Genomic DNA, 47,883 nt, shown 5'->3' with positions numbered 1-47,883 from the left:
TTTTAACCCAATACTTGCGTGATGGCTTGTTTTACTACTTGGTAGCGGGCGGGTAGAGCGCTGTGGGGTGTTTGAACACTGTATAGGGGCTCGGTTACTTCATCTTTTGCTTTGTAGACAGTAAGTTTGTCGGCAAAAGACACAAAGTCTAGTGTGCTGGTGGGCAGCACAGTGTATCCTAACCCTTCGCTTACCGGCAGCAGAATTTGCGAAAGTTGGTTGATGTAGCCAGTATGAGGCAGCTTATTCGGATTAATGTTGGCTAACTCAGCTTCTCCGCAATCGTTAAAATAGCGCTGTAAGTAGTGCATGGCATCAGGGTGATTAATAAGCCCTAGATGCTTGATGACGGCTTCTATTATTCTACCATCATCAGTTTTACTCTTTGCTTTTCCAGATACGCTTGCTACTTTTGCTACCGAACCCGAACCCGAACCCGAACCCGAACCCGAACCCGAACCCGAAATAAAACCCTGTGCGTTTTCAGATAACTCAGGAATCTGCGCAGCAAGCGCGTCAGGTAGGCTACGCGGTAGAATAAGCCCCAATGCTTCTTCGCCTAAATACTCACTATGTATATCTTCGCTCTCTGGCTGGTTTGTCACAATGCCAAGCTCCAGCGTATTGTTCGCAATGCCTGACAAAATAGTACGACGAGGTGCGACTTCCACGTGAATATTAAGCGCGCTATGCTGTTTTTGCAGTGCCAGCAGAGCAGGATAAATACGCTGAGCAATCGCGCCTGAGCAGGCCACTACACACTTACCTTCAAAAGGGGCGTCAAACTTTAAGCTGGCAATAAAATCTTGCTCTTTTTCCTGCTGCTCCTTGGCATAGTGGTACACACGCTGGCCCTGTTCAGTTAGCTGAATCCCCTTGCCTAAACGGATGACTAGTTCACACTGACATGCCTCTTCCAGTTTCTTAAGGTGCTGACTTACGCCCGGCTGCGTCATAAACCGTTGCTCTGCGGTGCGCGTAAAGTTCCCCGTTTCTACTAACGTGATGAAGGTGTCTAGCCAAGTAGGATTTATCATTCGGGTATAATTTAAATTTATTAAATTTAGAAAATATCATAATTTCATGTTTCATCTTTGTCTAGCTACTATGTATGCACATTCACTTAAGCGGTGTTCGAGTTGGCCTTCTTGACGAGGCGGCCGCTTAAGCCATTTCGATAACTTGCACTACATAGGAGTAAGTGATGACTGAAGCAGTAAAAACACCGTATCCACGTACGTTTTCTCATATTGGAATTTCAGTACCTGACTTAGAAGCTGCCGTGAAATTTTATACCGAAGTACTTGGTTGGTACCTCATCATGAAGCCAACCGAGATTGTTGAAGATGACTCGGCGATTGGCGAAATGTGTACCGATGTATTTGGTCCAGGTTGGGGGAAATTTCGCATTGCGCACCTTTCAACAGGTGATCGTGTCGGCGTTGAAATTTTTGAGTTCAGCAACCAAGAGAACCCAGAAAACAACTTTGAATATTGGAAAACCGGTATCTTCCATTTCTGTGTTCAAGACCCAGATGTAGAAGGCTTGGCTGAGAAGATTGTCGCTGCTGGTGGTAAAAAGCGAATGAAGGCGCCGCGTTATTACTATCCGGGTGAAAAGCCTTACCGCATGATTTACATGGAAGACCCGTTTGGCAACATCCTTGAAATTTATAGCCACAGCTATGAGTTGCATTATGCAAGCGGCGCTTACGAATAAGCATTGTTTGTAAGGTCTGTTACTTATCGCTTCATGCTTGTATGTAGCGGGTGTTAATTAGCAGGAAGGCGAGGGCGTTAATAGCAATTAAACGTACCTCGCCTTTTTATTTTTAATTAGGCTAACCGAACCTGCCAGATACATAAGGGTTCGTAGCCTTTTCGGTTGCAACCGTAGTGGTTGGCCCATGACCCGGGTAAATCGTCATATTATCCGGCAGCACCATAATTTTCTGTTTAATCGAGTCGATTAATTGCTGATGATTACCTTGTGGGAAATCAGTTCTGCCAATAGAGCCTGCGAAAATTACATCACCCACAATAACGCGATTACTTGAGCGTTCTACCAGCACCACATGACCAGGTGTATGACCCGGGCAATGCAGCACTTCTAGCGTTAAATTGCCCACTGAAATGGTATCGTTGTCGTTTAACCACTCGTTGGGAGCAAAAGGCTGGGCGGGTGGAAAGCCAAACATCTGGCTTTGCTGCATAAGTGCATCTAGCCAGAATTTATCGCCAATATGCGGCCCAACAATAGGTACACCGTAATGTTCAGCAATGGCGACAGTGCCGCCCACATGATCTAAGTGCCCATGAGTGAGTATAATTTTCTCTATACTCACGCCTTTATTCGATGCAGCTTCAATCAACTTTTCAACGTCGCCGCCTGGGTCGACAAACGTGCCTTTGTTAGTGGATGAATCCCAAATTAATGAACAGTTTTGGGCAAAGGGCGTAACGGGTATAACTTGAATTTCCACGGTTTAACCTTTTGATTCTTTGTTGCTTGGAGCGAAATAAAAAAAGTAAAGCAGTGCGCCAACCACTAATTCACCCAGTAAAAATAGCCACGCGTTGGTTGACGACTGTGCAATAGACCATGCGCAAACCGCTAGTGCGACAAAGGGTATCAGACGTCGAAACAGGTTTACAGGGCTGGCAAATGCGCCTGCAGAGCCGTTAAAATAAGCGTCTTTCTTAGAAGTATCTTGCTGCATGCCGCTTTGTGAATAAGCGCTCTGCAAGGAAGTTTCCTGTAAAGGTGCCCTCTGCAATGAAGCCCGCTGTGCTTTCATCAACACCACTACACACACGGCGTAAACCACAAGCCGTGCAAGCACGCTTGAAATAGCTAACCACACAAAGCTGCCGCTCAGCGCCATAGTACCGGCAAATATTCCCAGTATTGATATGGAAACTGCTGGGGTAGCAAAGGATGTGTGAATCTCACCTAACTTCTGTCCCAGTTTACCTGGAATAAGTGACTGCTGCGCCATAGAGAACGTAAGTCGAGACGTAGATATCATATTCGCTAACAAGTTACCGGCAACAGACACTACGGCGGTTAGCGTCATAATAAGCGCCCCAGTTTCGCCAAATATCATATTGGCGAGTGCAATAAGTGGTGCGCTATCCGGCTTTGCAGGCCCTACAGTGTGCCAATAAAGCCACTGCACGCAAAAGTAAAATATGGCGATACCTGAAACTGTAAGCATTAAAGCCCGAGGTATGGTCTTTTTTGGTGAACTGGTCTCGCCGCTCGTGACCACTACCGTTTCAAAACCAATAAAGGCGTAAAGCGTAAGTAGGGCGCCGGCAGAAATGGTGTCAAACGCAGGTACAACGGATTCCGAAGAACGTGTTAGCGCAGTAGAAAAATCGAGCTGCCAGTAACCAACCGCAATAAGCGCCACGAAAGGCAGCAGTTTTAGCACCGAGATAGTATCAAGTGAACGCATGGCGGCCTTAAGGCCGACAATATTCACTACGATTAGTGCTGTGGTAAGCGCGATAATAGCGAATGATTTGCCTATTCCCGCATTTAGTTCGGGCCACACATAGCCGGCGTATAGCAATAACACGTGCATGTTGGCTGCAATCGCGGTTGCGCGAGCTAAATAGTAAATAAAGCCCGTTTGAAACGCCGCTGCGTCGCCGAAGCCTTTCTGGGCGTACACCACAGGTCCGCCGGTTTCTTGGTACAGCGCCGCTAGCTGCCCAAAACACCACACAATGGCCAGCATTAGCGCGCCAAAAATCAAAAAGATGTAAGGGCTGAAAGCGCCGAGCTCAGCGGCCATTTTAGCGGGCAGAGCAAAAATACCCGCTCCAATAAGGCCATTTAACACCAAAAGGGCAGCGCCAATGCCGCCAATCCCTTTGGTTAACAGGCTTTTGTTTTCGCTACTCATTTAGAAAAAACTTCTTCTCCCGCCACATAAGTTGCGTGTACTTCGGTTTTCCAAATGTCTTTGGCATCAATGGTAAAAATATCTTGGTCGACCAAGATAAAGTCTGCCCATTTTCCTGGCGTTAGTGTGCCTAAGGTATCTTCCATGTGCCCTGCGTAGGCTGCATCTAAAGTAAACCCTTTAAAGGCTTGTTCAATGGTTAACGCTTCGTGGGCATACCAACCTTTTACGGGTTGATTGTTTCTGTCTTGTCGCGTAACCGCAGCGTGAAGCCCGTAAAAGGGGTTAGCAAGCTCTACAGGGAAATCAGAGCCTAAGGGCAGTGCAATGCCCGAATCGAGTAGCGTTTTCCACGCGTAAGCGCCTTTCATACGATCTTTGCCAAGGCGATCTTCCGCCATGTTCTTATCGCTGGTGGCGTGAGTAGGCTGCATGGAAGGTAAGACCTTCAGCGAAGCAAAGCGGGCTAGGTCGTCAGGCGCAATCACTTGTGCATGCTCAATGCGGTTGCGCAGTTCGCTGCCGCCAATACTCTTAAACGTGGTTTCAAACTCGTTCAGTGCAACATGGTTAGCCTTATCACCAATGGCATGGTAGTTAAGCTGGAAGCCCGCACCAATTACCGTAGTAAACAGTTGGGTCATATCTTCTGGTTGAGTTAACAGCAATCCATGTTGATGCGGCGCATCTGAATAAGGTTCAAGCAATGCTGCGCCTCGGCTACCTAGTGCGCCATCGCCATAAGCTTTAACTGAACGAATATATAAAAAGTCGTCTTTATCGCGGATAGCGCCATTGCCTAACATGGTGCTGAGGTCAGGGTCTGTCGCACTCACCATGGCATAAATACGCACAGGCAAGTCACCTTCTACCGCTTCTTTTAAATAGAAATCGTAAACGTCTCTGTCTATGCCAGCATCGTGCATTGACGTAACACCATTTGCTAGTAAGTGCTCACCTGCTGCATGTAATTGCTGCTCGTAAATAGCGTTGCTTGCTTTAGGCAAGTGCGCTTCTATTAATTGCGATGCATTATCAATGAAAACACCGGTAGGATTACCGTCAGCGTCTTTAATGATTTCGCCACCTGCAGGCGATGGGGTGTCTTTAGTTATACCCGCAATTTCCATCGCTTTACTGTTCACCCAGGTAGCGTGGCTGTCTACGCGAGCTAGTGCAACAGGTCGGTCAGAAATGACTTTATCTAGATCAGCCGCTGTTGGAAACGCTCTGTCAGACCATAATTCCTGGTTCCAACCGCGCCCGGTAATCCAAGCTTGTTGTCCATTCGCAAATGCGTATTCGGCAACTGTCTTGGCCGCGTCTTGTGCACTGCTACTTTCTCGCAAATCGACTTCCAACAAGTTTGCGCCTAAGCCTAGTAAATGCCCGTGAGCGTCGATAAGCCCGGGTAGCATAACTTTGCCTTTGCCATCAATAGTGCTGTCGACAGGCGTGGTGCCTTTGTCGATATCTAATGCAACCACTTTGCCTTCATCAATGACAAGGTTTTTAAACGTAATGAGTTTGCCACTTTCATTTAACGTATAGCCTTTTACGTTCTCAACAAGCGTTGCAGCATCTACCGTAAGCGTGGTGGTTATAGCGCCTAACGTTGCCGCCGTTATAAAGGTTGCGGTTAGTAACTTTGAAAGCGAGTGCTTTTTAAATGTCAGGGCCGACAATGTAGAGTTCATAGTGAGTTTCTGCCTTTTTTATTTCTGTTTTATTCTTTGTTTTTATAGTTTTTATACCGAGCTGCTCGAGTTTCAATAGCTACGCACTAACGCAACGCTATGCCTCGACACGCTCGGTGTCTTCAAATTCGTCTTCGTCATCAAGGTCAAGAATGGGAGGCTGCAGCAAAAAATCTCTCTCCCAAATCTTAGCCATACTCGCCTGACTTATGTTGCCACCACTTAATATAACAAGAGCGGTTTGCCCAGGCGGGGTGTTGGCAGCCCAAGCCGCTACTGCAGCCATGGTCATCGCGCACGTGGGCTCAATATGAAGCTTTAGTAAATGATGTAGCCATTGGGTCCAATAAGCAATTTGCAGCTCGTCCACTTCATAGAAATCATCTATTTCTTGCAATATAGGGAACGTAACATCGCCAACAGAAGGCGTGGCAGCGCCGTCTGCTAAGGTATTTGGTGCATAGTCTAAGGCAATGATCTCACCAGCTTGCAACGACATAGAGGCATCATTCGCCTCGGCAGGCTCAGCGCCAATGACCAATGCATTTGGCTGTAGTGCGCGAGTTGCCAGCAATGAGCCCGACAATAACCCTCCGCCTCCGCAGGGCGCAAAGACAGCATCGACCTCACCAATTTCGTTAAGCGCTTCTAACGTTGCCGTGCCTTGTCCTGCCACAATGTCTTTGTGGTTAAACGGCGGTATCCAGACCGTGTCTGGTGCTTTTGACGCTTGCTCGACAGCCGCATCTGCTTCTGGACGGGTAGGAAATAGTTTTAATTCAGCACCATAGCTTTGCGTAGCAGCAGCTTTAATCGGCGAAATGGTCTCGCTCGCAAAAATAGTGGCTTTAATACCAAAGTGAGACGCTGCATAGGCTACTGCCTGAGCATGATTTCCAGAGCTATTGGCGACCACATGCTTCGGTAAACGACCTTCCTCTTTCAAGCGGGCTAAAAAATTCATAGCGCCGCGAATTTTGAATGCCCCGATGGTCTGTAAGCACTCCGCTTTAAACAGAATGCGGTTGCCCATCCATTTGTTGAGCAACGAAGATTCAACAATTGGCGTTTTCTTTACGTCGCCTTTTATACGTTCATAGGCTTGTTTAATGTCTTCGAAATTTGGGGAAATACTCATTAAGTAACGCTCTTTTCATTTTGGTTTTTTTATGGGGTAGCGCCGACAAGGGCCTTTACGCACTAAAAGAAAATCGGAAGCCTTACAGTGCCAGATACTATTAGATAACGCCAGAGCCTATACCACATAAGACAATTCATATTTATTTAATAATTCTACTTTAGTATACCGGCGCTAGTTACCGGAGACAGGCACATGTTAAGCAAACACAACCATCGTATTTACGCCTTACCTACGGTTTTGTTTCTTTTTCTCACCTTTTTATTTGTTTCTGCTGGTGTTTTTATTCAAAACGATGAACGCGCAGCACGTATTTCTAAAGCGCAGTCGGTTGCCGAGCAGGTAAAAATTAGTCTTGAAGTATTCTCAAGCGAACGTATTCAAGCGCTGCACAACCTAATGCGAAACTGGCCCACCTTTGAACCAAACCAAGTAGACTGGTTTAATGCGCAAGCCCTGTCATTGATGGGCATGCAGCGAGGCTTTTCATCGCTGGTATTTGTCGATGCTAACGGTGAGATAGCGTGGGTGGCAACGCCATCTTCCGGTATTAAAACCCGTATAGACAACAGCCTCATTGGCCATCCTATGGACGCGTTGGGCTTAAACATATCGCGATTGTCCGAGAATTTGGAAAGCACGCTTTTGTATTCAGATGCTGCTCAACATCACTTTATCGTTGTGGGCAGGGCCATAAGCCCTCAAGAGCCTGAGCATGGATTTCTGGTGGCGGGGTTCGACGTACAAACCATATTAACCGTGATGTTAGGCGAGTTAGTAGGCCCACAGTTTAACTTTCAGCTTAACGCCGACAGTGCAACGCTTTTTCAAAGCGGTGAGTTAGTCAACGATGGCACCATTGTGTCGCTTTTGCCGTTCAGTTTTTTAGAACGCGATTTTTACCTTTCCATGCAGTCTCAGCTAAGCCCATATAACTCAGGCTTGTTAATTATTATAATTGGACTGTTGATGTCAGCGCTAGTTAGCTATGTGCTGCACAAGCAGCTTAAAGGCGCGGTTAATTTGTCTTTGAGTCAGCAGCGTTACCTCACCGCTAGCGAAGCCTCCCTTGATGCGCTTCTTATTTATCAGCCAACAGATGATGACTTTTCTCTAGTAGAAGCAAACTCATACAGTCGCTATCTATTTCGCGGTGCATGCGATGTATTGCGGTCTATGAACTTAGCCGAGCAAACGCGTTATTTAGGTTTAAGCAGTGAATTTAAAAACGCCAAAAACGTTGCTGAACTTGGCGTGCCTTATGAAGCTCACCTTGCCATTCATAGCGATAAGATTGCGCCTCAATGGATAAAAGTTCAGGTGGTAAAAGCCGGTGACAATATTGCGGTAACCGTAAGGGACGTGACCGAACGTTTTCGCGCCCAGCACGATTTAAAGCGTAGCGAAGAAAAGTATCGCCGCTTAGTTGACGGCATGCACCGCCACTTTGTTTACACCAAGACCATCGAGCACAACTTTATGTATGTAAGCGCGGGTATTGAAAAGATTTTAGGGTTTAGCGCAGAAGACTTCTGTGCAAACGAATCGAAGTACGTTCGCCAAGTACCTGACGAGACATTTGAGATACGCCAAACCATTGCCCGTGGCGAAAAGCCCGAGCCTTATATTGTGCATTATCAAGGCAAGGTCGGCGAGCCGTTAGCGATTGAATTTTCAGACACGCCCATTGTCGACGAGCAAGGATTACTGGTTGCCGTTGAAGGCATCGCTCGCGATGTGACCAAAGAGCTGGCGCTGCAGGAAGAAGTGTATTTTCAAGCTAACCATGACCAGTTAACCGGGCTGTTTAATCGCTATGCATTTGATGAAAAACTGCGAGCGATCCTTGATGAAACGCATAAAGCGGCTGGTCAGCAGGGCGAGAGCAAGGCTTTAAACCACATTGATTTTGAAAAAGTGGCGAGTATCAATTCGCCTCGCGCTTACCACAAGCAAAGCGTGATGTGCTTTATCGATATGGATCGATTCAAGTTAGTAAACGACAGCTGTGGTCATCCAGCGGGCGATAAGCTGCTAAAAGAAATCTCCATCATATTTAGGCAATACGTGAATGGGCAAGACTTGCTTGCCCGAATAGGGGGAGACGAGTTCTGCATTATATTTCGCAATCAAAGTTTGGATGAGGTGACCAAGCGCCTAGACAAGCTTTTATTGGCGATTTCAAATTATCGTTTTGTTTATGACGACAAGTTGTTTTTTGTGGGGGCAAGCATTGGCGTTATCGAAATAAACGAGAGTACACAAAGTGCAGAAGCCTTAATTAAAGCTGCTGACAACGCGTGTTACAAAGCCAAACACTTGGGTCGAAACCGTTACTTTGTGTTTCATGATAATGACTCGCAAATGGCCATTGATGACAGTGAAAACCAGGTGTTACATGCCTTGCATCACGCATTACAAAACGACGGGTTTGAGTTGTATAGCCAAGCTATCATGCCGCTTAACGTGCCCAACCAAGAAAAGGCCGCCCAACTTCAGCATTACGAGATTTTGCTTCGTCTAAATGCAAAAGACAGTGGCCTTATAAGCCCGGGGCTTTTCATCCCGTTGGCAGAGCGTCACGGTTTAATGAACAAAGTGGATATGTGGGTGGTAGATAACACCCTTAAAACCCTTGAAAGTAATCCTGCTCACATCGATAACGTAGGCAAAGTCGCAATTAATTTATCAGGTATTACACTGGGTGATGAAATGGCGCTGCACAACATTGCCAAGCGCATGCAAAGTACTTCTGTACCTGCTGAGAAAATTTGTTTTGAGATTACAGAAACAACAGCGGTAACAAACTTGAGCGCTGCTAAACACTTTATTTCTACGTTACGTGATTTAGGGTGCAGCTTTGCTCTAGACGACTTTGGTGCAGGTATGTCTTCATTCACTTATCTTAAAAACCTTGATGTTGATTACGTTAAGATTGACGGCTCCTTTGTGCGAAATATCGTTCACGATCCTATCGATCATGCTACAGTAACAGCGATAAATAATATTGCGCACAGTATGGGTAAACAGACCGTAGCCGAGTTTGTGGTCGATAACGCGACCGCTGAAGTGTTACGAGAGCTTAAAGTAGATTTCGGTCAAGGCTTTGCTTTAGATAAACCCAAGCCGCTGGCGCATAGAGTTCAATGGCGAGTTAAACTTGCCTCTGCCTAAAAGGAAATGTCATGGGTTTATTTGATACCATCATGGGTAATGCAAGCGAGACTAGCGCTTCAGATGTTCAAGAAGAGCTTACGCCTATACTTGCTGCTAACGAAACTGTTACCACTGCGTTTAAGCTAGTGCGCGATTTAAGTGTATTCACGAACAAGCGCCTAATTCTAATTGATAAGCAAGGCCTTACCGGGCGCAAAGTGAACTATCATTCAATACCTTATAAATCTATTACGCAGTTTATCGTTGAGACGGCAGGGCATTTTGATACTGACGCCGAGCTTAAAATTTGGCTGTCGGGCAAAGCCGATCCTATTGAGATTGAACTAAGTGCATCGTCTGCTCAGGCGGTACAGCAAAACCTAGCAACCCAGATGTTTAGCTAGTTTCTGCATTTGTAATACTTGATAGATGCTTTGAAGTAGCAAGTAGCAAGTAAAGAAAGTCTAATCACCCTACAAGTGCACAAAGCGCTACAACGCAAACATGCACAAAATAAGCGTTAATTAAACTGACCAAACAAAAAAGCGATGCCTTCATAAGCATCGCTTTTTGCTTTTTACTGCTTTCTAGGGCTTGTTGAGCTTAGATGTACAGAGATCAACAGGCCCCAGGCTCTAACCGTATTAGTCTTTCAAGTTACGGTTAAAGAAGTTAGTAATAGTTTTGTATAAATGAATGCCCGTTTGCTTACCACGGATGCTGTGCTTCTTGCCCGGGTAATCCATAGTTTCAAATGGAATTGCCAAGTCTTGAAGGTGCTTGTAGAGCATTGTTGAATGGGTAAACAACACGTTGTCATCTGCCATGCCGTGGTAAATCAAAAGGTCGCCCTTCAGATCTTTTGCGTAAGGGAATACTGAAGACGCAGTGTAAGCATCATCATCTGTATTTGGGTTGCCCATGTAGCGTTCAGTGTAGTGGGTATCGTATAAGCGCCAGTCAGTTACCGGAGCACCTGATACGCCCGCTGCAAAGTAATCGCCCGCTTTGAACATGGTCATCAGCGTCATGTAGCCGCCATAGCTGTGGCCATGAACACCAATACGCTCAGCGTCAACGTAGTCAAGCGTACGCAAGAACTCTACGCCTGCAACCTGATCGTCCACTTCAATAAAGCCCATTTTTTTATAAATAGGATCTTCAAAGCCTTTACCGCGATAGTTAGAGCCGCGGTTATCTAGCGTAAATACCACATAGCCTTGATCAACCCAGTGTTGGAATAGCAAGCCACGGTTACCCGCCCAGCTGTTTGTTACAACCTGTGCGTGCGGGCCGCCGTAAAGGTAAACAATAACAGGGTGCTTCTGTTTAGGGTTTTGCTTGGCACTATCAGGCGTGTAAATTCGATATTTAAGGGTTGCGCCATCCTTTGTGGTGATGTCACCAAACTCAGGTGCCGTCCAGCTATCCATGTAAGCGTGCAGAGGGTGGCCTTCTTCAACTTTATTTTCTTCAAGCCAGGTAATTCGCTCGCCGGTAGCACTATTTAGGCTAACTTGTGCAGGAGAGTTAATGGTTGAGAAACGGTCAATAAAGATAGAGGCATCTTTGCTAAATGCCGCGCTGTGATACGCGCCTAGTTCAGTGATACGCGAAATCTCGCCGCCATCTAAAGGCACGCTGTAAACATGGCTTTCTAGTGGGGTGTCTTTGCGGCCAGAGAAGTACAAACGGTTGTTCGCTGTATCAATAGCTTCAACACTGTCTACAACCCAGTCTCCTTTGGTTAACTGCTTAACAAGCTTGCCTTTATTGTCGAAAAGGTAAAGGTGTTTAAAACCGTCGCGCTCTGACGCCCAAATAAATTGGCCTTTGTCTTTTAGGAAGTAAAGGTCGTTGTGCAGGTTTACCCACGTGTTGCTTGATTCTGTAAGCAGCACGTTTTCTTTTTTGCTGTTAAGGTCGAACGCTCGCAGCTCTAACGTTTGCTGATCCCGTGTCTGCCATTGGTAGGTGAAGGTGGTGTTGTTTGGCATCCACTTACCGCGAGCAAAATAAATGTCGTTATCTTCACCTAAATCCACCCAAGTGCGATCGCCAGAGTTGATGTCTTGAATAGCAAGTTCCACCAAGACGTTTGGCGTGCCCGCTTTCGGGTATTTCTGTTCGATAAGCTTGATGTCGTCAGCATAGATTTCAGAACGTGTGATCACATCTACCGGGCTTTCATCAACCTTGGTAAAGGCAATTTTAGTCTCATCTGGCGACCACCAGTATCCGGTCATACGGCCCATTTCTTCTTGCGCCACAAATTCGGCCATACCAAATTTAATGTTGTCGCCACCTTCTTTGGTAATTGCCGTTTCTTTACCTGATTCAATGTGTTTTACATAAAGGTTCTGGTCGCGAATGAAGGAAATGTAGTTACCTTTTGGTGATAATTTAATATCAGTTTCAAAAGCGTCAGTATCTAAAAGTTGCTTCGCCCCTTTTTCGCCCAGCTTGTGATAAAAGACATCGCCACCTAATGGGAAAAGTAATGCTTTACCATCGTCCGACCACTGGTAGCTTACAATACCGCTGCCAGATAAACGCATACGCTCGCGTCGCGCTTTCTCTTCATCAGAAAGCACTTCTTCGCCGCTTTGTAGGTCGTTTGAGTCGAAAAGCATGCGAGTTTGGCCACTTTCAATATGGTATTCCCATAGATCTAGGCGCTCGTAGTCTGTTTGCTTACCTTTAAGAAATGTTACCCGTTGACCGTCAGGTGATACTTTTAACGAACGGGGTGCGTTGCCATCGAGTGAAGGAGAAGAGAAAATACGCTCAATAGTGAGCGTTTCAGCGTTTAAAGCAGTAGAGAGCATAGCGGCTCCAATTAAAAGGGCTTTTTTCATTTTTATCTGCATATTTGACTGTCGAAGGTTTGATTGTAGTTATATCAATTTATGATACAAGGTGCGACATATGAAATCCGCAATGGTGCTAGGAGCGACAGGTTTAGTGGGACGAACGCTTGTAAATATGCTGTTACAGGATAGACGGTACAACGAAGTAACCTGCTTAGTCAGAAAACCGCTCTCCTCCAGTATGTTTAACGACCCTCACAATCGCCTAAAGCCTGTAGTTATCGACTTCGACAATCTACAGGACTATCAAGGCTACTTTAGCGTAAATCATGTGTACTGTTGCCTGGGCACCACGCTTAAAAAGGCGGGCTCTAAACAAGCGTTTCGCCGCGTTGATTTTGAATATGTTCATGTTGCCGCACAGCTGACCCGAGCTCAGCGCGCGGACAGTTTTGTATGGATATCATCGGTAGGCGCTGATGCTAAAAGCAGTAACTTTTATTTACGAGTAAAAGGCGAGCTAGAAAACGCGATTATGCGAATGCCTCAGTTACCCCATGCCTCTGCCGTACGCCCTTCGTTATTGTTAGGCAATCGCGACGAGTCGCGGACGCTAGAAGATATAGCGCAGAAAACGGCGCCCATATGGCAAAGCATAATGAAAGGCCCGTTAAAGAAATACCGACCCGTTCATGCCGTTGACGTGGCCAGAAATATGATGTCGCTGCAGCGCTGGAAATAAGCGCTCACAGTAAATGTCACAACCTTAACGTGAAGCACAACCCGACTTGATATAGAATGCGCGCCTTTTAATGCACTAGGTAATACGACTTCCTTATGTTCCGCTGTAAACAATTCACCGTAGCACAGGACAAATGCGCGATGAAAGTGAACACCGACAGTCTGATTTTAGGAAGTTGGGCACAGTTTCGCGCAAACCTCAGCCATGCCCCACGTATCTTGGATATCGGCACCGGCAGTGGCATTTTAGCGTTGATGATGGCCCAAAAAGCAGTGCACTTTTGCAATCCGAACGGTGAAGAGCAGAATGTTCAAAGCAGTTCAATTGACATCAGCTCGTTCGATAATGGCGCAGCCAGAATTGACGCGATAGAAATAGATGAGCAAGCCGCAGCGCAGGCCGCTACCAACTTTAAAAATGCAAAATGGGCCAAACAGCTGTTTATTTACTGCTGTGATGTAACTGGCTACACCTCCCCCCACTTGTATGACCTAGTGATTTCTAATCCACCTTACTTTGACACGCCAGCTACACTTTCAAATGCGTACAGTAAGCAAAGCCAATCTCGCTCGGTGGCAAGGCAAACGTCTGCATTGGGCCCAGATGAACTTTTTAGTGCAAGCAGCAAGTTTTTAATAGAACAAGGACAAATGTACTGTGTGTACCCAGCGTCGATGGAAGCCTCGGTTATCGAAACGGCTGAAGGTTATGGCCTATCGCTGGCAGATATTCTTTATGTAAAGCATACATCTAACAAATCGCCTTATCTTTGCGCGTTCCACTTTAAAAAAGTAATGGAGGGCGCAAGTGATAATTTTAAAAACGTTACTGCACATCGGGAATGGCCGAGCTTAATAGCGAAAAATGCAATCAAAAATGAGCTGATAATTAGGGATCAAAGGGGCGAATATACCAGTGAATACAAAGCCCTTTGTCAGCCTTTCTACCTTAAATTTTAATGAGCTTATATTAATGAACATAGTTGCAGAAGGCTTTGGCGCAATAGCCGTTGTTTTAAATTTTATTGGGTATCGCCAAACTAACGTAGACAAGTATTTGCTTATTTCTGCGTTTGCCTTAAGTGCACTTAGCGTGCATTTTTTTATGCTAGATGCCATGGCCGCAGGCATTGGAACACTGCTTGCCAGCGTTCGTAACTTTATTGCCATTAAACATAGAAGCAATGCCATTTTATTTTTCTTTGTTGCCGTGAATCTAGGCTTCCTCGCTTATGAGTGGTTTGTGCTAGAGCACAGCTGGATAATCTTCATTGCCTATGCGTCTTCACTTATTTTTACAGTGGGATCTTTGGTAATCCGCAATACGCACACTATTAGAAAGGTTTTTCTTGTTGCTGAAACTTTGGGGCTGTTATATGCCATTTCCGTGGGCAGTATTTTTGGAACGGTATTCAATGTAAGTAACTTGATCAGTATTTTAAGTAAGCTGCGCAAGCCCTAACGCTTTAGCAATAAAACTCACCTTATCAATTAGTCTAATTTGCCCACTTTAATCCCGTTTAGTCGGGCTGCTTTTCTGCGACTTACGCTACCTGCTATATGGCTTTTCATATAGTCTGCACACCCCTGTAGGCCTTGCCCTACATGACTTATACCAAAGTTCAATGAGCTAAAGTTCAATATCAATTTGCGTATGTAAGCGTATCATTATTAATCAGTAAGTATGGTTTCAGCAATTTTTCCTCTGAATGTACGGAAGTAGACTCAGTGTGTAGTAATGAGGGGAGTGTGCGCAGTGAAATTAGTAGATAACTCACAACAATTTGACCAATCACCTACGCTTGAACAATCGTTTCAGAGCGCTATTAATGAAGGCGCTGCGGTAAACGTGTTTGAGCTTGCTCAACAGTTTAAAAATACCAACCCTGCTTTTAAAAAACCTCAACTTGTTGAAGAACGCACGAGTTTAGAGACAGAGCAGCTGTGGAAGAAGCGTCTTTCGATGCTGCTAGATGCAGAAAATAAACTTATGAAAGTTATACGTTTTCGCAAAATTACTGGTATATTTACCGTTGCAAGTATGGCTATGTTTTTATTTTCCCTGTACATAGCGCCAACAATGTCACCAGTATTGTTCTATGGCCTTATTGTTGTGGCTGCATTTGGAATGGCAACGTATCCGGCGTGGTTGTTAGCGTCTAAAAGCAATAAAAAGCAGAGAGATGACATTTCTCGTTTGTTCTATAAAAGTAATCACGAGATTGAAATGTCGGACGGTAAAATTACGTTAATTAACAGGGCGAACTATGCAAGTGTAACGCAAATACACGTACTGGATCGCAAACTTGGACTATTCGCAAACTCGTAGGCAACACTACACCTCTCAGTTCATTATTGTTCTGTTAGTAGCATCCTTTATTCTTGGGGTGCTACTGCTGGCACCCATGGATGCATTGGGCCAGCTTCTCTCTTCAATCGTTATCCTCATTGCAATATCCTTGTGCAGCAAAGAAGCGCGGCACACGCAAAAATACCAGCATTTATTCCGCATTTTAGCTCTGGTGCTAGCCATTGCGCTTAGCGTCAGGTATTTGCTGTGGCGTGGTATTTACACGCTAACCTACTCAGATTTTCTTTCAATGATTGCCGTCTGGCTATTATTTGGCGCTGAAATTTATGCGGGGATCACTTCAGTGTTAGGGGCGATCGTTAACGCGTTTCCGCTCAGTCGACCGCTTTTGTCCCTGGAAGGGGTAGATAAATCAACTCTGCCCAGTGTAGACGTCATGATCCCGAGTTATAACGAAGATGAAGGGATATTAGAAGTTACTATCCGCGCTGCAAAAATGCTCGATTACCCTAAAGAAAAGCTTCGTATTCATTTGCTTGACGATGGCGGAACCGACCAGAAAATTAACGCTGAAAACCCTGTGTCAGCGGCCACTGCAAAACAGCGGCGACAAGATTTGCAAGCACTGTGCAAACGCTTGGATATTACCTATCACACTCGAGCAAAAAATGAGTTTGCCAAGGCGGGTAATGTGAACAGTGCAATACAAAATACCACGGGTGATTTGATTGTTATCTTGGATGCTGATCATGTTCCTACTTCGGATTTTCTTGATAGAACCGTGCCGTGGATGCTTAAAAACGAGAAGGTCTTTCTCGTTCAAACTCCTCATTTTATGGCTAACCCAGATCCTGTTGAGCGTAACTACTTCTCTGCGTTTACTCGCATGCCTTCAGAAAACGACATGTTTTACGGCACTATACAGAAAGGCTTAGACTACTGGGGGAGTTCCTTCTTCTGTGGATCAGCCGCATTGATGAGAAGAAAGCACCTCGATTTGGTTGGGGGTATTTCTGGCGACTCTATCACTGAAGATGCAGAAACCGCGTTAGATCTTCACAAAATGGGCTACGAGTCTGTATATGTGGACAGACCTATGGTAAGCGGCCTTGCGCCAGAAACTTTTGATGCGTTTATTCAGCAGCGTATGCGCTGGGCACAAGGCATGACGCAAATTTTACTACTCAAAAAGCCTTTTAAAGCGCAAGGACTAAAATGGTATCAGCGAGTGGGCTACATGAGTTCAATCATGTTTTGGCTGTTCCCGTTTGCTCGCATCATCTTTTTGCTTATGCCACTGGCGTATTTGGTCTTTGGGCTTCAGGTTTACCATGCATCGATGCTGGAAATTTTTGCCTTCACCCTGCCTCACGTTATTGCCACTTACATGATATCCACCATGCTCTTTGGGCGAACCCGATGGCCCTTAGTGTCAGAGTTATATGAAATACTACAGTGCGCATTTACGCTAAATGCATTAATCAAGGTTTTCTTAAAGCCGCGGGCACCTTCATTTGTTGTGACGCCAAAAGGAGAGAGCCTTGACAGAACCTTTGTGTCGCCACTATCGAGCGTGTTTTACTGGCTAATATTGGTAATCACATTCGCATTAGGGAGCGGCGTCTATAAGTTCATAACAGAGCCTCTTACACGCGAACTTACTGTGGTGGTCATGTTGTGGAATGTATTTAATTTGATTCTATTGTTGTCTGTTCTTAGTGTGTTATTAGAGCGGAAACAGGTGCGTAGTCAGGCACGTCTCCCAGCTACCAATAGTGTCGTTATTAAGACTACAAGCGATGAAGCTTGGGTTGGAGATTTGGTCGATCTTTCGCTTGGTGGAGCTCGGTTACGCTTGAAAGGTGAGGGAGCGTTAGTACCTGAAAATGCAACGCTCACATCGTGGAGTCACGCACTGAATAAGAACGTTCATTTGCCAATTAGCGTTCTGCATTACGACAATAGGTCAAAAATTCTTCGAGTACGCTTTATGCCTCAAACCGAAGAACAAGAAAACGAAGTCGTCGCCTATTCACTGTGTGATAGTCTGCGCTGGATGTCGTTTCAACGAAGAAGAACAAGGGCTATCTCATACTGGTTCGGCGCAAAACATGTGTTGAAAGTTGGGTTAAAGCCTGTTTTATTGCATATGCTTGTATTAATGGGGAAGTTCGCCGGGAAATTAGGTTTGCTTGCTAAACCGGCAAAGGAAAATCAATGATAAAAAAATACCTTATGTTCATCGTATGTTTGTGCATGCCTTTTACCCTAGCGGCGCAAACTGACACGTATCGATTAACCGACTTTTTTGGCGGTGAAAGTACCGTGCGCTTGCAGGGAAAATCTGCCTCCATTGATATTCCAATTCCCCTTAGTTCAGTAACTGATGTGGACAGCGCGCTACTTACATTAGAAGTGGTCAGCTCGCAGGCGTTAATCAAAAAACGTTCTCAGCTGTATGTGAGATTCAATAATGCGACCATTGGACAGATTGCGTTCGACCCAGACAGACCTTCTCTTGTATCTGAAATTGCGATCCCTACTTCATTGTGGCGAGCCGGGTTTAACTCTCTGACACTAGCGGTAAGTCAGCACTATGCCGAGCAATGTGTTGACGGCAGTGCGCCTGAATTGTGGAGCGAAATTAATGCATACAACTCAACGCTAAAAATTGCGACGTCGGTGAATGAAAAGCGCTTCACGTTAGATGAGCTGAGCGGATTCTTTAATCCAGGAATTGGCGGACAGCGAAACGTTCAGCTTTACACGGCGCGAGAAGCTGATGATCAAATTAAATATCAGACACTTCCCATTGTTGCTCAAGCACTGTCTCTTAGGAACCAATATCAGCCGCTTATTATCGAGCATGACAGCTTTGATGATGGTTACGTTTTGCCCCAGCTAGAAGACACAGAAAATAGTTTTTGGAACGACCAAAATGTTGCTCGCTACGAGCGTGCTGCATGGTATCTCAAAGCCAAGCAAAAACAGCCTGTTCATATTCTAGTTGGTACAGTCGACGCGTTATCACCGGTATTATCTGACGAAGTGATTAACGACATTGATGGCGCGTTTCTAAAAGCACAGCGCACACCTGCGTTTGTTAAGGACAGCAACGTTATTGTACCGGCTAGTTACCGCCTTATTGTCAGCGGTACTACGCAAGATGAAGTACTTGAGGCAGCGAAAGCCTTGGCGGTAATGGACGATGCGATTAACCCTATTTCACAAGTTACCGTACTTTCACAGTCACAAATGCAGGCGGAAACGCTGCAGCGTCATCGCATTCTGAACCCAGACAATCACTACACATTCCAAGACTTTGGTGTGGCGACCACTCAGTTTAGGGATGAGGGGAACTTCACCAAACGGGTGTCATTCAGATTGCCTGCAGATTTTTATGTACCTGAAAACGCGAGCGTGAGCTTGCTCTTAGACTTTGGATATGGCGCAGGTTTTGGGCCAGGTTCGGTTATGAATGTAAGCGTGAATGACGAACTTGTACACGGTTTGTCTCTTAATAATATTAACGGACAATCCTACCGAGACTATCAGCTAAGAATACCTGCACGATTCTTCAAAGGCGGGACGAATAATTTAGACTTTGCGGTAACCATGAGAGCGCCGTTAGCAGGTGTGCCTTGTGATGATATTCCAGGTTCCCACCTCGTGTTCCAGCTTGATGATTCTTCGGCTATAAAACTACCTGATGCAGGAAACGTGGCAGTTCAACCTAATCTCGTCTTGCTTTCAGAAACGGCTTACCCGTTTGCGCGCTTTAAGTCAGCACCATCGTCAACCATTGCTATTCCGTCAGATGACTATTTAGATACAGCGTTAATCCTTTCAGCGAAATTAGCGCAAGTAGCCCAAGTGCCTTTATTGAACGTGAAAATAGCAACTGGAAACGACATTACAACCGAAGGTTCTGTGATTGTTCTAGGTACCCCTGAAAGCTTAACGAATATTGAGCAGTCTGAATTCAGTACGGCCATTGAGGCAACGAAACGCTGGTCTTATCGGTTACAGAACAATCTGTACAATCGCGTAAGAAACCTGACTGACGATCAGTCTTTCAAAGAAATGCGCATAGACGGTCATACCGTTCAAGAAAGTGACTTAGGTGAGCAAGCAGTACTTACTGCACAGGCACACCCTGTTTCATCACAAACCGATACCTTGTTCATTGTTGCAGCGCAGACGCCGGAACTTCTTCAAGCTAGAGTCGAGGATCTGGTTAGTTTGTCGATGTGGGGGCAGATGGCAGGGGATTTCTTCGCATGGAAAGATGGTCTTTCGCCATCACTCATCATGCAGGTAAGCGATAAATATGAAGTGGGTGAAGCCGACGACAGCTGGCTGCATTTACGACTATGGCTGTCTAACAACCCGTGGTATTGGTTAATAGGCTTTATATTGGTTGTATTTGTTGTAAGCCTACTTATTTACCTGTTGCTTAAACGCAGAAATAAACAAGTGCAAGACTCATGGTAAAGCTGCATTACGCAACAAAAGCGACGCTAGTGATAGGTTGTTTGTTCCTGTTGGCGTCGTGCTCTACCAAGGAAGATAGCGAATTCAAGTCTCAGTACATAGCGTATAAGGCATTGTTTGTTGACGGCGGGCGCGTGGTAGACACAGGAAATGATGATGTGTCTCACAGCGAAGGGCAAGGATACGGTATGCTCTTTGCCGTCGCCGCCAACGACAAAGACACCTTTGATGCATTATGGCACTGGACCCAACGTACGCTCATGCGCGAAGACGGGCTATTTAGCTGGCGCTACCGACCTTGTGTGGATAATTCATCTTCTTGTATCGATGACCCTAATAATGCCTCTGATGGTGAGATTCTTATTGCCTGGGCATTATTGCGTGCAAGTGAAAAGTGGGGCGTTAGTAAGTATGAGGAGGCCGCCAGGAATATTGTACGTGCTGTAGAGCAGAAACTTCTGGTGGTGAATAATAACAGTGTAGTGCTCTTGCCAGGGGAATACGGATTTGCATCTAACCAAACAGGAAATAGCAGCCTTCAGCTAAATCTGTCCTATTGGGTTTTTCCCGCCATAACTGACCTGTCTTCGCTGTCGGATACTCCGTCACGTTGGGAAAGCCTGTTCGAGTCGGGCTTGATCTTGCTGTCGAATATGCAGTTTTCTACCTACCAATTGCCCAGTGATTGGGTGCGTTTCACCCCTAATAGTGCTGAGTCCGATAACAGTAAAATTGGTGCGTTAAGTTTAGATAATGTGATATCGCCTGAGTTTGGTTTTAATGCGATCCGTATACCGCTTCAGCTAGCATGGTCCCCACGTTTTCGCCAAAACGCTAGATTAACTGAGAAGCTACTTTCTCCCTACTATGCATGGTGGGCGATAACGCCTACGCCAGCTACCATCAACCTGCTAAACGAGGAAACCGCTGAGTACGAAATGTCTAAGGGAATGCGTTCAGTGCAGATGGCGGTAAACAGCTTGATGAAATCAGAAGAAAAGCAAAGGCCAGAGTGGCCTGAGATCAATCGAAACATGGATTATTATTCGGCAAGTTTAACGCTGCTTTCTATGCTAGCAGTTTTGGATAACGCATCGTGAAAACTCGGTTTACTCGCACCTCTTTGTATCTGGCACTAGGCGCTTTGGCCACGTCACTTGTGTCGGTGCAGGCATACGGACAAGCTAAAACAACGTACAAAGAAAAAGATCTGGGTATATTACCTGCACAACAAGATCAGCCGGATTTAACAGGGCTTTGGTACCATATTAATGAGCGACAGATTCAGCAAGCCAATGAAGAGTTTACGCGTTTAAAAGCTCGTTACCCTACGTGGCAGGTGCCACAAGAAGTCGAAACCGAACTAAACAGAATAAACGGCCGCTTAAAAGGTACTAACAAGCCTGTAGTTTCAGAGCCAAGAGAATCGCTTCAGGCTTTAAAAAAGCAGCCAGATAAGTCCGCTTCTAAAGCCCTCTCGCTCGAACAATTTGCTCAGTTAACGTCGAAAGCCAGAGCAAATACGTCGAAGCAAAAAGTAGAAACGCTTATTGCATTGAGCAATCAAATTAAGCGAACTGATTTTTACTTGCTTATGGGTTGGACGGCTATTGATAAAGGCATGTTAGAAATGGCAACGCAGCAGTTCTCTCAGGCCCAACAATCGGCAGTTCGTGACATCGATAAACAATCCGCTCAACAAGGCCTTAACAGTGTCACTGGTATTAAGCTACAGCAGGCATTGTCTTTGCGCGATACGACAACGCTGGAGCAATTTCTCAAATCTGATAACAGCGGCTACGTGAAAGAAGTGCTGCAGGGCGCGGCATGGCAACAATACGACTTGAAAAATTACGACTTTGCCGACGCGCTATTTAGTTTGGTGAACGATAATGAAGGCAGGTATTTGTCACTTAGCGCGCAAAGCAGCGACACGGCCAAGCAAAGCGCGTTCGACCTAGCATGTAGTGTCAATACTGAGGTTTTCATTCGACGCTGTGCTGATGGTCTGGCTAGCCGACAGGCTCAGTTTTACGATACACGGCGCTACAAGCAAAGTATTGAGTCAGGCGAAGCACTCGCCCGTTTGAGACCGTTAAGTGTAAATGAGCAAGCACTAATTGGGTGGGCTGCTAAAGAGACACAAGACACCACAACCGCCACAGCAGCGTTCGAGCGAGTGCTCGCGAAGACGCCAACCGATGCGGTAATTGCCAATGAATTGGTTACAATTAATCGAGACGACGAAGCCACACTGAACCGATTGGCGCTGAGATACAGTGCGGTAAAAAGCATATTGCAAGAACGTACCACACGTAACGCCTGGCCCAGAAAACAGTTTTGGCTAGCCTATCAAAATCGCGATGCGCGGGGAGTTACAGCACAAACTAAAGATGGCCTAAGTGCAGTCTACGGTATTAATACTCGCAGTCGAAGCGGAAGTGAGGGGCTCGGTAATTTCGATGTTCTGTCGCAATATATTGGTATTGGCAGCGGTTATGAAAACTGGCTGTGGCAAGTATCACTCGACTATAAGCAATTCTACAGCGGTCGCCCTCAAGTTGGCGACTGGTTTGGTAACAACCAATTGAGTGGAGCATTTTCGGGAATAAGCGGCTTCGAAGATAAGGGGCTTCGCGCCGAAGCGCATTATCAGGCACCTGATTTCAATTTTTACGCTAACCTTGAATATGCCATGTTCGATCAACCCGTTGGCGCTAAAGTAACGGGGCAGATATCTGCAACCAAATTTCTTACCAGTACAACGGTAGCTGCAACCTTGTTTAGAAAGGCAAAAGAAGACAGCTTATTAAGCCAAACCGGAACCTTCAATGCTGATCATGCGAAACCTTGGGGCTACGTGATAGAAAGTGGCATAAGAGGGTTAGTAGCGCATGCAGTGGCCGACAACTGGTCTGTTGCAGGTACTGCTCAGGTTAGTCGCTTAGAAGGCGAGCAGGTTGCCGATAATAGCGCGTTCTCTCTACGGGGGGATGTAAGTTACGATATTGCTACCATGATATCTCCAAAGCTTGACTATTGGCGTGTAGGGCCATTCTTGAGCTATACAAGCTATGATAAAAATTTAAGCGGCTTTACGGTCGGCAATGGTGGTTACTTTAGCCCCAGTCAGTTTGTCAGCATCGGGGGCTATTCAGAGCTGTTAACGCTTGAGGCGCTAAACTGGCAAGTTAAACTTCGAAGTTCGCTTGCGCTTTCACGTGTTGAACAAGACGATGATCTGCGCTTTCCGATTGGAGGTGCATTTCCAACGGCAGACGAGAACGCGACCCTTGGTGAAAGCTCAGATACGGGTTTAAGCGGAAATTTTATGGCTGAAGGTCAGTATCGAATCAATCACAACTGGATTGTGGCTGGGTATATAGGAAAAGCATTTGCGGTTGAGTACCAAGCATTTGAAGCGGGTATTCAGGTAAGGTGGCGAGAAGGGCGAGGTGCTGGTGTAACAAGCGATGAACTGTTGCTGTCTTCGCCAAGATTAAGCGGCTTTGCACTATAAAGCCGCTTTTATCTCAAGAGTTATTCTCTTCTCAAAGCGTTAGTTCGCTTTTCTACGTCTAGCTAGCATGAAACATCCAGCGCCAAATAAAAGGGCGATTGATGCAGGTTCACTTACGTTGATAGCGCCGAACTGATAGTTATTTACTTGGCCTGTCGGCGCATTGTAGGTTTCGCCGTCGTCATTAATCAGTTGCACCAACGGAGTGACCAAACTATTAGCAATGACATTACCGTCTACATGACCATTGTAGAAACTTAGCTCTGCATATGGCGCCAGTACACTACCTTTAACACCCACACTATGTAGTGTAAGAAAATCAGCATCAACAAAGTTAAACAAGATGTTGTTGGTATAAAGGCCATCATGACGCTGACCTACATTGTTGTCATTGTCTCTGTACTGGCCATTTTCTCTGAAATATTCATTTTCCTGCGTAAAGGCCGTATTAAAGAAGCCAGTGTTAAATAACTCAACTGATTCACCGTACACATTGATGATGTTGTAGCTGGTGGTTGAGAAATCGTAAACAATGCCTTTATCAGCAGCGCTGAACCAACTAGCGTCAATATTGTAGATATTGATATCATCAGAGCCAGAGAAGGTAATGGTATTTAATACATCCTTGCTAGCGTCGGTACAAGCAACCGCTTGATCCGAATCGTTAGCGTCAGTGCACGACAATGTTGTTGTGCCATTCACCGACATTGACGCAAACTCCTGAGACTGCGCTGTTACTTCGGCAGCAATAGCATTAAAGTCGATATTGTTAACGTTAGCCTTACTCACGCTGCCCTGTTCAACAGATGTTGCTGTCGAACCATTGATAGCGGTGTAATTGTTAACGTCGTTAAGCGTTACGGTACCGTTAACTTCGCTGCTATCAAGTTCAACGCTAGACTCAGCAAATACGTTTCCGTTTTCAACTTGGGAGCCATATAAAGTAGGGTTACTCACACTGTCGTAAACACTATTAGGCCCACCAAGTTTCACAGTATTGGCGTGCACATCACCTGATACAACATTTGAGTTACCTAGTTTGACATCACCTTTCGATGAGATACCGCCAGACTTCACCGTAGAATTAATAAGATTTACAGTCTGCTGAGCGTTAACCGCTTTATCGAATGTGAGTTCAGATCCAAACACCATACCTGACACGGTAGTTGAACCACCGTGAACATCACCGCGCGTGAAATGAAGGTTACCGCCTACGGCAAGAGCAGACTCAGACATATCTGGCGATAGCAGTAAGCCGACATTGAAATCGGATACGTTCATTTCGCCACCGACAGCTAGTCTTCCCTCAACATCGGAAGATTGGCCGGTAAAGCTATCGAAGATGAATGCGTTATATTCAAACGCTTCACTTAGTTCAATTTTGGCGGCAGACACTTGTGGTGCTGACATAACTGCTGCAAGTACAGCAGTGTAGAGTATTTTTTTGTGCATAATGGCTCCAGTGACATCAGAGTCTGGAACCGAGTTTCAACATGGATTTTCCAGACACACCGAATGGTACGATCTGAACAAAATTCATGCGATAGCACAAGAGATACTTTGGTATAAGGTCTTATACGAAAAAAGCCACCCGAAGGTGGCTTTCTTTAATTTGCGTGGTCAGAAAGGCGTTTTAGCTGCTCTTTTTAACCAAAACAGATACTTTATCAATACCTGCAATTTTAACTTGGTTCATAACTTCTACCACAGTACCGTGCTCACTGTCTTCGTGAGCCTGGATAGCAGCTGAATCCGTGTTGTTTTCCGCTAGGTATGTTTGCGTGTTTGCAACCACACGACGAATATCAACTTCGCGGCCGCCCATCATAATTGTGCCATCAGCATCAATACGGATAGAAAGCGCTTTTGAAGGCTTATCGTTTTTCGCTTGATTATCTTCAGGACGGTTTACGTCCAAACCTTTCTCTTTCACGAACGAGGTCGTTACGATGAAGAAAATCAACATGATGAACACGATGTCCAACATGGGGGTCATATCAATCTGAGCCTCGTCTTCAGCCGAGGTATGCTTCTTTCTTTTCATCTCGTCTTCTTTCTTCTGTTACGTTCGAGCGCTTTAGTATACTGCTTGTTACAAAAATATACAGGGTTTTGTACAAAAACAGTGTGCTCATTAACACTTGTTGTTGAAAAAATACTCAGTTTCACAGTAATAAAACAACAAACTAGGTTTGTTTATGTGAAATAGCGACACCTAATTGGTAAAAATACAACATCAATGCCTGATTGAGTGATGTACGCAAGTTACCATGAGGATAAATGCCAAGTCTAGCTTCCGTTGATTTTTTTGTCCCCTGCACCAAAAATGCGTTTTTGATCTCGTGATCTTGAATACAGGCTTCAAATGCGCGGGCAGCCATCTCCTGAGGCATAGCATAATAATACATTTTTAACGCGCGATCAGCTTCTACGGATCGCACAAAGTACTCATTTGGTCTTTTTTGATCATTTAGGAACAATAGCGAGAAACAATCGCTCAATTTGTGATTCAACGGATGAGGATTCATCGGGGCATTGTCGAGCCAGGCCTGTGTAGCAAAGCTGCCGGCGGCAATACCGTCGAACATGCGCGGCGCAATATAATGATCGAAAGCGTGAAACCATTCGTGGGCTAGCGCTCCGGCTCCTGCATTTTTTGCTAGCGCAAGCTGTCTTTTCGCACTGTTGTAGTGGGCACTGCTGTGTTTTTGACCGCCACTGCCAAAAGCCAGTGACAGGGATCCGTTTAACGATAACACCTGTTCATTGATATTTAAGATCGCGACCAGATCGTAAAGCGCATCGAAAAAGAGGTTGGCAGCGATCTGTTGTTCTTCTGCTGTTACCCATCTACCCACAGTGATCGTAGCGAAATTAAACAGTTTGCGAATATCTTGAAATGAAACATCAGCGCCGTCCCTGTGGCTTGGGCCGTTGCGATAAAACTGCTGATGAATACGGCCTTTACTTTCCAACACTGACATCCGAAATTTATAGGCGTTAAGCCATCGAGACCAATAACTGTTCGCACCATGCTTCGATGCGCGCGTCTGTTTTGTCGTATTGGTTTTCATCGTCAAGAGACAGGCCAACAAACTGAGTTTTGTCTTCGGTTAACGCTTTTGAGGCGGTAAATTCGTAGCCTTCGTTTGGCCAATAACCCACGATCTTACAGCCTGATGGCAATATTGCATCGTGAAGCATGCCTAATGCATCTTGAAACCATTCACCGTAACCAAGTTGGTCGCCAAGTCCGAATAAGGCGATGGTTTTCCCTGATAAATCCAAACCGTGCACTTCTTCCCAATGAGACTCCCAATCTTCCTGGAGCTCGCCAAAGTCCCACGTTGAAATACCAAAAATGATAATGTCGTATTCGGCCGTGCGCGTTAGGTTAACGTCTTTAATGTTGTGAAGGTCAACAATATCTTCGTCGAAAAGGCTATTGAGCTGCGCTTGGATTTTTTCTGCTGCCATTTCGGTATAGCAGGTTGTTGAGCCGTAAAATAATCCGATGGACAGTGCGCTATCACTCATTAGATACCTCTTTTGAACTAATCGTCTTTAGAAGCTGGGAATTCTACCTCTTTACCGTTGCTCAACAAAGCTTTGCACTGAACATCGGTGTTTTTCTGTGAAATTTTTAATACACCAATGGCGCAACCGTTGAATAATTCGCCATAGCCCAAACTTGGTTCTCTCGCTTTTACCGACATATTTCGGCGTCTTGTGAAAAGGTTTAGAGGCGATTTAGAGCGATAAAGCACGCGGTTTAATCTATCTAGCCATTTGATCAATCCATCCGGAAAGGCGTTTTTTAATCCGCTGCAGGTGAACTGGGTGATGTGAGGGCTGTTACGCCTAAAGCGCAGGCGTACATCGTATACAAAGGAATAGTGCACATCGCCAGATAGAATGATGAAATCGGGGGGCGTTTTGTAATGCCTGAATATGTTTAATATAACGTTCGCGGTGCCTTTGTGGGCCATCCAGTTCTCAGCATCAACAGTAAGCGCCTTGCCAAAAAACGTAAACACCTTTTGAATGGCTTCGATAACCTTTACACCATAAATGGGAGCGGCAGAGACAACGATGACAGATTCTTTGCCGATTATAGAATGCTGAAAATCACACAGTGCTTCCCAGTCCATTAGCCCCGAGGGCTTATTCATATTAGATTCACTGCGCCAACGCTGCGTGCGGGTGTCTAAAACCTCAATAGGTGGTGTGGTATCTAAACGGTAATGCCACTGATCAAAATCCAACAGCTCATCAATGATTTCATCGTGCGAGTTTAAACCGCTTTCTCCCATTGATTCTTGTACTTTAGCAATTAATGGCGCTACTTTTTTTGGTGCATTTCCCCATCCTTGGCAAAGCAAGTAGCCGATAAGCGCATTGCCGATCATGCGTTTTGATAGAGGGTTTCCATAGACTTCTTGTTCCCAGCCCCGGGTTAAGTTCCAGTCGTCGGTAACATCGTGATCGTCAAAGATCATATAGGTAGGAATGTGTGCCAGGGCCCTACGTACCTGCGGTAGCTGTTTTACAAAGCCGTTAAGCGCCTCGTGTTCTTTGTCGAAAATAGCATGGTATTTTGGGGGGATCCCATCTTTATCTATATTGATATCAGCCCAAAGCGTGTCGGACCACACTAGTAAATACATAGCGATGATCTCCGCACTGCCAATCAAATGGTTTTGCGCGTTTACTGATGTGAATACCGGTTTTTTCTTAGCACCAAAGAATATTGAAGACAGTACCGTATTGGTCGCAATTTGTGGCAGAAGCTGCTCTCGTTCGTAATACCCATGTTCATGTGTGGCAAGTTCATTAGTGTTGGTTACTACTGCCCCTTCCAGTGCTTCATGATAAAGACCTAAACGGTCAATCACGCTGTGTATGGCTTTAAGCATAGGACCTGCGACATCATCAGCGTAAATCTGATCGCCCGTCATCAACAGAAGATCGGGAAAATCATTTTGCTTTTTGAACGCAATTTTATGGAGTACATCTACTTGTGCTAGGGCATCATCACTGTGAAAGTGAGGCTTACGGCATGAGCCGTGCAATATGGTCTCGGGAGTCTCGGTGTAGTGGAAACATAAGGAAGACTGCCCATCGTAAAGAAGCCCGCGTTGTTCATTTTCCCATGAAGCCTGCTGAGCATCGTCGCTAAAAGATAGCGAGTAACCTATCCGCGCAGTATCTTCGAAGGGCTCTGACGAAGTGAAAGAGAGCAAGTGTATAAATGCGTACTTACCTACGCGTATGGTTTCGCGTTGACAATTGCCGCTGACGACGACTTCATTTGCAGATAGATTTAGCGTAGGTGAATCGGCGTTACTGGTTACTACCCAAATATGACATTCTGTAGATGTCACCTTTCTTACTATCGGACCTGCAATAACTTGGGGCAAGTGCTGCGTAGAAATGACGCTCTCCTTTAATTTTCGTCAATATTAATACACGTAAGCGTGTTAACTAAATATGCTGCACATTAATTAAAAACATGATGACAGCACGACTATTTAACGTTGCCAAATCATATATGTACTCAGCAAACCTGATGTCTATCGCATAACCTTACTCTTTTTTGTGAATAAACGGTATGCTCGATATACTCCCTTACAATTTTTTCAGTTTTACCTTTTGCTCTCGTCTTAATAAACGGAGAGAGGACTTCACACTATGCTAAAATATTTAACCAGTGCTGTGCTAACCACTTTACTGATAAGCGCCTGTAGCGAGCCGAAAGACGTTGTTATTACTCCTGAACCTCAAGACTTAACAGAAGTCACTGTGGGTCAATGGATCCTTGATGAAAAAGGCAACGTTATGTTTGATCCTCAAACCTCAGGGTTAGTGGTGCTAGACGGTCAACTTGTCACTATCGCAGATGCTAGCGCTGATACCACTCAACAGTTGAAACTTCATAGCATTTCACCAGATACCGCAACGCTGAGCGCATCGAGCGAACGCTTTTCATTTTCCAACACCGTGCGCCGAAGCTGCTTTTATAGCTATTTGAGTGAGCAACCTGATTTAGAAGCGCTAGCCGTAGACCCCAGAGACACCAATGTAATTTATACGGTTACCGAAGATGCTACCCGTACCGGCGCATTAAGCCCTCGCTGTGAAACCAAATACGAAGAGACAGGGTCAACCGATTACCCCACCTTGTTGGTAAAATTGACACGAAAAGATAATGGCTCGGTTGAAATGTCGGATGTGCGCCCACTACAGTTTCCGCAAGAGTTCGAAGTAGGTAACTTCCCCAACGACGGCATTGAAGGGTTGACGATGGCTGAAGACGGCACGTTATATCTGGCGCTAGAGAAAGATAAAGCAGGACAGCCAAGAATTTTTACATTGGCTGTTGATGAAGACTTTTTCTCGTCGAATGATTTTGCCACAGTGAGCGAGCCTAACCTTCAACTTCCTTCGTTTACTTCAGGTAATCACCCTATCAATGGACTGGCGTTATATACTCATTCAACCGGCGCATCCTATTTGTTTGGCGCAGCAAGAAACGACAATGAACTGTGGGTAATTGATGTGAATGGCAATAAGCCAACAAAGCGTATCCCTATTAAGTTCGACGTTGCCGGCGATCAGAAGTGTGAACAGTACACAATGGATAATTCGTCGATGGAAGGACTAGTGACCATTGAAAATACCTTGTGGATCATCAACGATCCTTGGGAGAAAAACTACCTTAAAAACGCGACGTGTGAAGCGCATAAGAAGCGTTATGAAGACTTAGCGCCTTTATTATTTCCACTAGAAATTAACAGCGTTTGGTTTGAATAATAAGAAAACGAATAGATTGAAAAACAAAAGGGTTGCTTTTAAGCAACCCTTTTTATTGTTGGCTAACACTATTGATAGCGCGCTTAATATCGCTGTTTTATTTATGCGTCGCTGCGAAGTCGAGAAGCGAAGGTTTTTTTGAACTTCGCAAGCTTAGGCGCCACGACCATAGAGCAATACTGGTTCTGTGGATTATTTTTGAAGTAATCTTGGTGGTAGTCTTCGGCGTCGTAGTAGTTATTTACTGCTACTATTTCAGTCACTACGGGATCGGGCCAAATCTCTTCTTCTGTGATTTCTGCGATAATTTTTTCTGCTTCAGCTTTTTGTGTATCGTCGTGATAGAAAACCGCGCTGCGATACTGTGTGCCTACATCATTGCCCTGTCTGTTAAGCTGTGTAGGGTTATGCAGCGCAAAGAAAATTTCTAGTATCTCACGGTAGCTAATGCTGTCGGCATCAAACGTCACTTGTACCACTTCAGCATGGCCAGTATTTCCTTTGCATACCTCTTCATAGGTTGGATCGGCCTTTTCGCCTCCAGCATAGCCAGAAATTGCTTTTTCCACGCCTTCAACGCTATTAAACGCTGATTCGATACACCAAAAGCATCCGCCTGCCAACGTGGCGACTTGTAAATTTGCCATAGTAAAAACCTCTCTTAATCTTTGTCTGTAGTGTGGGTGCGGGTAGGTCACAACACAAGTCATCCAAGCGTGTTTTTTTATCGTATAAACGAATATTAAATAAGAATAATGTGCGAGCTAAGTGAAAGGTTTTAACATGTGAGGTTAACTGCTTTCTTTCAAGCAGTTTGCAACCGGTAAGAATGCGTATAAGCGTGTTCAAAATTTGGCAGAGGTATTCGGTCGTGATTATTTTCTATGACGGGTATTGTCCGTTGTGTATCGCTGAAATGCGTCATTTAAGAAAAAGAGACAAGCACAACAAATTAACATTGGTAGATATTCAGGCCCCCGATTTTTCGAGCCGTTATCCAACCATGGATTGGCATGCACTCAATGCAAGAATTCACGGACTTCGTGAAGACGGGACGTTGATAACTGGCCTTGATGTCACTCATGAAGCATGGAAAGCCGTGGGCATGGGTTGGCTATATGCACCGCTTCGCTGGCCTGTTATTTGTCATATAGCCGATGCTTTCTACAATGTATTCGCAAAGCATAGATACACCATTTCATACCTGTTAACAGGTAAAAAACGCCAGTGCGATCGCTGCATACCAGGAGAGGCCAGTGAAAAATAACGTCCTTATAGTGGGCGCGTCGGGCGGTATTGCGTCTGCGCTTATTGAGCAATATAGCTGTGATGGTGCTAGGGTGTTTGCGGTTAGTCGCGTTCCTTTATCTGACACTAATCATTCTGGGGATGTTACCTATCATCAGCTGGCCGAACAGGACGATAGGCACATTTACGGTTTTGTAAAACAACTCGCTGAGCAAGACGTTGTGTTAAATACGGTAGTAATAACAACCGGTTTTTTGCATAACGAAAGCGATGGCATTCATCCTGAGAAACGTTTGGAAGATGTCAGCGAGCAGGCCTTAGCGGCTTATTTTTCGACTAACAGCATTATTCCCGCAATGTGGCTCAAGCATTTGGTGAATATAATGAGTAAAGAAGGCTCAACCCTTGTTTGCTTAAGCGCGAGAGTAGGGAGTATTTCAGATAATGGACTTGGAGGGTGGTACGGCTACCGCGCGTCGAAAGCGGCGCTCAACATGCTGGTTAAAACGGCGTCGGTAGAATACAAGCGCAGATTGAAAGACGTGATGCTTGTTTGTTATCACCCTGGGACGGTTGATACGGGACTTTCTAAGCCTTTTCAAAAGAACGTCGCCGCCAAGAAACTGTTCACGCCTGAGTTTACCGCTAAACAGCTCATTCACCACCTTTCGGCGCTTAATCGAGACCAAGCTTGTCATTTTATCGACTGGAATGGCGAAGTGGTAACTTGGTGATACGGTCTAACATCATTTCAGCAAGTCCAACATCAAGACTTTTTATTTCACTGCTGTTACCATGCTATTTTTGGGAATGGTGCAGCGTATTGATAAGCCCATAGAGGTAGCAATACAACGCGTTGACGCCACACGTGAGTCATAACAACAAACGCCATCCTGATAATAAATAATACCAGTTCGCTCGGCTTGATTCTTACGAATAGTAAGTACCGACAACCAGCATAAATTGTGAGCACACGACGTGTTTGTGCATCACAAGGCATGATACGGCGAACTGCTATAACAATAACTCAACAAGAGGAAGGGATATGAGCGGGGCCAGAGAACAGTTCGGATCGCGCATAGGTTTTATTTTGGCAGCTGCAGGTTCTGCGGTAGGCATAGGTAATTTGGTAGGGTTTCCTGTCGGTGCAGCTAAAAATGGCGGTGGTGCATTTCTTTTAATGTACGCTATTTTCGTTTTTGCCATTTGTTTACCGGTAATGCTGGCGGAAATGTCAGTAGGTCGCCATGCTAAAAAAGACCCGCTTGGTGCATACAGTGATATAAGCGGTAATGAAAAGAAATGGAAAGTCGCGGGGTGGCTAGCTATTGCTACGCCATTCATGATTGCCGTTTTCTACATGGTTATTACTGTGTGGCTTTTCGGCTATTTGTTCGAAGCAGTAAGCGGAAATCTAGACAAGTTAGCTAACCCAGAAACCTTTGGGCTGTTTATTAACTCAGAAGCTATCTTTTTATATATGGCGGCCGTTGTTGGTGTGGTCTACCTCATCCTTCAAGGCGGTGTAAAAGAAGGGATAGAAAAAGCGGCAAAGCTGCTCATGCCTGCGCTTTTCGTGATGCTAATCGGTCTCGTTATCTTCGTATTAACCCGCGAAAATGCGATGGCTGGCGTTGAGTTCTACATTGTTCCTGAGTTTTCAAAAATCACTGCTGAAGTGGTGAATGGTGCGCTATCGCAGGCCTTTTTCTCTCTATCGTTGGGCATGGGTATTCTTATCACCTACGGGAGCTACATTGATAAGCGTGCAGATGTACCGAGCGCTGCCAAGCTGGTGGCGTTGACGGATACAGCCGTGGCGTTCACTGCGGGTTTGATGATCCTTCCAGCCATCTTCTCTTTTAACCCAGACATTAACCCTGATGATTTAAGTGAATCGTCAGTGGGCATGATTTTTACTTACCTGCCTAGTATCTTTCTAGCGTTACAAGACTCGATTGGATATATGGGCGCATCGATTGTCGCTAGCTTGTTCTTCTTATTAGTGTTCTTTGCGGCAATTACGTCGCTAGTGTCTATTTTTGAAGTACCTGTTGCGGCGCTTATGGATGAAAAAGGTGTAAGCCGTAAATGGGCGCTTGGGTCGCTAGGAAGCATTATGATTTTGCTAGCCATCCTAAGTGCGTTGTCATTCGGTAAAGTTGATATGCTTACGTCGTTTATGCACTACGCTGGCGCAGATAAATCACTATTTGATGTCATTTACGATGTGTTCTACGACACGATTTTGCCTTTAAACGGCTTGCTAATTTGTTTGTTTGTTATTTATCGTTGGAAGAGTGCAAACTTCAATGCTTCTTTGGAAGAGGGCAGCAGTGGTTACAAAGGTAGTTGGTTTGAAAAATACGTGGATATATCGCTGAAAACCTTTATTCCACTTATTTTACTCGTGATTTTTGTAAACACGGTAGCGGTAAAATACTTCGGGTTGAGCCTATTCGGATAGTCAGGTTTTACATGAAATGACGTGAGCTAGCAGCGAGCTCAACTTAAAAACGGCAAGCCTAAAGCTTGCCGTTTTTGTTTGTGTCAGAGTATGTATTTTCACTAAGTGTAAAGCCTAAAACATGCGATAGGGGTCACCGTACACTGGCGTTACATTTAGCCTTGCCCAGCTTTGTGCGGCGTCAATCACCTTGCCAGCAGGTTCTGCTTCAGTATCAGAAAAGTGCGGGGCATCAATATCCATCGCCTTCGCTGCATCCACGTAATAAATACCGCGCTTAGGGTGAGACAAGCTGCAAAGGTGAATAACATCGTTAAGCGGCTTGCCACAAATGATGGTCGTCAACGCAGATACAATGTCGTACACATGTACAAGGTTTATTCGCTTATTTCCTGCATCTAACTGTTTTCCACTTAACGAGCGGGCGGGGTGGCGGTCTGGGCCTACTAAACCGGCTAGGCGAACAATACTGATATCAACCTGACCTCGTTTAGACAATAAATAGTCTTCAATAGTCACGTGGGCTTTGGCCGAGGCTGTTTGCGGCTGTGTAGTGCTGACTTCGGACACTACCTCATTTGTTGCATCGCCGTAAACCGACGTGGTGCTGATAAACACAATATGCGCTACCTTTACATTGATGGCTGCGTCTATCAACTGCAGCATATTGTTGGTGTATGACGCGAGATCTGTGTTTCTCCTGCCAGGGGGAATATTTAGCAACAAGGTAGCGTTTGGCAAGTAGTTACAAAGCGCTGATGTATCTTCGCCTAGGGCATATTCAATTGCGGTGATACCTTGCTCTTTTAACGCGAGACGTTTCTGTTGGCTTCGAGTGGTACCAACAATATTGACCTTACCTGAAAGTGCTTTGCCCACATAGCTGGCTAACCAACCGTAGCCACTAATTACTACATTTTGAGTCATCGATTAAATACCCCTTTGTTTATGGCTTAAGAGTACATTAATTGAAGGGCGGTTGTCGTTAACTGTAAAAATGAAAAACCGACTGGGTTACAGTCGGTTTTCTAAGGTGAGTGGTTAGAGTTGTAAGTCGTTTCGCTCTGCGCGTTTAGTTCGCTGAATTTTCCAACTACATTTTCATTTCGTCGTTGTGGTCATGGTGGTTGTCTTGATCAATATCTAGCAGGTTCAAGTCATCTAGCCCCGATATGGATGCCTGCATCTTGCCTTCGGCATAATCCGCTTTCTTCAGTACCTTACACAATGCATCACCTTTTTCTTCTAGCGCAGCCGCTTGGCTTTCTAAGCGATATTCTAAATCTTCACCCCAGCGCTCCATCTTTTGCTCAAACTCAGACATATCACCGCCTTCCCACAACATTTGTGTTCCTACGGCGATAAGAATTCTACCCATAGACTCACTGATTAAAGACTCAATTTGCGCTTCGAATTCTTGCTCCCAGCTTTCGTCAAACCAACCTGGCTCATCGAATTTAGTTGAATCAACGCGAATATTGCCTGCGTCATCATAGAATGAAGTGTTTAGTTTGGTTTCAAGTGAGTCGAACAGTTCACGAAAATCATCACCCATTTGATCGCCGCCTAACAGTTCAGTAAATACTTCAGTTACTGCCACATTGGCAATTTGCAGCCCTTCACTGGCGATATTCAAGGTCATAGGGATGGCGATATCAATGTTGTTGTAATATTCACTTACCCAGCGCTGTTGTTCGCTGTCAAGCGATACTGATTCACCGTTAATGGTCATATTGTGATGGGAGTCAATCGTCATCACTGAGCCATTGTCCATCTGTACCGTTAGGTCACCTTGGTAATATTGAATATGACCATCAAGCTCCATGTCACAACTGTTGTTTTGAAAGCTGCTGTCATGCGCAAATGCGTGGCCGCTCATTAAAGCACTGGTAAGGGCAACTGAAAGTAATAGTTTCTTAGACATTGTTTATTCCTTAATTTACGTGTGACGCGTTAACGAAAGTGCTCGAAGCAAACTGCAATGCGTTGTAGTGTCACTGTCAGATAGACGCTAACGATACTCGCTGTTATACCTAAGGTAGAGCAATGGCCTTGCCAATATTTAAAGTCTATATCTTTCAAATGGTTAGTGATATTTGATGATTTCTTTATGCTCTGCTAAATACATTATTTAGTGAGATTACCAACTAATTAGTAGTTTTGACTAAGATCAATTAATATCAATAGCGGTACATTTAAGCCAATCCAAGCATGGTTAAATCTTATTTATTGGTGCATAATACCGCCAATATTTTTAAGGGGTTATCACAATGGCTGATTGGATTAATGCAATTATGTTTGGTGTTGCGCTAATTGCCTTTACGCTAGGGCTAAGCAGCATCGTTATGGGCTTTATGACTGCTAAAGCAGGTGCTGAAGGTATGCAGGAAAAAATCGAGTACGGTTTTTTTGGCGTTACTGGTTTAGTACTTTGCTTACTGATGGCCTACGCATTGGCTTAAGCGATAAGCATTAAAAAAACCGGCTATCTCAGCCGGTTTTTTTTCGTCTTGAACAAGTCTTTATTCATCACTGCCTTATCGATTAGGTTCGCTCTTCTCCTGAGCATCTTCAGGCGCATTGTCGCTTTCAGGACTGTTTCTATAAGCGCTTTGTTCGCGATGGGCAAGCAGCGACAAATGTCCATCACGTTGATAAGCGCGTAAATCGAACAAATCCAGCATAGCCATAACGTGGTCGAAAATATCCGCCTGTACTTTTTCGTACCTCACCCATTCCTTTTGTGCGCTGAAGCAGTAAATTTCTAAAGGTAAACCAAGCTCATTAGGCGGTAGCTGCCTAACCATTAGGGTCAGTTCTTGGTTTATATCCGGGTGCTTGCGCAAGTATGCCTCTAAATAAGCTCTAAAAGTGCCGATGTTGGTAAGGCGACGGCTGTTTAGCAGATCCGACTCATCAATGGAGTAATCTCGGTGATAAGCGCGGAGTTCATTTTTCTTCTTATCGATATATTCGTTGATATAGCGAATTTTCGAAAAGCGCTCTAGCATATCGTTGTCACAAAGTTTAATAGAGTGCACATCAATATAAATGGCGCGCTTAATTCTGCGTCCGCCAGACTCTTGCATACCGCGCCAGTTCTTAACTGCTTCTGTAGTAAGGCTGTAAGTCGGCAGCGTAGAAATGGTTTTATCCCAGTTCTGTACTTTGACGTTGGTAAGGCCTATCTCGAGTATTTCACCATCTACTTCATACTTAGGCATGGCAATCCAGTCGCCTGTATTAAACATGCGGTTTGCGGCTATTTGAATGCCGGCAACAAAGCCCAGAATGGTGTCTCTGAATATCAATAGTAAAACAGCGGCAATGGCGGTTAAGCCAGACACAATAAGTAGCGGGCTTCTGTCTACAATCAAAGAAATACTTAATAGTATGGTGATGATTGCAAAAGCGAGCTTAGTGACTTGAATAAAGCCAGTGATAGGTGCGCGTTTAGCAAGCGCTGAGGCGTTATAAACGTCTTCCACTGTGCTCAACATGGCATATAAGGCAAGAAGGCCGCTATATAGCATGTATAGCTGAGCGCTCTTTATCACCATACCGTGCATCACGGCTTCATCGCTAATAAGTACTGGTGTAGTTAGGTAAATAAACAGGGCAGGAAACAGGTGCATTAAGCGACGGAAAAATCCGTGCTGCTGCAAGGCGTTGTCCCAGAGATTATTGGATTTGTATACCCAACTGGCTATCTGGGGGCGCACCAATAGCCTTGCGATAATATAGATTATCGCCGACACCACTAAAATACTACTTAGTGCGATGACGTTATACAGCGGATCTTCAGTAGTAAGATTCGGGAAAATATCATTAACTATGTGAATAAAGTTATCGCGTACTGAAGCACTGACTTCCATTAATTACGACTCCAACATTTTCTTTATACGGTTGTCTTTATTTTCCCATAGACCGTTCAACCAGTTTTGGAAATAAAGACGAAACTCAGACTCAGTGCGTTCTGAATGCTGTTGTAATTCAGGTACCGGCGTAACGTTCACATCGATCACGATTTTTGACATCTGACCGCTAAGCATTGCCATCATAGGATGACGCTTATTTTCCGGGTAGAGCAGTGAGATATCTAACACGTTGGTAAATAATTCGCCCATAGCTGAGAGTGTAAAGGAAACGCCGCCGGCTTTGGGGGGCAGGAGGTTTTCATAGGGACTTTGCTTTGACAGATGCTTCAACGAAGTAAATCGAGTCCCCTCTACAAAGTTAATGACCGTTGTGGGCACCGTTCTAAACTTCTCACAATACGCTTTGGTGGTTTCGAGATCCTTTCCTTTTTTCTCTGGGTGCTTTTCTAAATAAGCACGGGTGTATCTGTGCATGAACGGCATATCAAGCGCCCAGGCACCCAGTCCGACAAATGGCAGCCAAATAAGCTCTTTCTTAAGGAAAAATTTGGGTGCAGGAATGCGGTTCGTTGCGAATTCAATGAGCAGAATAATGTCGAGGTAGCTTAAATGATTGGCAATAATCAGATACCAACGGTCTTTTGACAGTTCGCCGTGTACCGAACACTCAATATCGACGCGGTTGAACAAGCGTATCATGAGAACGCTGACCCGTCCGAAGCTAAACATTAGCCCGTGCATCACTTTATTCCATGCCGTTCTTATCTTTCCGTTAGGCATAATAAGTTTTACCAAGCCCAGTAAGATAATTAGGCCTCCCCACAACGCAAGATTGAGGATTTGTAGTGAAGTGTGTAATACGAAAATAAAAGGAGCGAGTACTGCGCGAATCATAATGGTTTCTGTGTTGCGTTTAGTGAATCTAAAAGTTGATCTTTGGCATGCCAGCGCTCATTCAACCACGTCTGAAAACGGGCTCGAACTTGCGGATCATCAAAATAATCGTCGTTGAAAATGCCGTTTTCCATAATGTCTTTGATGGGCATTACGTTGATATTCACACGAATATCACGAACCTTACCACTAACGAAGTCCCAGAAAGACGGTACGCCGTTAGGGTAATCAATTGTGACATCAATAAGTTTATGCAAATGATCGCCCATCGCAGACAAAACGAATGCTATGCCGCCTGCTTTAGGCTTAAGTAAATGAGTGAAAGGCGAGGCCTGCTTGTCGTGCTTGGCTTGCGTAAAGCGGGTGCCTTCAACAAAATTCATAATACTTACAGGCTTATTTCTAAATTTCTCACACGCTTGGCGCGTGGTTTCCATATCCTTTCCTTTCAAATGTGGATTTTTAGCCAAAAATGATTTGGAATACCTGCGCATAAATGGAAAATCGAGTGCCCACCAAGCCAGACCTAAAATGGGAACATAGATAAGCTCTTTTTTGAGGAAAAACTTCAAAAATGGGATTCTTCGGTTAAATACACGTTGAAGAACTAAAATATCGACCCAAGATTGATGGTTAGCAACAACGAGATACCAATCATCTCGAGTGAGTTTTTCTAGTCCGTTTACTTGCCATTTGGTGCGTCCGCTGATGCGCTGATTCAGGTTATTAACGCCGATCCACGCAGTCGCGCATGCGTCGAGTAAATAAGAAATGAATCGTCGCCACGGCGCAAAAGGTATAAGTTTAAAAATAGCCAATATAAAAATAGGCGTTGACCACACTACCGTATTGACGAAATAGCAGATGACCGAAATAGTGCCAACAATATGATGCAACAGTGCTTTTACCATTGTACTTACCTCAAAAATTAGGCGCTTAGTGTAAACGAACTTGATCTAAAATCCGATAGAGCCTTTACTGATTCCACAATAAAGGTGCAAATTTACGTATTTAAGGAGCTGAAATGGAGCTTATTGGCGAAAATAGAGCATTCGGGGGACGGCATTTACGCTATACCCATAAAGCTGAAACAACACAATGCGATATGACCTTCGCAATTTTTCTTCCCCCTTTCGCCTCGAAAGAAAAGCCAGTGCCCGTGCTTTACTGGCTGTCAGGGCTGACATGTACCGACCAGAACTTTATGCAAAAAGCCGGTGCAATGAAGCTAGCGGCGGAATTAGGTATGGCTATTGTAGCGCCCGATACATCCCCCCGTGGCGAGAACGTTCCAGACGACGAAGAAGGATCTTATGACTTTGGCCTTGGGGCAGGCTTCTACGTTGACGCTACGCAGGCGCCGTGGGATAAGCATTACAAAATGTATAGCTATATTGTGAACGAGCTACCTGCGCTTATTGAAAGCGAGTTCCCTGTAACCAAAGAGCGCGCTATTAGCGGTCACTCCATGGGCGGACACGGTGCTTTAGTTATTGGCATGCGTAATCCTAATAAGTTTGTATCGGTATCGGCCTTTAGCCCTATCTCAAATCCTTCAGATTGTCCGTGGGGCGAGAAAGCCTTAGATCGATACTTAGGCGATGACAAGGCAGCATGGCAGGATTACGACGCCTCGTTGCTATTAGCAAGCAAAACACACAGTGTACCTCTGCTAGTAGAGCAAGGGACAAAAGATGAGTTCTTGCACGAGCAGCTGAAACCTCAGTGTCTTGTTCATGCTGCGCAACAGTCAGATACGCAACTTACGCTTAACATGCATGAAGGTTACGATCATAGTTATTTCTTTATTGCATCATTTATTGAAGAGCACTTGGAGTTCCATGCAGGACATATGGGGCTAATTTAAGCGTAGAATACAAGCTGTAAAAAAGCCGGATCGTACTCCGGCTTTTTTGTTTATGGTTGATGAGGTTTTGCTTAAGCTTACTTTAGCTTTTGCGCTAAAGTTATAAATTCAGGTATGGCAACGGGGCGCTGATATAAGTAACCCTGACCATAAGCACACCGATGATTTTGCAAAAACTGTTGCTGCTGTTGGGTTTCAATACCTTCTGCAATAATCTTAATGTTTAAGTTGCTCGCCAGTCCAAGAATAGCCTGAACGATAGCTTGGTCGTCGGTGTTTTTCTCAAGTTCACTGACAAAGGAGCGGTCAATCTTAAGCTCATCGATAGGCAGTTTCTTCAGATACACCAGTGAACTAAAACCTGTACCGAAATCGTCAATCGACACGGTGATCCCCATTGCTCGAAGCTCGTTGAGTAATACTGAAACGGTATCCAAGCTTTCCACAAACACGCTTTCGGTTAACTCGATAGATAAGTTTGAGCCGGGGAGTTGGTGATCTTCCAATGCGTTTTTAATTTGGTTTAGTAGTGCTAAATCTGACACTTGGCGGCCAGAGATATTAATGGCCAACCTAATGTCCAAATTAGAGGCCTTTAACGCTTCTATAGCATCACAAGCTTCATTAATAAGCCACTCGCCGAAAGAAAAAATGAGTTCACTTTTTTCAGCAAGAGGAATGAACACTTCTGGGGAAATGAACTTACCTTCCGGCGTTATCCATCTTGCCAAAGCCTCGCATTTAACAATTTTGCCAGTCTCTAAATCGACAATAGGCTGCAAAAAGAGTTTGAGTTCATTGTTTTCGATGGCAGAACGTAGCTGACTCTCAAGCTCGCTAATTGCATGATGTTGTTTGTGTAGTTCTTCACTGTAGGTAAGTGCCACATTGCGACCTTGGTATTTAGCGGCCTGCAAGGCGATGTCAGCACATTGAAGAAGTGATTCGGTTGACGGGCAGTGTCGGGGGAAGTTTGCCTCGCCAATATTTATGCCTAAGTTCGGCTCGCTGCCATTGAGAACGGTATAGGTTTGAGTGAGCTTTTTGACTAGCTGCTCAATATACTCGGCACTGGTAAGTTCGTTAAAGGTATCTTCACGTTTCACCAATGCAAACTCATTACTGCCTATTCTCGCTATAAACCCGCTGTTGCCGACAAAGGTCTGCAGTCGCAGTGCGAACGATTTAAGGATCTCGTCACCCGACTGATAGCTAAGTGATTCATTTATCTTTTTAAAGTCGCATATATCTATTATGAACAACTTGAATGCGATTTCTTCCTGAACCAGTCTTCTTACTGTATCGGTAAACAAATTGCGATTGGCTACCTTTGTTAACGAGTCCATTCCACTGGCAGTTAATACGCTCTCTTCTTTATTGTGGATATGGGTAATATCGGTAAGTAGGTAAACCCAATGGGTTAACTCATCCCCTTGTAATACAGGGTGAATGGTAACCTGAAGCCACACACCATAATCGTCAACAGGTTGCCAATAAAGCTCACCTTGCCAGGGGGCTTTTCGCTGCACTAGTGCGGGAAGAAACGTTGCCGGCGCATCAATATCAGTAAGAAGCTCGTTGACGCGAATAGAGCTTGGCGTTGTGCTATTACAAAGCAGCAATCTATGAGACGCTTTGTTGTCCAGTATCAATCCGCCTTTGTCGTCTAAAATGACAACGCCGGTTTCCAGGTTGTGAATAGCTTGCTGAATGGGCGGAACGAGCTTTTGAAGTCGGGTGTTCTTGCGTAAAACACCGTTTAATTTGTGCCTAATATATTCATGCTGACCTACAATTTCGTGATGGCTTAGCAATAATTCACGCGCGGCTTGCAGCGTTTTACGTTTTTCGTCAAATTGCTCTTCTACGTTTTTAACGACCAGATAGCGAGAACCCGATCCGCTATTAATTGCCAATGCTTCTAAGCGAAGTACTTGGCTCTCATTGTGCTCCGTCCAAAAGCCAGATGAAAGCGTAAATGACGTTTCGCCTTTCCATACTTCGTCGGCATCGAGAAAAAAGTCGTCTAAAAAAATGGAGGGGATATGCTTCTTTTGCAGTTTGTTGTTTTCGTCAATCGTCACAACATTTGCTAGCCATGGAAGTTCTGGCGTTAAGCATTCAATGTCGCTTTCGGAGTTACACCTAAATAGCGCGCAGTTAGTAATGCCTAATGCATTTAATAAATGAATATCCATGGCAATCTCCTACCAAAACGCAATTGTACTGAATAAATTCTCTACATTTTCACCGGTCTTTGCGCTGGTCTTCGTTAGTGAAGCGAATTTTTGAGCGTAAGAATTGAGTTCTTCCTCACTCCAGTGCCAACTTGTGGGGAGATCGGTTTTATTTACAACAAAAAATGCGGGGATATCGGGGTAGTGTTCGCGTGCGAGTTCTAGAATTTCCATGCCTTCAAGCAAGGATTGAGACCGAGTTTGGTCAACTACAATAATGTAGGCGCTTGCGCCGCGAAGGTAGCGAGGGTTGAAGCCACAGTATCTGTCGATACCTTCTAAATCCCAAAGTAGAAGCTGAACGCCGCGTCCGTCTTTATTGACTTGTTTCTTATCTATTTTTACGCCAATAGTGGTCTTGTATTTTTCGGAGAAAATACCTTCAACGAATTGCTTAACCAAGCTTGTCTTGCCAACACCAGTGGGCCCTAAAATACATACTTTTTTCTGTATCACCGCCAAGCTTCCTTACTATTGCTCACTGGATATCAAAACGTTTAACATAACCGAACGCCCCATTGATGCTTTCTGCAATGGTAGCTCTCCTAAACTTACGGGTATAAGAGTATCACTTTCTACGCCAAGTGAAATTAATGAATTCACAACATTCTCTGCTCGTTTTTGACTCAATGCGCGATTTCGTGCGCTTGAGCCTGAATTATCACTGGCACCCATCACAACAATACTGACAACAGTTTTTGTCTTGTCAGCAAGGGTTAACAACTGTTTTATGTCGTTTGCCAGAAGTTCTAATTTTGCTAACTGTACTTCAGAAAGCGCTTCTTGGTTAGTAGCAAAAAGTACATTTTGTGAAGAAACCTTATTAACTAATCGGTTCAATGCGGCCTTCTGGAGCTCAGCATTGTCAATTTGATACGCTGCTTTGACGTTAAGCGCAGTGGTATCAACGTTAACTGTCGAAATTCCAGGAATAGCGTTTATTTGCTGAGTAAAGTTAATTGCGGTTGGAGTGAACACGGTTCCTGAAATAATAAAGCTACGGTCTTCACCTTTTTCAATTAATAGGCTTTCTGATTCGCTGAGTGGATAGTCGCTCACGAGCTTTTCAAGTTTGCGTTCAACCACACTTGGTTTTAAAGAAACAAAGGGTTCTTCAATAACAGTAACTCTTTCTGCATCGATGTTATTATCGCTAAACCATTGTTCGATGCTAGTGGCGACCGGGTCGCGAAGGACTTTAGCGTGCACGTTCCCATTGGAAACATAAGTATCAGTTACTATGATGCCAGGTGGAGGAGGAAGCTCGTGCAAGTCGCTTTTTAAGATGCTTAGCGACAAACGCATAAAAGACAGCACTGCAAGTGCGAAAAAAATCACAAGAAGCACTAGTGCACCTATTAATCGGTTTGATTTTTTTCCTTCACCCTCTTTTCTTTCGCTTATTAAGCAGTCTGAAAGAATGGTTTCGCAACCGTCGAAGGGCGCATTGTCACCTTCATAAGTGAGCAACGGTTGCTGATAGAACTGATGAAAATCTTCCAACGCCTGTTGAAGTTTTCCGCGTACCTCAGGAGGAATACTGCCCGTAACTGCAGCAACAAGCAGCGCTTGTGGCCCAATTTTTATTAGCAGCGTAAAGTCTTCCGTTTTTATCTCGCCGAGCTCGTTTTCTGACTCGGTACTGGTAACGCCAAACGCATCTGCCACAAAGTCATTAATGGCCACTAGCATTGATGAAATTAAGTCTGCGTCTTTTTCTTTCTCAGGATCTGAAGAAATGCTGTGAAGTAGCGTGCCGGTCTCTCGATGAATGACCAGCAGCTGTTGGACTTGGTATTGGTAAATTTGAGATGCGACAAATTCAGAATACCTGACTCCGGACTGCCAAGCTTTGAATCGCCAAGATACGCTTTTGGGACTTAAGCTGTTTTCGATAAGCGCGTTAGTGCGCTCGACAAACTCAACAAGAAATGAAGATACCGCCTTTCTTACAAGCGTGCCAACCAAAGGGTAAAGTGTACCAACAATCTTGTCGCTATTAGCTTCTATAGAGCGGTGAAGCGACTTCTCTACAAGAGGAACAAGTACTTTGTTAACCGAGCCGTCCTTTGTCTCGCGTTCAAAAAGCGCTTCAGAAACGACGTTTGTCACGATGCCTTTCGCATCGCGATTCAACTTTTCTTGAACGAACTTGTCGTCTCTTCCAATGAGTAGCTCTCTGACTTTGTCTAGAGAGTTGTCAGATAGCTCCGACGGCGGCACTTTTTCAGTCATTAATTAATGATCTGTAGCGAGGTTGGTGGCCATAGTCGAAAGTAAGTTTGCCAACGTTTTTCTATCGGTTTTACTTTCTGAAAGCTCACTGGTAACCTGCTGAAGCTTCTCAAGTAGCTCTTGGTGACGCTTACTAAATAAATTATCAAGCGACTCTAGTTCTTGAACCACATGAGCTTCCAATGCATCATTGTCATTCTTTGCAGCTGTTTCAGCTATCTCCAATTCACTTTGCAATTTGTCAGTGGTGTTTTGAAGTTGCTCTTGCACGTTACTGTGGTTGTCGTTAGCACTGGCCAACTGATTCGATAATTCTGTGATCTGTTGGTCAATAAGCTTACGTATATCGTTAAACTGATTATCAAGATGCGTATTCAGTTTAGAGAAGCTGTCGTTGACCCGTGACTCCAACGCAGAAAGATCTGCACGGAAAGCACGGTTTGTCTGACCAAACAAAATCTCTCTAAGTTGAGCAAGTTCGTCTGCTGGTTTGGGCGCGCCTTCAGTTTGAGTTACGTCTTGCGCTTGCTGATCCTTCGGCTTCTTGTCCGCCATAAAATGTCTCCGGAAGGCGCAGTTCTTTGCGTTGAACACGCTAACGAGCTGCAATCACACTTTTGTCTGTGCTAATAATTATGGTTATTACTTTATACAATAGCCGCTAATCGTGAACTTTGAAATACACTAAAAGCATAATAGTGGCAAATACCTACAAAAATCCTTATACAAAAAAACGTTATCTTTTCAGTAAGTTGAATAATCAATGAAGATTTACTTATGCGTTCTACGATTTGAGCTGTTTTTTAAGGCTGAAATGGGACAATCAAATAATGGCAAGCGACATTGTTTTTTTATTGAACATAGGTACTATACGCCGCTCGCGCGTACGCGAGGTATATAAGTAATAACTGTGTCTGAGGTTCCTGTCGTGTCTATCACTCCACTAAATCGTAAATTCTCTGTCGCCCCTATGCTGGATTGGACAGACCGGCATTGTCGCTACTTTTTACGATTAATGTCTAAGCACACACTTCTCTATACAGAAATGGTAACCACAGGCGCGATCATTTACGGTAAGGGTGATTATCTGGGTTACAACCAAGAGGAACATCCTGTTGCTGTTCAATTGGGCGGAAGCGATCCGTCTGACATGGCTAAGTGTGCTGAGCTATCACAAGCGCGCGGTTATGATGAAGTTAACATAAACGTAGGTTGTCCAAGTGACAGGGTTAAAAATGGTAGCTTCGGTGCCTGCTTGATGGCCCAGCCAGAGGTGGTAGCAAGTTGTGTCAAAGCCATGCAGGCTGCGGTAGATATTCCCGTTACGGTAAAGTGCCGTATTGGCATTGATGATATGGACGAAGATGAAGACTTCGCTCGTTTCATCGATACAGTGGCAGATGCCGGATGCGATACCTTTATTGTTCACGCAAGGAAAGCGTGGCTACAGGGATTGAGCCCAAAAGAAAATCGCGAAATTCCGCCGTTAAACTATCCGCGGGTTCATAGACTTAAACAGGCTCGCCCTGAATTATCTATTAGCATAAATGGTGGGGTTAAAACGCTAGAAGAAACCCAGCAACAGCTAGAACTTGTTGATGGCGTTATGGTAGGGCGTGAGGTTTACGCCAATCCTTACATTATGGCTACCGTAGATAAAGAGATTTTCGGAGATACTGAAGCTCAGAGCATGTCACGACGAGAAATTGTGCTGAAAATGCAGCAGTATATTGAACGCCAAGACGATCCCTATTTCAAACCCTGGCATGCAGCTCGGCATATTTTGGGTCTTTATCAAGGGCAAGCGGGTGGACGTATTTGGCGTAGATACTTAAGCCAAAATGGAACAGGAAAAAATCCAGATCCCAATCTGCTGCTAAATGCGCTAGACGCTGTAGAAAGTGCACAAAAGGAAGTCGCTGCGTTTAATAGTCAAAAAGACTAACGATTTAGTAATTTTGACCAAAGTTTAATGTTTGTTCAATTCTTAAAAGCTCGCTGTCTCGCGAGCTTTTTTATTTAAATTTATATATATCAATTCCTTAACTGTTTTTAAAGGAGTTGGCACAGCTCTCGCAATCCTCTAAGTATCGCAACAACGGCGTGTTGTTGCACTGACTAACTTCAGAGGGAAATTATGAAAACTTCACTAATCGCAGCAACTTTACTGACAGCAAGCATGGCAAGCAGCGTAGCAAATGCAGAAGAGTCAGTGCTTCAAACGTTTTTAACTAATGTAGTTTCAAACGCAGTGGCTACCACATCACAGGAAATTAAGGCTGACGTGTACCAAGCAGTAGCAAACGCAACGTATCACTTTGAGCTAAGCCCACAAGAAGCGCGCGGAAGTGGTAAGGTCAGCGTGACTGATTTAGTTGTCGCTACCCCGTCTGAAGGTAGTTCTACAGAACAAGATGCCGACTAATTCGATATTGGTATCTAGCAAAAGCGCCGAAAGGCGCT

40 protein-coding genes are annotated in these 47,883 nt (G+C 44.7%); 19 read left to right on the top strand and 21 right to left on the bottom strand.

The features are described from left to right. Positions 1–2 precede the first annotated feature (2 nt). A complete protein-coding gene (locus tag ACFI6J_RS16040; protein WP_462586267.1) occupies positions 3–1,037 on the bottom strand; it encodes a LysR family transcriptional regulator in 1,035 nt (344 codons plus the stop codon). A gap of 167 nt (positions 1,038–1,204) precedes the next feature. Between ACFI6J_RS16040 and ACFI6J_RS16035 the strand changes: the two genes are divergently transcribed. After that, the gene (locus ACFI6J_RS16035) at positions 1,205–1,720 is read left to right on the top strand and encodes a lactoylglutathione lyase family protein (protein WP_014950763.1); all 516 of its coding nucleotides are present in this window, start codon (positions 1,205–1,207) and stop codon (positions 1,718–1,720) included. A 121-nt stretch (positions 1,721–1,841) separates the two neighbouring features. Here ACFI6J_RS16035 and ACFI6J_RS16030 read toward each other — a convergent pair whose 3' ends face one another. The 4 genes from ACFI6J_RS16030 to ACFI6J_RS16015 all read right to left on the bottom strand — a co-directional run bounded on the left by ACFI6J_RS16030 (position 1,842) and on the right by ACFI6J_RS16015 (position 6,749). Further along, the gene (locus ACFI6J_RS16030) at positions 1,842–2,483 is read right to left on the bottom strand and encodes an MBL fold metallo-hydrolase (RefSeq protein ID WP_014977444.1); all 642 of its coding nucleotides are present in this window, start codon (positions 2,481–2,483) and stop codon (positions 1,842–1,844) included. Positions 2,484–2,486: 3 nt separating this feature from the next. Beyond that, complete coding sequence (locus ACFI6J_RS16025) at positions 2,487–3,914, bottom strand: APC family permease (RefSeq protein ID WP_014977443.1); 1,428 nt, start codon at positions 3,912–3,914, stop codon at positions 2,487–2,489. Beyond that, complete coding sequence (locus ACFI6J_RS16020) at positions 3,911–5,611, bottom strand: amidohydrolase (protein ID WP_014977442.1); 1,701 nt, start codon at positions 5,609–5,611, stop codon at positions 3,911–3,913. Before ACFI6J_RS16020 ends, ACFI6J_RS16025 begins: the two co-directional genes overlap by 4 nt. 97 nt (positions 5,612–5,708) lie before the next feature. Continuing rightward, the gene (locus tag ACFI6J_RS16015; protein ID WP_014977441.1) at positions 5,709–6,749 is read right to left on the bottom strand and encodes a serine/threonine dehydratase; all 1,041 of its coding nucleotides are present in this window, start codon (positions 6,747–6,749) and stop codon (positions 5,709–5,711) included. 195 nt (positions 6,750–6,944) lie between these two features. Here ACFI6J_RS16015 and ACFI6J_RS16010 point away from each other — a divergent pair, with 195 nt between their 5' ends. Then, positions 6,945–9,923, top strand: coding sequence for a putative bifunctional diguanylate cyclase/phosphodiesterase (locus ACFI6J_RS16010; RefSeq protein WP_014977440.1), 2,979 nt, complete (start codon positions 6,945–6,947; stop codon positions 9,921–9,923). 11 nt (positions 9,924–9,934) lie between these two features. Beyond that, positions 9,935–10,309 carry a PH domain-containing protein gene (locus ACFI6J_RS16005; RefSeq protein WP_014977439.1) on the top strand — a complete coding sequence of 125 codons (375 nt, stop codon included), beginning with the start codon at positions 9,935–9,937 and terminating at the stop codon, positions 10,307–10,309. Between the two features lie 240 nt (positions 10,310–10,549). Here the strand turns inward: ACFI6J_RS16005 and ACFI6J_RS16000 are convergent, their stop codons facing one another. Then, positions 10,550–12,763, bottom strand: coding sequence for a S9 family peptidase (locus ACFI6J_RS16000; protein WP_014977438.1), 2,214 nt, complete (start codon positions 12,761–12,763; stop codon positions 10,550–10,552). Positions 12,764–12,833: 70 nt separating this feature from the next. Here ACFI6J_RS16000 and ACFI6J_RS15995 point away from each other — a divergent pair, with 70 nt between their 5' ends. The 8 genes from ACFI6J_RS15995 (at position 12,834) to ACFI6J_RS15960 (ending at position 23,781) form a co-directional block, all read left to right on the top strand. Then, the gene (locus ACFI6J_RS15995; RefSeq protein ID WP_014950755.1) at positions 12,834–13,457 is read left to right on the top strand and encodes an NAD(P)H-binding protein; all 624 of its coding nucleotides are present in this window, start codon (positions 12,834–12,836) and stop codon (positions 13,455–13,457) included. Between the two features lie 140 nt (positions 13,458–13,597). Further along, a complete protein-coding gene (locus ACFI6J_RS15990) occupies positions 13,598–14,416 on the top strand; it encodes a tRNA1(Val) (adenine(37)-N6)-methyltransferase (RefSeq protein WP_462557957.1) in 819 nt (272 codons plus the stop codon). 13 nt (positions 14,417–14,429) lie between these two features. After that, the gene (locus ACFI6J_RS15985; protein WP_014977436.1) at positions 14,430–14,918 is read left to right on the top strand and encodes a YgjV family protein; all 489 of its coding nucleotides are present in this window, start codon (positions 14,430–14,432) and stop codon (positions 14,916–14,918) included. Between the two features lie 294 nt (positions 14,919–15,212). After that, on the top strand, positions 15,213–15,785 hold the full coding sequence (locus ACFI6J_RS15980; RefSeq protein WP_014950752.1) for a hypothetical protein: 573 nt from the start codon (positions 15,213–15,215) through the stop codon (positions 15,783–15,785). Further along, positions 15,763–17,988: a UDP-forming cellulose synthase catalytic subunit gene (gene bcsA / locus ACFI6J_RS15975; RefSeq protein WP_014950751.1), complete on the top strand. Its 2,226-nt coding sequence runs from the start codon at positions 15,763–15,765 to the stop codon at positions 17,986–17,988. Before ACFI6J_RS15980 ends, bcsA begins: the two co-directional genes overlap by 23 nt. Then, positions 17,985–20,261 (top strand): cellulose biosynthesis cyclic di-GMP-binding regulatory protein BcsB, encoded by a 2,277-nt coding sequence (locus ACFI6J_RS15970; protein WP_014977435.1) that lies wholly within the window; start codon positions 17,985–17,987, stop codon positions 20,259–20,261. The genes bcsA and ACFI6J_RS15970 overlap by 4 nt, the downstream gene beginning before the upstream one ends. After that, positions 20,255–21,361: a glycosyl hydrolase family 8 gene (locus ACFI6J_RS15965; RefSeq protein WP_061486564.1), complete on the top strand. Its 1,107-nt coding sequence runs from the start codon at positions 20,255–20,257 to the stop codon at positions 21,359–21,361. Before ACFI6J_RS15970 ends, ACFI6J_RS15965 begins: the two co-directional genes overlap by 7 nt. Beyond that, entirely contained in the window at positions 21,358–23,781 is a 2,424-nt protein-coding gene (locus tag ACFI6J_RS15960) for a cellulose synthase subunit BcsC-related outer membrane protein (protein WP_061486563.1), read from the top strand. Before ACFI6J_RS15965 ends, ACFI6J_RS15960 begins: the two co-directional genes overlap by 4 nt. Before the next feature lie 39 nt (positions 23,782–23,820). Here ACFI6J_RS15960 and ACFI6J_RS15955 read toward each other — a convergent pair whose 3' ends face one another. The 5 genes from ACFI6J_RS15955 to ACFI6J_RS15935 form a co-directional block, all read right to left on the bottom strand. Further along, positions 23,821–25,233: a collagen-binding domain-containing protein gene (locus ACFI6J_RS15955; RefSeq protein ID WP_061486562.1), complete on the bottom strand. Its 1,413-nt coding sequence runs from the start codon at positions 25,231–25,233 to the stop codon at positions 23,821–23,823. Positions 25,234–25,414: 181 nt separating this feature from the next. Continuing rightward, a complete protein-coding gene (locus tag ACFI6J_RS15950; RefSeq protein WP_014950746.1) occupies positions 25,415–25,825 on the bottom strand; it encodes an ExbD/TolR family protein in 411 nt (136 codons plus the stop codon). A 142-nt stretch (positions 25,826–25,967) separates the two neighbouring features. Continuing rightward, positions 25,968–26,756 (bottom strand): CLCA_X family protein, encoded by a 789-nt coding sequence (locus ACFI6J_RS15945; RefSeq protein ID WP_081106143.1) that lies wholly within the window; start codon positions 26,754–26,756, stop codon positions 25,968–25,970. Between the two features lie 25 nt (positions 26,757–26,781). Further along, a complete protein-coding gene (gene fldB, locus ACFI6J_RS15940) occupies positions 26,782–27,318 on the bottom strand; it encodes a flavodoxin FldB (RefSeq protein WP_014950744.1) in 537 nt (178 codons plus the stop codon). 17 nt (positions 27,319–27,335) lie between these two features. After that, on the bottom strand, positions 27,336–29,201 hold the full coding sequence (locus tag ACFI6J_RS15935; RefSeq protein ID WP_061486560.1) for a metallophosphoesterase family protein: 1,866 nt from the start codon (positions 29,199–29,201) through the stop codon (positions 27,336–27,338). Positions 29,202–29,472: 271 nt separating this feature from the next. Here ACFI6J_RS15935 and ACFI6J_RS15930 point away from each other — a divergent pair, with 271 nt between their 5' ends. Beyond that, entirely contained in the window at positions 29,473–30,594 is a 1,122-nt protein-coding gene (locus ACFI6J_RS15930) for a hypothetical protein (protein ID WP_014980331.1), read from the top strand. Positions 30,595–30,695: 101 nt separating this feature from the next. On the opposite strand, the gene msrA is transcribed toward ACFI6J_RS15930, so the two are convergent. Then, complete coding sequence (gene msrA, locus ACFI6J_RS15925) at positions 30,696–31,241, bottom strand: peptide-methionine (S)-S-oxide reductase MsrA (protein WP_014950741.1); 546 nt, start codon at positions 31,239–31,241, stop codon at positions 30,696–30,698. 224 nt (positions 31,242–31,465) lie between these two features. Between msrA and ACFI6J_RS15920 the strand changes: the two genes are divergently transcribed. From ACFI6J_RS15920 to ACFI6J_RS15910, 3 genes are all read left to right on the top strand, one after another. After that, positions 31,466–31,861 (top strand): thiol-disulfide oxidoreductase DCC family protein, encoded by a 396-nt coding sequence (locus ACFI6J_RS15920; RefSeq protein WP_014980330.1) that lies wholly within the window; start codon positions 31,466–31,468, stop codon positions 31,859–31,861. Beyond that, entirely contained in the window at positions 31,851–32,576 is a 726-nt protein-coding gene (locus tag ACFI6J_RS15915; RefSeq protein ID WP_061486559.1) for an SDR family NAD(P)-dependent oxidoreductase, read from the top strand. The genes ACFI6J_RS15920 and ACFI6J_RS15915 overlap by 11 nt, the downstream gene beginning before the upstream one ends. A gap of 311 nt (positions 32,577–32,887) precedes the next feature. Further along, positions 32,888–34,309 carry a sodium-dependent transporter gene (locus ACFI6J_RS15910; RefSeq protein WP_014950738.1) on the top strand — a complete coding sequence of 474 codons (1,422 nt, stop codon included), beginning with the start codon at positions 32,888–32,890 and terminating at the stop codon, positions 34,307–34,309. Between the two features lie 114 nt (positions 34,310–34,423). Here ACFI6J_RS15910 and ACFI6J_RS15905 read toward each other — a convergent pair whose 3' ends face one another. Both ACFI6J_RS15905 and ACFI6J_RS15900 read right to left on the bottom strand, forming a co-directional pair. Next, on the bottom strand, positions 34,424–35,236 hold the full coding sequence (locus ACFI6J_RS15905; protein WP_061486558.1) for an NAD-dependent epimerase/dehydratase family protein: 813 nt from the start codon (positions 35,234–35,236) through the stop codon (positions 34,424–34,426). 166 nt (positions 35,237–35,402) lie between these two features. Then, the gene (locus ACFI6J_RS15900) at positions 35,403–36,233 is read right to left on the bottom strand and encodes a DUF2884 family protein (RefSeq protein WP_014980326.1); all 831 of its coding nucleotides are present in this window, start codon (positions 36,231–36,233) and stop codon (positions 35,403–35,405) included. Positions 36,234–36,579: 346 nt separating this feature from the next. Here ACFI6J_RS15900 and ACFI6J_RS15895 point away from each other — a divergent pair, with 346 nt between their 5' ends. Continuing rightward, positions 36,580–36,771 carry a hypothetical protein gene (locus ACFI6J_RS15895; RefSeq protein WP_014950735.1) on the top strand — a complete coding sequence of 64 codons (192 nt, stop codon included), beginning with the start codon at positions 36,580–36,582 and terminating at the stop codon, positions 36,769–36,771. 75 nt (positions 36,772–36,846) lie between these two features. Here the strand turns inward: ACFI6J_RS15895 and ACFI6J_RS15890 are convergent, their stop codons facing one another. From ACFI6J_RS15890 to ACFI6J_RS15880, 3 genes are read right to left on the bottom strand one after another with little or no spacing between them, the layout of a single operon-like run. Next, positions 36,847–38,184 carry a mechanosensitive ion channel family protein gene (locus ACFI6J_RS15890; RefSeq protein ID WP_061486557.1) on the bottom strand — a complete coding sequence of 446 codons (1,338 nt, stop codon included), beginning with the start codon at positions 38,182–38,184 and terminating at the stop codon, positions 36,847–36,849. A 3-nt stretch (positions 38,185–38,187) separates the two neighbouring features. Beyond that, a complete protein-coding gene (locus tag ACFI6J_RS15885) occupies positions 38,188–39,081 on the bottom strand; it encodes an acyltransferase (protein ID WP_061486556.1) in 894 nt (297 codons plus the stop codon). After that, positions 39,078–39,992 carry an acyltransferase gene (locus tag ACFI6J_RS15880; protein WP_014980324.1) on the bottom strand — a complete coding sequence of 305 codons (915 nt, stop codon included), beginning with the start codon at positions 39,990–39,992 and terminating at the stop codon, positions 39,078–39,080. The genes ACFI6J_RS15885 and ACFI6J_RS15880 overlap by 4 nt, the downstream gene beginning before the upstream one ends. Before the next feature lie 113 nt (positions 39,993–40,105). Here ACFI6J_RS15880 and fghA point away from each other — a divergent pair, with 113 nt between their 5' ends. Then, a complete protein-coding gene (fghA, locus tag ACFI6J_RS15875) occupies positions 40,106–40,948 on the top strand; it encodes an S-formylglutathione hydrolase (protein WP_014980323.1) in 843 nt (280 codons plus the stop codon). A gap of 77 nt (positions 40,949–41,025) precedes the next feature. On the opposite strand, the gene ACFI6J_RS15870 is transcribed toward fghA, so the two are convergent. From ACFI6J_RS15870 to ACFI6J_RS15855, 4 genes are read right to left on the bottom strand one after another with little or no spacing between them, the layout of a single operon-like run. Further along, positions 41,026–43,146 (bottom strand): putative bifunctional diguanylate cyclase/phosphodiesterase, encoded by a 2,121-nt coding sequence (locus ACFI6J_RS15870; RefSeq protein WP_061486555.1) that lies wholly within the window; start codon positions 43,144–43,146, stop codon positions 41,026–41,028. 9 nt (positions 43,147–43,155) lie between these two features. Continuing rightward, positions 43,156–43,641: a Rab family GTPase gene (locus tag ACFI6J_RS15865; RefSeq protein WP_014980321.1), complete on the bottom strand. Its 486-nt coding sequence runs from the start codon at positions 43,639–43,641 to the stop codon at positions 43,156–43,158. A gap of 15 nt (positions 43,642–43,656) precedes the next feature. Next, entirely contained in the window at positions 43,657–45,420 is a 1,764-nt protein-coding gene (locus ACFI6J_RS15860) for an OmpA family protein (protein WP_061486554.1), read from the bottom strand. 3 nt (positions 45,421–45,423) lie between these two features. Beyond that, entirely contained in the window at positions 45,424–45,975 is a 552-nt protein-coding gene (locus tag ACFI6J_RS15855; protein WP_061486553.1) for a hypothetical protein, read from the bottom strand. 415 nt (positions 45,976–46,390) lie between these two features. Between ACFI6J_RS15855 and dusA the strand changes: the two genes are divergently transcribed. Continuing rightward, positions 46,391–47,365, top strand: coding sequence for a tRNA dihydrouridine(20/20a) synthase DusA (gene dusA, locus ACFI6J_RS15850; protein ID WP_222936674.1), 975 nt, complete (start codon positions 46,391–46,393; stop codon positions 47,363–47,365). A gap of 192 nt (positions 47,366–47,557) precedes the next feature. Beyond that, positions 47,558–47,845: a hypothetical protein gene (locus ACFI6J_RS15845; RefSeq protein WP_049588678.1), complete on the top strand. Its 288-nt coding sequence runs from the start codon at positions 47,558–47,560 to the stop codon at positions 47,843–47,845. The last annotated feature ends 38 nt before the right edge of the window (positions 47,846–47,883 follow it).

Source organism: Alteromonas sp. G4i13 (assembly GCF_054960505.1).
This window is presented reverse-complemented; position numbering and strand designations above follow the sequence as displayed.

What these genes read in the sequence shown, in the direction of transcription:
- ACFI6J_RS16040 (WP_462586267.1), bottom strand. Translation starts at nt 1,037, where the DNA reads ATGATAAATCCTACTTGGCTAGACACCTTCATCACGTTAGTAGAAACG.
- ACFI6J_RS16035 (WP_014950763.1), top strand. Translation starts at nt 1,205, where the DNA reads ATGACTGAAGCAGTAAAAACACCGTATCCACGTACGTTTTCTCATATT.
- ACFI6J_RS16025 (WP_014977443.1), bottom strand. Translation starts at nt 3,914, where the DNA reads ATGAGTAGCGAAAACAAAAGCCTGTTAACCAAAGGGATTGGCGGCATT.
- ACFI6J_RS16020 (WP_014977442.1), bottom strand. Translation starts at nt 5,611, where the DNA reads ATGAACTCTACATTGTCGGCCCTGACATTTAAAAAGCACTCGCTTTCA.
- ACFI6J_RS16015 (WP_014977441.1), bottom strand. Translation starts at nt 6,749, where the DNA reads ATGAGTATTTCCCCAAATTTCGAAGACATTAAACAAGCCTATGAACGT.
- ACFI6J_RS16010 (WP_014977440.1), top strand. Translation starts at nt 6,945, where the DNA reads ATGTTAAGCAAACACAACCATCGTATTTACGCCTTACCTACGGTTTTG.
- ACFI6J_RS16005 (WP_014977439.1), top strand. Translation starts at nt 9,935, where the DNA reads ATGGGTTTATTTGATACCATCATGGGTAATGCAAGCGAGACTAGCGCT.
- ACFI6J_RS16000 (WP_014977438.1), bottom strand. Translation starts at nt 12,763, where the DNA reads ATGAAAAAAGCCCTTTTAATTGGAGCCGCTATGCTCTCTACTGCTTTA.
- ACFI6J_RS15995 (WP_014950755.1), top strand. Translation starts at nt 12,834, where the DNA reads ATGAAATCCGCAATGGTGCTAGGAGCGACAGGTTTAGTGGGACGAACG.
- ACFI6J_RS15990 (WP_462557957.1), top strand. Translation starts at nt 13,598, where the DNA reads ATGAAAGTGAACACCGACAGTCTGATTTTAGGAAGTTGGGCACAGTTT.
- ACFI6J_RS15985 (WP_014977436.1), top strand. Translation starts at nt 14,430, where the DNA reads ATGAACATAGTTGCAGAAGGCTTTGGCGCAATAGCCGTTGTTTTAAAT.
- ACFI6J_RS15970 (WP_014977435.1), top strand. Translation starts at nt 17,985, where the DNA reads ATGATAAAAAAATACCTTATGTTCATCGTATGTTTGTGCATGCCTTTT.
- ACFI6J_RS15965 (WP_061486564.1), top strand. Translation starts at nt 20,255, where the DNA reads ATGGTAAAGCTGCATTACGCAACAAAAGCGACGCTAGTGATAGGTTGT.
- ACFI6J_RS15955 (WP_061486562.1), bottom strand. Translation starts at nt 25,233, where the DNA reads ATGCACAAAAAAATACTCTACACTGCTGTACTTGCAGCAGTTATGTCA.
- ACFI6J_RS15950 (WP_014950746.1), bottom strand. Translation starts at nt 25,825, where the DNA reads ATGAAAAGAAAGAAGCATACCTCGGCTGAAGACGAGGCTCAGATTGAT.
- fldB (WP_014950744.1), bottom strand. Translation starts at nt 27,318, where the DNA reads ATGAGTGATAGCGCACTGTCCATCGGATTATTTTACGGCTCAACAACC.
- ACFI6J_RS15930 (WP_014980331.1), top strand. Translation starts at nt 29,473, where the DNA reads ATGCTAAAATATTTAACCAGTGCTGTGCTAACCACTTTACTGATAAGC.
- msrA (WP_014950741.1), bottom strand. Translation starts at nt 31,241, where the DNA reads ATGGCAAATTTACAAGTCGCCACGTTGGCAGGCGGATGCTTTTGGTGT.
- ACFI6J_RS15910 (WP_014950738.1), top strand. Translation starts at nt 32,888, where the DNA reads ATGAGCGGGGCCAGAGAACAGTTCGGATCGCGCATAGGTTTTATTTTG.
- ACFI6J_RS15905 (WP_061486558.1), bottom strand. Translation starts at nt 35,236, where the DNA reads ATGACTCAAAATGTAGTAATTAGTGGCTACGGTTGGTTAGCCAGCTAT.
- ACFI6J_RS15900 (WP_014980326.1), bottom strand. Translation starts at nt 36,233, where the DNA reads ATGTCTAAGAAACTATTACTTTCAGTTGCCCTTACCAGTGCTTTAATG.
- ACFI6J_RS15895 (WP_014950735.1), top strand. Translation starts at nt 36,580, where the DNA reads ATGGCTGATTGGATTAATGCAATTATGTTTGGTGTTGCGCTAATTGCC.
- ACFI6J_RS15890 (WP_061486557.1), bottom strand. Translation starts at nt 38,184, where the DNA reads ATGGAAGTCAGTGCTTCAGTACGCGATAACTTTATTCACATAGTTAAT.
- ACFI6J_RS15885 (WP_061486556.1), bottom strand. Translation starts at nt 39,081, where the DNA reads ATGATTCGCGCAGTACTCGCTCCTTTTATTTTCGTATTACACACTTCA.
- ACFI6J_RS15880 (WP_014980324.1), bottom strand. Translation starts at nt 39,992, where the DNA reads ATGGTAAAAGCACTGTTGCATCATATTGTTGGCACTATTTCGGTCATC.
- fghA (WP_014980323.1), top strand. Translation starts at nt 40,106, where the DNA reads ATGGAGCTTATTGGCGAAAATAGAGCATTCGGGGGACGGCATTTACGC.
- ACFI6J_RS15870 (WP_061486555.1), bottom strand. Translation starts at nt 43,146, where the DNA reads ATGGATATTCATTTATTAAATGCATTAGGCATTACTAACTGCGCGCTA.
- ACFI6J_RS15860 (WP_061486554.1), bottom strand. Translation starts at nt 45,420, where the DNA reads ATGACTGAAAAAGTGCCGCCGTCGGAGCTATCTGACAACTCTCTAGAC.
- ACFI6J_RS15855 (WP_061486553.1), bottom strand. Translation starts at nt 45,975, where the DNA reads ATGGCGGACAAGAAGCCGAAGGATCAGCAAGCGCAAGACGTAACTCAA.
- dusA (WP_222936674.1), top strand. Translation starts at nt 46,391, where the DNA reads ATGCTGGATTGGACAGACCGGCATTGTCGCTACTTTTTACGATTAATG.
- ACFI6J_RS15845 (WP_049588678.1), top strand. Translation starts at nt 47,558, where the DNA reads ATGAAAACTTCACTAATCGCAGCAACTTTACTGACAGCAAGCATGGCA.